Genomic DNA, 55,287 nt, shown 5'->3' with positions numbered 1-55,287 from the left:
CTGTGGCGGCTGCTGGCCCTGCTGCTGCTGCCGCTGCTGGCCGTGGTGACGGGCGTGGAGCTGTGGATGACGCGGCACGACGCGCTGGAGGCGGCCAACGCGGCCTACGACCGATCGCTGCTCGGGGCGCTCAAATCCATCGACGCCAACATCTCTACGGCGTCGGGCGGTCTGTCGGCCGAGCTGCCTTACAGCATGCTCGAATTTTTTGAACTCACGGCCAGCGGCAATGTGTACTTCCGCGTGGCCTCGTCCGACGGGCTGGTGGAACTTGGCAATGCCGACCTGCCCCTGCCGCCCGGCACGCTTACCCCCGGCGTGCCCCGCTTCTACGACGCCACCTATTTCGGCGAATCCGTGCGGCTGGCCGCCTACCGCCGCGCGGTGGAAGGCGCCGCGCCCGGGGCCAATGCCAGCAGCGTGCTGGTGCAGGTGGCCGAAAGCACCCGCTCGCGGCAGGAGTTCACGCGCCGCTTTGTGCGCCGGGCCGCGCTGCGCGACACGCTGGTGCTGGCGCTCATGGTGCTGGGCACAGCCGCCACGCTGGCCGTGGCGCTGCGGCCGCTGGCGCGCCTGGCGCGCGAGGTGCAGGCGCGCAGCCCCGACGACATGACCCCCATGGCCGACACCGACCTGCCCGCCGACATCCGCCCCCTGGTGGCTGCCGCCAACCAGCAGATGGCGCGCACGCAAGACCTGGTGGCCCAGCAGCGGCAGTTTCTGGACGATGCCTCGCACCAGCTGCGCACCCACCTCACCACGCTGCAGATGCAGATCGACTACGCCCGGCGCGAGACCGACGCCACCCAGGTGCAGCACACCCTGGAAGCCATCGGCGGCGAAGTCGCGCGCGCCACGCGCAGCACCCAGCAGCTGCTGGCCCTGGGTCGGAGCGATACGGCTGCGGTGGAGCTGGCCCCGTTCGACCTGGCCGCGCTGCTGCGCGCCGTGGCGCTGGAGCTGCTGCCCCGCGCCCGCGCTCGGCAGATCGACTTTGGCATCCACACCCCCACGCCCGAGTTCATGGCCGTGGGCGACAGTGGCCTGCTGCGCGAGGCGCTCACCAACCTGGCCGCCAACGCCATTGCCTACACACCCGAGCACGGCACGGTCACCGTATCGGCTGCGGGCGACGGCCTGGGCTGGAGCCTCAGCGTGGAAGACAACGGCCCCGGCCTGCCCGCCAGCGAACGCGATGCACTCGGCCAGCGCTACCGGCGTGGCTCGCAGGCGGCGGCAGGCGGCTCAGGCCTGGGGCTGGCGATTGCACGCTCCATCGCCGAGCGGCACCGGGGCGGCCTGCGGCTCGAAGAACGCGCGGGTGGGCCCGGCTTGCTGGCCATCCTGTGGTGGCCCCGGGGCTGAAAACCCCCATCCCGCAGCACCCCAGATTCCGCCAGAATTCGCCCCGCATGCCGTCCGCACCACACCCCCTCCCCACCCTGCCCCGCCGCCACGCCCTGCAGTGGCTGGCAGCACTGGCGGGCACTTCAGGCGCTGCGCACGGGCCTGCTGCGTGGGCGGCCGACGCATCGCTGGAGCCCGCGGAATGCATCGCCCCCTCCCGCCCCGGCGGCGGGTTCGACCTGACCTGCGGCCTGGCCACCCAGGCGGTGCAGGTGGTGCGCCCCGCACGCCCGCCGCTGCACACACGCTACCTGCCCGGCGGCATCGGCGCCGTTGCGTTTGACCAGGTCGCCACCGGACGGCTGGGCGGGCCAGGCACGCTGGTGGCGTTCTCCAGCGGCTCGCTGCTCAACATCGCGCAGGGCCGCTTCGGCCCGCACCCGGTGAGCGCCGTGCGCTGGATCGCCACGCTGGGCACCGACTATGGCGTGGTGGCCGTGCACCGCGATTCGCCCCACCAGCGCCTGCAAGACGTGGTGGCCGCGCTGCGCAAGGACCCGGCCCGCGTGGTGTTTGGCGCGGGCGGCACCCTGGGTAGCCAGGACTGGATGAAAGCCGCCCTGCTGACCCGCGCCGCCGGGCAGGACCCCAAGCGCATGCGCTTTGTGTCATTCGAAGGCGGCGGCGAGGCCCTGAAGGCCCTGCGCGGCGGCCACATCGGCGTCTTCACCGGCGATGCGGCCGAGGCCCGGCAGGCTTTGGACAAGGGCGCGCCCCTGCGCTTTCTGGCCGTGCTGGCACAGGCCCGCCTGCCCGGCGCCCTGGCCGACCTGCCCACGGCGCGCGAGCAGGGCGTGGACCTGGTCTGGCCCACGGTGCGCGGCCTGTACATGGCCGCCACCGCCCCCGATGCCGCCGTGCGTGCCTGGGTGACGGCTTTTGCCGATGCACTGGCCGCACCCGGTTACGCCGCGCTGTGCAGCCAGTACGGCCTGTACCCGTTTGCGCGCACTGGCGCGGCGCTGGAGGAGTTCGTGCAACGCAGTCTGGCCGACTACCGCCAGCTGGCGCAGGAGCTGGGCCTGCGGTCCTGGCCGCGCTGAGGCGGCTGCTGCTAAGCCCGTGCGGTGGTCTCAGTGGATTTCTGGCCCGCTCACTTCTCCAGCCACCACTGGATTACCACCTTGGCCAGGAACCCCAGAAACCCCACGCCCAGGCCCAGGAAGAGCACAAAGGTGCCAAACCGCCCGGCCTTCGATTCCCACGCCAGCTGCCCGATGATGAACAGCATGTAGGCGATGAACGCGCCCACGCCATAGGTGAGGAAGAAGCCCGAGATCTGTGCCTCGGTGAAGCCAAAAATCACGATGCCCCTCCAGGCGCACGCGCCGGTGCAGCGGGTGCAGCCAGGTCGCGCTCGGGCAGGCTGGATGCATCCACCAGGTCGCGGTAGGCGTGCCAGCTGGCGTGGCCCAGCATGGGCATCACGGCGATCAGGCCCAGCAGCAGCGAGCCCAGGCCCAGCAAGGTAAAGCCCAGGATGATCGCCGCCCAGAACGCCATGGGCAGCGGGTTGACCACCACGGCCTGCCAGCTTGTCAGCACCGCCTGCAACAGCGTGGCGCGGCGGTCCAGCAGCAGCGGCATGGCGACCACGCTGGACGCAAAAATCGGCGCGGCCATCAGGCTGCCCAGGGCCAGCCAGATTTCAAACAACCAGCCATCGCGCGCCATGACCACGTGGCGCAGAAAGTCGAGCGGGGTCTCGATCGGCACCGGCGCCAGCAGAGTGATGAGCGCCGCCGAAGTCATGACCCAGCCCGAGGCCGCCAGCGCCAGCAGGGCACCAAACTGCACCATGCACCAGTAGTCGTTGCCCCATTTGTTCACGTGGCTGTTCTGCCAGTTGAACCAGGTCTTGAGCACCACGCCCAGGTTGGCAGGCTCGCCGCGCTCCAGCGCGCGGCTCAGCGCATACAGGCTGGTGGCCAGCACCGGCGCCACCACCAGAAAGCCCGACAGCGCCCCCGCCAGCAGCCAGAATCGGTGGTGCCCCACCGCAAAGATGGCCGCCCCGAACAGCGTGAGCGCCAGCCCATGCGCAAAGCTGATCCAGCCCGCCCGCGCCATGTCGCGCCAGGCCAGCACCAGCCAGGTCATGGGCTGCATCAAGCCGATGGTGCGGATGGCGGGCAATGGCGGGGGATTACGGGGCATGGTGGGAGGGGTCGCTCAGCGACGGGTGAGTGTGACTTCAACGGGCAGCGGCTTCAACCACCGCACGCCCAAACCTTGACCTGAGGCAAGAAACCGAACCGAGGGAAGCCCGTCAGGCCAACAGCCTGCACAGCGCCGTGAGGCTGTCCACCGTGGCATGCGGCGGCGTGTCGTCGTGCGGCCAGGGGTGGTTGGCGCTGTTGATCCACACGGCCTGCATGCCCGCGTTCAGCGCGCCCTGCGCATCCAGTGTGGCGTCATCGCCCACGTGCAGAACCTCGTGGGGCAACACGTCGGCGGCGGTGGCGGCGGCGTGGAAGATGCGCGCATCGGGCTTGGCCACGCCAAACTCCGACGCGCTGATGCTGTGGCGAAAGTAGTGGCCGATGCCGATGCGGTGCACGTCGGCATTGCCGTTGGACACCGCCACCACCGGGTAGCGTGCCGACAAGAAAGCCAGCGTGTCGTGCGCGTCGTCAAACAGCTCCACGCGCATGCGCTCGGCAAAAAACAGGTCAAACGCCGGTTCGGCCAGCGCGGGCTCGTCGCCCGCCTGGGTCAGCGCCAGGCGGATGGACTCGCGCCGCAGCGCGCTCAGGTCATGCAGCAGGTCGGGCCGCAGCGCCACCATCTGGTTGCGGATGGCGCGCAACGACTCGGTGCTGGAGAACAAAGCCGCCGTGGCGGGCGCATGGTGCGTGAGCCAGTCCAGCAGCACGCGTTCGGCCCGGGTGATGGTGGGCCAGATGGGCCAGAGCGTGTCGTCCAGGTCGATGGAGATGGCGCGGATGCGGGCGGTGTCCAGCTGCGGGGCGGATGCCAGCGCAGGCGCGGTGGGTTGAGGCTGGGGGGCGGTCATGGTGCGGCAAGAATACCCGACGGTAACCAGCGGATGTGCCGCAGATCCCGCGTGCCCGCCAAGGCCCGGCCCATTTGCCACAATCGGGCCATGCCCTCCACCTTTGCCCCCGAACCCCCATACACCCACGGCCAGGCCGAGCGCACCGCCGTGCTGCTGTGCAACCTGGGCACGCCCGACGAACCCACGGCCCCGGCCGTGCGCCGCTATCTGGCGCAGTTTTTGGGCGACCACCGCGTGGTGGAGATCCCCAAGCTGCTGTGGTGGCCCATCCTGCACGGCATCATCCTGCGTACCCGGCCCGCCAAATCCGCCGCCAAATACGCGAGCATCTGGACGCCCGAGGGCTCGCCCCTGGCGCACTGGACGGCCAAGCAGGCCACACTGCTGCGCGGCTGGCTGGGCGAGGCAGGCCACGCGGTGCTGGTGCGCCACGCCATGCGCTACGGCAACCCGTCCATCGCCAGCCAGCTCGATGCCCTGAAGGCCGAGGGCGCCACGCGCATCCTCATCCTGCCGCTGTACCCGCAATACTCGGCCACCACCACGGCCAGCGTGTTTGACGCCGTCTACACCTGGGCCGCACGCACGCGCAACGTGCCTGAGCTGCGCTTCGTCAACCACTACCACGACGCCCCCGGCTACATCGACGCGCTGGCCCGCACCATCGAAACGCACTGGAAGCACCACGGCCAACCCGACCAGCTGGTGATGAGCTTTCATGGCGTGCCCGAGCGCACCCTGCACCTGGGCGACCCCTACCACTGCGAGGCGCGCAAAACCGGCCGCCTGCTGGCCGAACGCCTGGGCCTGCGCGAGGAGCGCTACCGCATCACCTTCCAGTCGCGCTTTGGCAAGGCCAAGTGGCTGGAGCCCTACACCCAGCCCACCATCGAGGCGCTGGGCAAGGCGGGCACGCGGCGGGTGGACGTGGTGTGCCCCGGCTTCACCAGCGACTGCCTGGAGACGCTGGAAGAAATCAACATGGAAGTGCGCGAGGCCTTCCTGCACGCGGGCGGGCAGGAGTTTCACTACATCCCCTGCCTGAACGACAACAACCACTGGATCACCGCGCTGAGCCGCGTGGCCCAGCAGCACCTGGCGGGCTGGCCCACCGAGGCCCCCACCGCTGCAGCGCTGGCCGATGCACGCAGCCACGCGCAAGCCGGGGGCGCCCCCGCCGGGGCCTGCCCCGTGGCCCATTGATCGTTTACTATTATTTTGATAGCTTAAAAGGCATACCCACCGCGCGCAGATGGCCTTTTTTATTCATATTTTGAAGGCTGCAGCTCCCCGCCACCGCGCCCAACCACAGCGCCATGTGCACCGCCCGGCGCTGCGGCCTGCCCCCACCCACATTCCGCACCGATGCCCGCCTTTGCCCTCGCCCCCCACCAGCTGCGGCTGACGATCAACCCCGCCACGCTGGGCTTTGCCAGCACGGCCGAGCTGCAAGACCTGCCCCTGCCCTGGATCGGCCAGGAGCGCGCCCAGGCCGCCGCGCAGTTTGGCCTGGGCCTGCACCAGCCCGACTACCACCTGTTCGTGCTGGGCGAAGTGGGCAGCGGGCGCGCGTCGCTGCTGCGCCAGGCCATGCAGACCGCTGCGGCAGAACGCGCCGTGCCGCCCGACCTGTGCTACCTGCACAACTTCGACACGCCCGACCGCCCCCGCGCACTGCGCCTGCCAGCGGGCCAGGGCCGCCAGCTGCGCCAAGGCCTGGCCGACATGGCCAAGAACCTGCAGGCCGACATCCCCAAGCGCCTGGCCGCCGCAGACTTCAAGGCCGAGGCCGAGCGCATCGAAAAAACCTGGCAGGCGCAAGAGGCCGAGGCCTTTGCCGTGCTGGACGCGTTTGCCGAGGCCCGCCAGTTCCGCCTGACGCGCGACGGCGGGCAGATGGTGTTCACCCTCACCGGCCCCAAAGGCCAGGCGCTGACCGAAGCCGAAGCCCGCGCCCTGCCGCGCGAGCGCCGCGCAGAGATCGACGCCGCCGAACATGAACTGCGCACCGAGATCGCCCGCTTTCTGGAAGCCGCCCGCCCGCTGGAGCGCGCCCGCGACGACGCCCTGGCCGCCCTGCGCCGCCAGACCATCAAGCCCCTGGTGGAACACGCGCTGCACGACATCCGCCAGGGCCTGCGCAAGCAGATCAAGGACACCGTCAAGCTCACCCACTGGCTCGACCAGGTGGAGCAGGCGGTGCTGGGCGACATCGACCTGTTCGAGCCCCTGGACACCGAACGCGGTGGCGACCAGGGCACCGACGCCGAAGACGACCGCAAGGACGCGCTCGACGACCTGCTGGCCCGCTGCCAGGTGAACCTGGTGGTAGACAACCACGGCCGCACCGCCGCACCCGTGGTGGTGGAAGACAACCCCACCCAGCGCACGCTGTTTGGCAGCATCGAGCATGGATCGGACGCCGACACCGTGCAGGCCGACCACACCGGCATCCACGCGGGCAGCCTGCTCAAGGCGCACGGCGGCTTCATCCTGCTGCACCTGCACGACCTGGCCGCCGAAGAAGGCCTGTGGCAACGCCTGCGCCGCTTTTTGCGCTGCGGCCGCCTGCAGATTGAGGAAGGCGGCGGCGGCCCGGGCCACGGCCCCGGCGGCGCCGTGGCGCTGCAGCCCGAGCCGGTGGACGTGGATGTGAAGATCGTGCTGATCGGATCGGTGGACGAGTACTACGCCTTGCAAGACGCCGACCCCGACGCCGCACGCCGCTTTCGCGTGAAGGTGGATTTTTCAGACCACTTTGCCGCCACGCCCGCCACCCACCACGCCACCGCCATCCTGGTGGCCCAAGTCTGCAAAAAGCGCGGCCTGCCCCACTTCGGCCCCGACGCCGTGGCCCTGGTGCTGGAGCAGACCCACCGCGAGGCCGACGACCAGCGCCGCCAGAGCGCACGCTTTGCGCACACCGAAGCGCTGGCCATCGAAAGCGCCGCCCTGTGCAAGGCGCGCGGCGCCACGCTGGTGCAGGCCACCGATGTGCAGGCCGCCCTGGCCGCCCGCACCCAGCGCCACAACCAGCCCGAAGAAGAGCTGCACGACTCCATCACTGAGGGCGAGCGCCTGATCTCGCTGGCAGGCTCCATCACCGGCCAGATCAACGCCATGACGCAGATCGACCTGGGCGACTACCGGTTTGGCTTCCCCGTGCGCATCACCGCGCGCACCTTTGCCGGGCAAGAGGGCCTGCTCAACATCGAGCGCGAGGTCGATATGTCTGGGCCCATCCACGACAAGGGCGTGCTCATCCTGCACAGCTACCTCACCGCACTGTTCAGCCACGTGGCGCCGCTGGCGCTGAATGCGTCCATCGTGTTCGAGCAGGAATACAGCGGCGTGGAAGGCGACTCCGCCTCGTGCGCAGAGTTGTACGCGCTGCTGTCCAGCCTGTCAGGCCTGCCCCTGCGCCAGGGCATCGCCGTGACCGGCGCATTGAACCAACACGGCGAAGTGCTGCCCGTGGGCGGCATCAACGAAAAGATCGAAGGCTGGTTCCGCGCCTGTGCGACGGCCGGGCTGGACGGCACCCACGGCGTGCTGATCCCCGCCCGCAACCAGCGCCACCTGATGCTGGACCGCAGCGTGCTGGACGCGGTGCAGCGCGGTCTGTTCCACGTCTACACCATGGGGCATGTGAGCGAGGGGATTGCGCTGCTGACGGGCGAGGCGTCGGGCATGAGCCCGGCGGAGTTGCTGCAGGCACAGGCGGATGAGCTGGCCGGGGGGGCTGCTACGGTGGAAGACACGGTGATGCAGCGGGCGGAGGTGACGCTGCGGGCTTATCGGAGGGCTTGTCAGGTCGCGGGAGGTGCGCGGAGGGGGCGAGGGGTTCGGGGTCGATAGATTGATTGGTGGACCACGAAATCGAATTCCCAGTGTTCTAACCTCTGCGCAGCGATAGGTCTCCACGAAGCAATGCATCAACTGCGTACTATCGGCCAGCAGCGGCCAGTGGCCGCAGATGAAAGCAGACGCTCAACGTTTAGCTTCAAGTGCCAGCGACCAGCAAGCGAAGCGCCGCAGGTTGGCGGCCCCCTGGAAGGGTGGGCTCGGCCCAGGACGGCGGTTCATCGTGCCGCATTAGTTTCACTTGGCGGCAGAGGCTCACCGACGAATTGCGGTGCCCTGCCATCAGGGAACTCCGCCCTCGCCCAGAGGCCGGTCCGTTGCACGTGAGCAAGAACATCATCTGCCGTTGCCTCACCTGCAATAAATCGGTTGCGAAGATCGGCAAACGCAGCGTCTTTGAGAACCGGCCATCCGAGACTCTGAACATGAGCGGACAGTGTCTCGGAGATTTCAGTAAGTGCAGCGAAGGCAGTCTTCCGGACCTCTGGAACCGCGCAAGACAACGGCCATGCAATGTGGCAGAGCTCGCTGCACTCGTGCCAGTACCTAGATAGCGCTCCAATCTCTGGAGTGAGGAACGGGATTTCGATTTTTACGGCGCCGAACACAATGCGCATAAAGGCAAAGTGCCCGTCTATCTCTCGTTGGTGCCCACCGAGCTCGTAGATTCGACGCTCGACCCGCTTGAATGACTCGATATCCCGCAGGTCTTGCTCCTCTGGTTTTCGATCTAGCAATGCCGCCCAGTAGTGAATCGCCAGACGTTCTACGGCAAAGCGTAGTTCAAAGGCTGCATACGAGAGCGCAGCGGTATTTTCACCCTCTGCGCTAGTTGACAGCCAAGCCACAGCCTGACGGACGTGGTGCGCAATGTCGGGTTGATGATGTTTACTTACTTCAGGCATGCCGTGTGTGGGGTCTAACGAAAAAGCTAGGTCAACCGCAGCATACTGTGCGGCTTGAGCACCGAGTTAGCATTTTTGTAGCGCAGCACGTATCACGGCAAAGGAAAATGGGTCAGAAATCCTATCGGTGTTGAATTTCTCTGCATCTTCGTAGGTTTCGTGTGAAGAACCACGAATTGTCCAAATTCTTTCGTTAGGAAAAGTGATTTGATAGTTTGGCTGAGCCCCTGTGCCAGTCTCGCCGAATCTGACTACTGAACCTTCAAATCGCATATTACCAATGACATTTGAAAGAAAATTCTTACCCAAAAGAGAGAGGTTTTCTTCGTTCCACTGAATGCTCATGATTAATGCGAAATTAGGTTAATGTAATGTGGGCCGCACCAACCCGCAGGCCATATCCGCCATTCCCTGTCCAAATTGGCACGGAAAAACATGGGAAGGTGCTTTTAGTCTAGCTTGATGGCACGTAAACCGTATAAAAATAAATTTCAATGCCGCCACAAAACCAGCCACCCCATTATTGCACGCCACACGGTTGTCGAACCAAATTCTTGAGCAAATTCGTTACAAAAGCCATCGCTAGCAAATCTGGTTTTTGAACCCACAAATTTTTGCCTATTAGAAATTTCTGCAGCTATTCGGATTTTACGCTGCAGGCAAACGTCTAGTAGCGGGCGAATTCTGTCCCACTGCTAGGGATGCTGGCGGTTGGTGATGTTTTTAATCGAGATGCATTTCAATGTCCAGTAAGACTTTCAGCATTTCTGTGCAATTTTCAAGAGACCGCACAGACGCTCTCATACGCGAACGCTTCAACTCGTCTTTCATGAGCGACGCAAAATGGGTTCGTTTGCTCGAAGCACTTGTCAGCGTTCGTTTTCTCTTCGAACTCTGCAAAGTAAAACTTGTGTGGGATGAATCCACGAGAGACATGTGGATTCCATCGTCCAGTTCGTTCGGCTTTTCTTACTATCGGAGTTCGATGGAGGGAATGATCTCTGGAACACCGCGCGGTTTTTATAAGTACAAAGAGGTTGAGTGGATTGAGCTTTCTGCAGAGGGCGAGAATGCTGAATCCATCGTTCTCAAACTGAAGGCTATTGGCAATTTCGAGCTGGAGCGCAGTGACAAAGAGATAAAGCTCTACGCCTATCGCTGACGCAGTCATTCAAGCGGCTCTGAAAAAAACATCGGGAAAAAACCGATCGCACAGCGAAGTCCAAGCCTCTCCTTTGTGCGAAACGTTGACAGTCGGCCTCGTCAACCTGCATCCACAAGTACTGTTGAAAGCAGGCGTAGACCAGCCAAATTGCCGCTGTGGAACCGCGGCTTGCCTAGGCTACGTTCGCACGCGCCTTCAGCCACGCCACCACATCCCCCGTCACCTCATCCCGATTCGTCTCATTCAGGATTTCATGCCGCGCCGCCGGGTATAGCTTGACCGTCACATCGGCCACACCGGCATCCCGATACCGCTGCCCCAGTTGCTCCAACAAGACCCCGCCTGCGGCCAGCGGGTCTGCGTCGCCGGACGCGATGAGGATGGGCAAATCGCTGCGGATGCGTGCGAGCTGCACGGGGTCGGCCAGGCGGGGCGCGGGGGCGAAGAGTGAGGGGATCACGTCGGGCGGCACATCCCAGCCACACCATGGGTCGGCCACGTAGGCATCGACCTCGGCAGCATCGCGCGACAGCCATTCGTAGCCGGTGCGGTGTTCAAAGCCTGCATTGAAGGCAGCGAGCCCGGCGGGTGCGTCGGCAGGGGCGTTGGCCATGCCGGCGGCGAACAGGTCGAGGGCGGTGGAGCCTGACAGGATGACGCCGGACCAGGTGGATGAATGGTCCAGGATGGCCGCCTGCGCTGCGAACGAGCCCATGGAGTGGCCGAACAAAAAGAGCGGAAGCTGCTGCGGCCCGTGCTGCGCACGCAGCAGCGCGCCGAACTGGGCCACGTCGGCAATGAGGCCGCCGAAGCCTGCGCTGCCAAAGTCGCCCAACTTGCCACCGGCAGTGCGCCCGTGGCCGCGATGGTCCACGGCGTGGACGATGAAGCCTGCGGCGTTCAGCGCCCGCGCAAAGCGGTCGTAGCGCTCGCCATGCTCGGCAAGGCCGTGGGAGATTTGAACGACGCCCACAGGCTGGCCCTGGGTTTGGGCCCAGGTGTAGGTGGTGACCTGGGTGCCGTCTGCGTTGGACTTAAAGGAGGAGGTGGTGGTGCTCATCGTTTCATTCTGGCACGGGGTTTGGCCAGCGCGCCACGATGAAATTGCCATGGGTGTGGCCTCCAGAGTTTCCCGCAGTCCAACTCAGCAACACGCGTTTTGAGATCAGCGGCAACCCATGGCCCGCCCCCGCCCGTGTGCGCCTTGCCTACCGGCTGGGGCAACGCACGGGGCTTTTTTCTTGAATCAAAATGGCTCTCTCCGCCCGTCTGCACTCATTGTTAGCTATTCAATTTGTAGCAAACAGATTACCCACCAGATTGCACGCCCTGCGCGCACGCACCCGGCAGCCCGCCAACCGCAGGTGCACACCTCGGCGGCGCAGCGCGGGTCGCCTGAGCCGCGCGGGCGGCCTGCACCGCATCGCGAATCGCCTGCACCACCACCTCGGGCTTCTCCAGGGGGATGCCGTGCCCGCTGTCCACCCACACCTGGGTAGAGCCGGGGTAGAGATGGGCGAAATCGGCGCGTTTTCGTTGCACATCGTCTGCCAGCGCAGGCGAAGCACCCGGGGTGCGCATTGCGCTGAGCACAAACACGGGCACGGCGGGGTCCACCGGCAGGCTGGCAACGCGTTGCCCGGCGGCATCCAGCGCTGCCAGCTCCTGTTTGACCACGTCAGAGGTGCCCAGGCGAAAGGCCACTTTGAGCCACGTGGGCCACAGGTCTGGGTTGCCCGCGCCGCGCATCTGGTCAGGGTGGGTGGAGTCCACCAGCACCAGCGCCGCCACTTCGCCGGGGTATTGGCGCGCAAACAGCTGCATGTACAAGCCGCCCAGCGAATGGCCCACCAGCACGTAGGGTGGCGGCAGCTTGCGTGCCTGGAGCAGCGCCCGCAGTTCCTCCACCACATGGGCGCCGTCGCGGGGGCCTGGCGATGCCTCGCTGTGGCCGTAGCCTGCGCGGTTGTATGCCAGCGCGGTGGTCTCCTGCACGGTGTCGGGCCAGACCTTGGCCCACCAATCGAGGCTCGCCCCCAGCCCGTTCTCGAACACCACCACCGGTGCGCCCTGCCCGGCCAGGGCATGTTCCACCGTGCGGCCGCCCGCCGTGTCGGTGACCACGCCCGGCACGGTGGCACAGCCCGCCAGACACACGGACAACCACAAGCCCACCCACCGCCATCTTTTCATTTCGCCTTGACCATTTTGTTGAGTGAAGCCGCCCCACCTGCCGGTGCAAGCCAGGGCCTTTGAAAACCTGCCGGGGGCGCGCCAAGGCAGCGCATCAAGCCGCATCACGCCGCCATAAACACGCCGTGCAGCCCCAGCGGCAGTGCATACGGCAGCGTGGCCTGCGCCACGGGGCCGTCGGCCAGCGCGTCGGCGGCAAAACACGACAGCAGGGTTTGCTTGCGGGCGTAGTCCAGCGCGGTGCCCAGCACCCAGCCGGGGCCGCGCGCGTCGGGCACCCAGACATGTTCTTCCACGATGGTGTGGGGGCCGTAGCGGTAGCGCTGCGAGACCCCGGTCTCTACGTTGGTGGAGGCAATGGCGCCCCACAGCGGCAGGCCGCCCTGCGTGCCGGTGGCATGGACGACCTGGCGGTGCCGCTGCCCGACCCGCTGGGGGTCGATGCGCGGAAACTCCGCCTCCACACCCAGGCTGGCCTGCGTGGCCTGGCCGGTGCGCAAGTCCAGGCGGGCCACCGTCAGCACCGGGCCTGCCGAGCCCGCCAGCCGGGCGCGCATCACCTCGCGCGTGTCGGTGAGGACGCCGGATGCGTCGGTGGCGCGCGCGTAGTCGAGATGAATCACCGTGCCGCTGGCGGTTTGCTCCTCCCACGCGTTGCCCAGGTGGAACAGGAAGCCCGCAGGCAGGTGGAACATCTGCTGCCGCTTCCAGTCCTGTTTGTTGACCACCAGCACACGCATGCCCAGCTCGGGGCGCCATTGGTGCGCGTCCAGCACACTCGCACCGGCCAGGCGGCGCTGCGCGTCGTACACCAGCGGGGGCAGCAGGAAGACGAGGTGCCCGGCCGTGACCGCAAAGTCGTGCACCATGGGCATGTGGCTGAGCGGGAACGCATCGGCGCGCCGCAGCGCTCCTGCTGGAGCGATCTCGTACAGCAACAACAGGCCGTGGTGGGCGTCCACGCCGAAGTTCCAGATCGTGCCGTCGGGCTCCACCCGGGGGTGGGCCGAGAAGGGCACGCCTGCCAGGTCTGCGCGCCAGGTCTTAAGGCCCCGGGTCTCCAGCGTGCGGGGGTCCAGGCGCGTGGCCGAGCCGCCCTCCCACAGCGCCAGCACATCGTCGCCCACAGGCAGCATGCTGATGTTGGCGGTGTTCATGCTGTCGGGCGAGCTGGGTGGCTCGCGGCCCGGGAACACGGTGCCAAAGCCTTCGGTCAGCCTGCGGCCCGCCTGCGCTTCGGCCAACCGCTTGGCGGTGGCCACATAGCGGCCCTGGTGGTGCACCGTGTTGCCGCCGATCACAAAACGGTGGGCCATCCCGTCGCCGTCAAACCAGTGCTGGTAACGCTCTCCGCCCAGGTCGTGGCCCGCCGGGCCCACGCGGTACAACGTGCCCGCCACGGCATCCGGGAAGCGCCCGCGCACCGAGGCTGCTGTCAGAGGAATGTCTGCCGCCGCAGTGGCAAACGCCGGCTTCCACGGCGCCTGGGACGCTTCGAACTGAGCGTGCCAGCTGGTGGACGATGCTTGTGCGTGCGCCGCATGGGGCACCTGGGATGCCAGGGACGCAAGCAGGGGGCCGCCGCCAGCGGCCATGAGCCGCAGCACCAGATCACGGCGATGGATGGACATGAAGACGCCTCAAAAAGGACTAGCGCAGGCGGATGGTGATGCTGTGGTCAGCATCCAGCGGCACGGCGGCAGCATCAAAACTGGGCGGGCCCATGCGACCCCGGGCGTCGTTGGAGAAGCCATACCGCTCTGTGGGCAGGCCCAGCAGGTTGGTGTCCAGCTTGGCGTTGCCGTTTTCGTCGGCAAACGACTTGACCACATAGCGCCCGGCGGGCAAGCCGCTGAACACCAGCTGCGCGGCACCGTCGCGCAGTTCGATCTTCTGCGAGACCACCGCCTGGTTGCTGGCAAACGCATCGGCCGAGTCAAACACGGCCAGGTAAAGCGTGGCTGGCGCAGCGGGGCCGTCGGTCACAGCAACCCGCAGGTCGGCCGCGCTGGCCGCCAGGGGCAGCCAGGCCGCAGCAATTGTCAGGATGGTGTGGATCGACTTCATGGGGGTGCTCCGTGCAGCGTTGGGCAGGCCGCGCTTCAGCACCGCCCGGCCGCCTTCAGCAAGGCGTTGCACTCGGGGCCTGCACTGCGGCCACGGGCGGCAGGCGCTGGGGCTGCTGCGGGTGCTGCGGCCGCAGGGCTGCTGCTGCCGCTTTTGCTGGCCACCATGGCGGTGCAGATGGCGTCGGAGTGCGGCGTCTGCCCAAAGCTCATGGCTTTCTGGAAGCCCGTGGCGCCGTACAGGTAGCACCGGTAGGCCATGCCGTCCAGGGTGTTGACGGTGTAGTTGATGCGGCCACCGGTTTCCTCTGCGCGGTCGGTGATGGAGAACTGGCCCACGGACCGCCCGATGGCCTGCGCCGTGCGCTGCTCCAGGCCCCGCTGGTCGAGGGTGGACGCGCAGCCGCTGAGCAGGGCTAATGCCGCAATGGCTGGGGCGGCCCACAAAAGCGCAGGGCGTGTAGAAGACTTCATGGGGTTCCTTGGTGTCATGGGTTTCATCGAACAAAGCAGTTGTCTGCGGGAAGGTTTGCCACGCTCGCGGCCACGGCCGAAAGCGATGGCCTGCTGCTGGGTATCTCATCGCCCAGCAGGCACAACTGGCGAGCAGACGGCAGGGCCCAGATGGCGCCAGAGCGCGTGCCCGTGATGGTGTGCAGCTCGCCCCAACGGGCGGCCAGCGCCGGGTTGGCGTCAGACCGGGCGAAGCGCACCACCCCCAGCTTGCTCGGGCCCACCAGCTGGGAAGCGCCCGCACAGTCGTTGCCCGCGAAGACCAAAACGCCTTCGTAGTAGTCGAGCGTGGCCTGCCCGGTGGTGCGCGCCCGCAGCGTCTTTTTGAACGACTGCACACCCACCGTGATGCAGCCCTTCTGCACCCAGTCGCCCTCCAGCGCGCTGATGGCAGTCATTGGCGCCATGCCTGCTGAGCCCCCGCCCCATCCCCCATCGGACACAGCCACGTCGCCGTCACCACCGCTGCGCCCGCTGCACGCCCCCAGAGGCAGGGTAAGCCCCAGGGCCAAGGTGATGAGGGCTGCAGGCACCACGGCTGCACGGTGCAACGAAGCAAGCAAAGGCAGCGAAGGAGGCAATGGGCACAACGCAGTCATACACGGCTCCTTGGTGGATAGGGCAAAAGGAAGAAGGAAGAAACCAGGCGCGCAGCAGCCCGCCACCGGCCCAGCCCTTCGGGCCCGGTCGTGGTCACGGTCTGTCTAGACGGGAAAAGAGAGGGCGGTCAGCCCGGCTTGCGGGCCACGATGAAGACCCGGATGTCCTTGCCCCGGGTGCCATGGCGTTCGACGGAGACAATCTCCAGCCCTTGCCGCACCAGGGCTGCCTGCAGCTGCTGCGCGTCGAAACACAGCACCTGCGGCGCCTTGCCAATGGCCTGCATCAGGGGCAGCGCCAGGCGGGGGATGAGCGGGTTCATCTCGTTGATGCACGGCGTCTTGGAGATCAGCAAACCGCCGGGCCGCAGGGCCTGCACCAGCAGCTTGAGCGCATGGTCCAGGTCTTCCACCAGGTGCAGCATGCTGAAGGCCAGCACCACGTCGTAGGCACCTTGCCCCTGCCCCGGTGCGTCGGCATCGGCCAGCGCAAAGCCCAGCTGCGGCACGGGCTGGGCGGCCAGCCGCTCCCGGGCGATGGCAATCATCCCCGGCGCGACATCGGTGGCCAGCATGCGCCCCGTGAAAGGCGCCAGGCGCATGGCGGTGCTGCCGGTGCCGCAACCGACCTCCAGCACATCCGCTGAGGGAGGCAGCAACGCCTGCACGCGCTGCAGCGTGGCCTCGTAGCCCGCCATGTCGGCAATCGGCTCGGCGGCGTATTTGGGCGCTATACGGTCCCAGAAGCGGGCCTTGCGGGCAAAGGGAGCGGCACCCGCCTCGGCATGTGGCGTGGCATGGAGGGCCGGGGCAATGGAAGGCGTTGGCATGGGCGGGTGGGGCATCGGGCGTTGAGCGATACCGGAATGCTATCCATGCAAAACCCCGCAGGGAACGGCCTTTATTGCAGTGAACATATACATTTACGCATGGACAACCTCGACTGGAACCAGCTCAAGGCGTTTCTGGAGACCGCAGAAACCGGCTCGCTCTCGGCCGCCGCCCGCAAACTGGGCCTGACCCAGCCCACGCTGAGCCGCCAGGTGGCCGCCATCGAACAGCACATGGGCGTGACCCTGTTCGAGCGTGTGGGCAAGGCCATGGCGCTCACCCCCACCGGGCTCGACCTGCTGGAACACGCCCGCGCCATGGGCGCAGCCGCCGAGGCCCTGGGCCTAGCGGCCACGGGCCGGTCTGAGGCAGTGGGCGGTGTGGTGTCAGTGTCGGCCAGCGACGCCGTGGCGGCCTACCTGCTGCCGCCCATCGTGCAGCGGCTGCGCGCCCAGGAGCCGGGCATTGCCGTCGAAGTGATCTCGTCCAACGCGCTGAGCGACCTGCTGCGCCGCGAGGCCGACATTGCCATCCGCCATGTGAAGCCCGAGCAGCCTGACCTGATCGCCCGCCTGGTGCGCGAGGCCACTGCCTACTTCTATGCATCCGAAGGCTGGGTGAAAACCTATGGCCACCCGCGCACCGCGCAGGACGCAATCCAGGTGCCGTTCGTGGGCTCGGACCGCGCGGGCCGGTATCTGGAGTACCTGCGCCAGTACGGCCTGCATCTGAGCGAAGACAACTTCAGCTGCTACTCCGACCACACCGTGGCCCACTGGGCGCTGGTGTGCCAGGGCATGGGCATTGGGGCCATGATGGACAACATCGCACGCCACACCCCAGGCGTCGTCCGCGTGCTGGAGGACCTGCCGCCAGTGCGCTTTCCGATCTGGCTGGTGTCGCACCGCGAGCTGCGCACCTCGCGGCGGATCCGTGTGGTGTTTGAGGCGCTGGCGGAGGGGCTGTCCAACGGGGAGTCGCAGGACGAGCGCTGAGCGCGGCACGGGCCAAAGCTCAGCGGTCAGTGGCTATGTGTGCCCCTCACTCGTACCCGCTCCTGCGGCGGCCCGATCCGCATCGACCTTGTGCGGCGCCCGCGAGCGCACTTGGTACCCCGCCGATAGCAGGTGCACATCCCAGCGCTGCTGCACCGCCCCCCAGATGCCCTTGGGCAAAAACAGCGCAAACAGCATGGCAATGGCGCCCAGGCCGATGAGGTAGAGCACGCCCTGCCCGCCCCACAGCGTCTCTACCGCAAAGAAAAGCAGCGCGCCGAGGATGGGGCCTTCCATGGTGCCTATGCCCCCCACCAACACCATGAAGATCATGTAGGCCGTCCACTGCACGCTGAAATAGGTCTTGGGCTGAAAGCTGATGGACGTGGCCAGCCACAGCCCCCCGGCCAGTGCGCAGCCCAACGCCGACAGCACAAACACCAGCCGTTTGATGGCGACCACGCGCACACCGAGGGAGATGGCGGCGGTCTCGTTGTCGCGGATGGCCTGCACGGCTGTGCCCACCTTGCTGCGCAGAAGCAGGAAGACCACCCCGCTCAGCCCCGCCATGGTAGCCAGCGCAGCCCAGTAGGTGTATGCGCGCCGGTCGTCGGCCGCGTACTGCTGCAGCGCAATCATCGAGGTGCCCGTCTCGCCCTGCACCAGGCTATCGAGGTTGACGCACAGGTGGGCCAGCGCGGCCACCACCCACATGCCGATGGCAAATTCGCCGCCCTGCAGCCGCAGCATGAAAACGGCCAGCGGCACTGCCACCACGGCTACCAGCATGGCACCCACCAGCAGCGCAGGGTACGGCCCCAGGCCCGCATCGGCCAGCCGCACCATGGCATAGGCGCCCAGGCCGAAGAACGCCTGGTGGCCAATCGACACCAGCCCGGCGTAACCCGCCAAAGCGTTCCACATCACGGCCAGGATCACGTAGATGAACAGTGTGGTGAGCCTGTCCACCGTGCCCGCCTGCAGCCACAGCGGTCCCAGGCAGAGCACGGCCAGCAGCAGCGCGGTGGCGCTGGCGAAGGCGATGGACGCGCGCGTCCAGCGTTCGATGACCAAGGGGGATGCACCCGTGGGTACGAAAGGTGCAGAAGTGATGGGAGCAGTCATGGCGCGGCCCTGCGGCGGGAAGAGAAGAACCTGCGCAGCGCGCCGCTCGCGTAGAGCCGGGCCAGCAGGATGACCAAAAAGGTGGCGTGCCCTGCGATCAGAAAACCCTGGGGATGCACCTGCGCCCCCAGGTTCTGCGCCACGCCCAGCACCACGCCGCCCAGCAAGGTGCCCCACAGCGAACCGGCACCGCCGATGATCACGGCCTCAAACGCAAAGATCAGCTGCTGCGGGCCCGAGAACGGATCGAACGTGGCCCGCAGGGCCAGCGATGCCCCGGCCAGCGTGACGGTGACCATGGTGATGGCCGAAGCCGCCGCGAACACCGTGCCGGTGCGCACGCCCACCAGGCGCGCGGTGTCGGCATCCTCCGACGCTGCGCGGATCTGCCGCCCCAGCGCCGTGTGCGCCAGCATGGCGTGCAGACCGCCCAGCAGCAGCACCGCCAGCACCAGCACCAGCGTGGGCAGCTGCCCCACATACAGGCCGCCGGGCAGCTCCCAGCTGTCGTAGGCCAGCGTGCCGATGGAGGTGGCCAGCGAACGCGTGTCGGCACCAAAGTGCTGGAACAGCACGTTGTCGATCACGCTCGCCAGGCCAAACGTGGCCAGCAGGGGCACCAGCGCGCCCAGGCGCGCGCTGCGCTCCAGCACCAGCTTGTGCAGCAGCCAGCCCAGCAGTGCCATGGCAGGCACCACCGCCAGCAGGGCCAGCAGCGGATGCCAGCCCATCGGTTCGGCCAGCACCCACAGCAGGTAGGCCGCCACCACCGTCAGGCTGCCGTGGGCCAGGTTGATGATGCGCATCACCCCGAACATGAACGACAGGCCGCAGGCGAGCAAGGCGTAGTAGCCGCCGAGCAATAGGCCCTGGACGATCTGATTGAGAAGGTTCATGCGGCCTCCTTGTGGGCAGGGTGGAAGTGGGTCGCGTTGTTGGCAGCTTCGCCATCGGCATTGCCAGTGGCGTGGCTGCCGGGCGCAGCTTCGGGCCGCTGCGCGCCAAAGTAAAACGCGGTGATCTGCGCACGGGTGAGCTGGTCGGCGGGCGCGTCGGCCACCACGCTGCCTTCGAGCATGCAGACAATGCGACTGGCGACGGCCTGCACGCGCTGCAAATCCTGCTCTACCAATACCAGCGTAGTGCCCTGCCCCACCACGCCACGCAGCGCGTCGTACACGCCCTGCACGGCCAGGGGCGACAGGCCCAGCGAGACCTCGTCGAGCAGCAACACGCGCGGGTTGGTCATGAGCGCGCGGCCAATGGCCACGGCCTGCTGCTGCCCGCCCGACAGCTCGCCCGCGTGGGCGTTCAGCTTGGGCGCAAGCTGCGGGAAAGCGTCCAGCACGGTGTCAAAACTCCACTGCCCCCGTCTGCCCGCTGCACTCGCCACGAGCAGGTTCTCGCGCACCGTCATGCCTGCAAACAGGCGTCGCCCCTCGGGCACCAGGGCCAGGCCTTCGGCCACACGCTCCTGGGCAGGCATACGGGTGATGTCCACCCCGTCCCACCGCACGGTGCCGCTGCTGGCGCGGTGTGCACCGGCCAGCGTGCGCAGCAGCGTGGTCTTGCCCGCACCATTGGCCCCCACCAGGGCCAGGATGTCGCCCTGGCGCACCTGCAGCGACACATTGCGCACAGCGGGCAGCTGGCCATGGTGGGCGTTCAGGTTGTCAATACTCAACAACACGCTCATGCCGCCACCCCGCCCAGATAGGCCTCGACCACGGTGGCATCGTTCAGCACGGCCTGCGGGTCGCCGCTGGCAATGATCCGTCCGCCGTCCATGCACACCAGGCGCGTTGCCACTTGCAGCAGCACATGCACCATGTGTTCGATCCAGACGATGGCGATGCGCTGGCTGCGAAGGGTGCGCACCAGGTCCACCAGCTCGCTGGCCTCGGCATCGGTCAGGCCGCCGCCGATCTCGTCGAGCAGCAGCACCTCGGGGCCGGTGGCCAGCGCACGCACCAGTTCCAGCCGCTTGCGGCCCAGCAAACCCAGCGTTTCTGCACGGCGATTGGCCAGCGCCTCCATGCCACACAGGCGCAGGCACTCCATGGCCCGGTCACCCGCGTCGCGAGCATGCAGGCCTGCGCCGTGGGTGGCGCCGGTGAGCACGTTTTCAAACACCGTCATGCCCAGAAACGGCCGGGGCACCTGGTGGGTGCGCGCGATGCCCGCACGGCAGCGGTCTGCCGCGCTGCGGGCGCTCACATCCACCCCCTGGAACCAGACGGCACCCTGGCTTGGCGCAAACGCTCCGGCCAGCACGTTCAGCAGCGTGGTCTTGCCCGCACCGTTGGGCCCGACGATGCCCACGGCCTCGTCACTGCCCACTGAAAAATCGAGCTGATCCAGCACTTTGAGCGCACCAAATCGCATGTCGATGCCCTGCGCCTGCAGCAGTAACGGCTGCTGCTGTGCCCCGCCCGCTGGCGGGCTCCCAAGGGGTTGTGGATGTCGCATGGAGATCAGCTGTAGGACTTGAGCGCCGCCGCCACGGGGATGTTGCGGTCGGTGGCGTTTTCGGTGACGAGCAGGTCGAGCTTGAACTTGCTGCCCGCTGCGGGCTTGACCCACTGCGCGCCCACCACCGGTGTCACCGACACGTTGGGCACAGGCCCCTTGGCAAAGTCCACCGGGCCTTGCATGGCGGTGGCCTTGAGCGTGCTGATGGCCTTGGCCAGCGCCGCCTTGTCGCGCGGGTTGGTGCTGGCTTTGAGCGCCTCGGTGCCTGCATCAAACAGCGACATGGTGGAGCCCAGCATCTGTGTCCACTGCTTGCCGGTGCTGGCCTCATACGCATCGGCCAGCTGCACGCCGCTGAGCCCCGTCAGTGGTGAGGCATAGGGGAAGGTCTTGTGCCAGAAACACCCTGCACCCAGGTTGATCGCCAGCGGGCCCAGTGCCTCTACCTGCGAGGGCACGAGGCCCGTCTTGGCTATCTGCGCGATCTTCACCATGCGCGTGTAGCCCTGCTGCGCTGCCTGCCGCCAGAAGGTGGCGAAGTCTGGCGGTATGGGAAAGGTGTTGAAGATCTCGCAGCGCTCGGCCTTGAACTTGGCGATCTGCGCCGAATAGTCGGTGGTGCCGTTCTCGTACGGCCCTGCGTCCACCACGGTGAAACCCGCCTTGGCCAGCTCGGGCGCCAGCGTGGCGCGAATCGCGTTGCCATCGGCATCGTTGGGGTACAGCACGCCAATCTTCTTGTTGGTGGGCAGCGCCGCAAACTGCGAGGTGTACGACGTGGTGAAGCTGCCGCCGCCAAACGAGAAGTGGTACGTCCACTTGAAAGGCGACGGCGCGCCGGGCTTGGCACCCCGGCCAAAGTACCAGGCCTCCCACGGCATCACGGTGGACAGGCAGGGCACGCCTGCCGCCTCGCACGCATCCGACACCGGGTTCACCGTTTCGGGTGTGGTGGTGGTGAGCATCAGGTCGATCTTGTCGCTGTTGATCAGCGCCTTGGCCAGCTGGCTGGCGCGGGCCGGGTCGGACTGCGTGTCGCGGTCCAGGATCTCCACCGCGTACTTCACGCCACCAATGGTCAGGCCCGCAGCCAGCGTCTTGCGCACCTGGGCCAGGATGAAGGTGTCGGTCTCGCCCAGGGCGCCCAGCGGGCCGGTGCGCGGGCTGATGAAGCCCACCTTGAGCACGGGCGCAGCGCTGGCCGCCTGCGCCCACAGCGGGCCGGCACCCAGCGCCAGGCCGCCAGCGCCTGCAGCGGTGATCAGCCCACGGCGCGAGATGGTGGGGGATGCGGCCTGTGCTGCGTGGATGGTCTGATCGGTCAGCTCGACCTGTGTAGCGGTCACGGTGGGAGGAAGTACGTTTTTCATGGAGATTCCTTCAATCAGATGAGATCAGTCGTCGGCCTGTACGGTGCGCAGGCTCACGCCCCGGCCTGTACCGGTGGGGCGCGGCCAACGCGTCGGCCTTTGGGGTGGTGGGGGATGGGCGCCGCTGCGCTATGCAGCCGCAGCCACTGCCGTGCGCTGGTGCGCGGCAATGAACCGGCCCGCCTGCTCCAGCGAGGCCAGCGCTTCATCCAGCGCGGGCGCGAACAGCTGCCAGCAATGCACCATGCCGTCCCACACGGTGCAGTCCGCGTCCACGCCCGCCGCCTTCAAGCGCGCGGCCATGGTCACGGCATCGTCGCGCAGGCGCTCGCGGCCACCCACCTGCAGTTGCACGGGTGGCAGCCCCTGCAGATCGGCTCTGTAGAACGGGGTGACGGTGGGCGAACGCACATCGCCACCGGGCACATACATGGCGTTGAAAAACCCCATGAGTTCGCGCGTGATGAACGGGTCGTCCACCGCGTGGTGGGACGCGCCTTCGGACGCCAGGTCCAGCGCGGGCGACAGGGCCACGATGGCTGCAGGCAGGGGCAGGCCCAGGTTGCGGGCATGCACTGCCGTGGACAAGGCCAGGTTGCCGCCCGCCGAATCGCCCATCAGCGCGATGGCCGACGCGGCATAGCCCTGGTCCAGCGCCCACTGGTACGCGGCCAGCGCGTCGTCGTGCGCAGCGGGGGCCGGGTGCTCGGGCGCCAGGCGGTAGTCCACATTGAGCACCTGCGCGCCGCAGAACTGCGCGAGGTACGAGCACAGCGCCCTGTGTGATGTGAGCGAGCCGAACACAAAGCCGCCCGCGTGGTAGTAGATGACCAGCTTGCGCGGGTTGGCCTGCAAGGTGCTCAGCAACTCGGCTGCCATGGTGCCGCCTGCGCCGTTGGGGATGCGCAGCGCCTGAATGGGCAGCCCCTGGGCCAGGGGCATTTGCGAGTTGCTGGCGTCAAACCACGCACGCAGCTGCGCGGGGGTGGCTTGCGGTGGCGGTGGGTTTTGTGCGGCCATCTGCAAGATGGCCTCAAGCTGTTGTGCGGACATGTGCGGCCCCTTCGCTCAGAGGTAGGTGGAAGCGAGCCCGCCATCCACCGGCAGGTTGATGCCGCTCACCCAGCGTGCCGCGTCGCTGCACAGGAAGGCGATGACGGGCGCCACTTCGTCGCTGAACGCCGGGCGCTTCATGCGGTGAGCGTCTTTCTCCACCCGCTCCTGGCCCAGCATCTGCACAAAGTCGCCCAGGATGGGCGTGAACACCGGGCCCGGGGCCACGCAGTTCATGCGCACACCACGCTCCATGAAAATCTTTTGCGACTGGGTGTACGTCCATACGATCAGCGCTTCTTTGAAGTACTGGTAGCAGGTCTCTTGTTGCACGGGGTGGGCGGCCAGCCACTTGGCGCCTTCTTCAAAGCTGGTGGTGGCACCCAGTGCGCGGTGCAGCTCCAGGCGCTGGGGCCACTCGGCCCCCAGGATGGAGGAGATATTGACGATGGAACCACCCTCGCCCATGCGCTCCAGCACGCGGTGCATGAAGTGGCGCAGGCCCAGGTAGTTGACGCGGCCGACCAGCTCGGCGGGCGATGTGCCGGGCACGCCCGCAATGTTGGCCAGCGCATCCACCTTGGCAGGCAGTTGCGCCACGGCATCGTTGATGGCGGCCGGGTCGCCCAGGTCCACCTGCACAAAGCCGTCGAGCGTGAGCGTGGGCGCATTGCGGTCCACACCGATCACGCGGGCGCCCTGCTGGCGGGCAAGCTTGGCAAAGTCTGCGCCGATGCCGGAGCAGCAGCCGGTGACGACGATGGTTTTGTTGTGTAGGGTCATGAAAGTTGTCTCCTGATTTTTGTGGGGGGGGGCACAAGCCCTCGGAGCGGCCCAACCGCACCGAGGGCTTGCGATGTCAGAACGGGAATGCGGGTGGTGCGTCCTTCACGGTGATCCACTGCCACTGCGTGTATTCATCAATGTCAGCAGGCCCGCCCACGCTGCCCCCGTTGCCACCCACACCGGGGCCGCCAAAGGGGTTGGTGCACTCGTCGTTCACGGTCTGGTCGTTGATGTGGACCATGCCTGCGCGCAGGCGCTGGCCGATGACCATGGCGCGGCCCACGCTAGGACTGATGACGGCAGCAGCCAGGCCGCCCTGGCTGGTGTTGGCCAGCTGCACGGCCTCGTCGTCGGTGCGGAAGGTGACGAGGTTGGCCACCGGGCCAAAAGGCTCTTCGTCAAACGAACGGATGCCGGGCTTGACGCCCGAGAGCACCGTGGGCTTGTAGCAAAGCCCTTCGTAGGTGCCGCCCGCTTCGAGCTTGGCGCCCTGGGCCACGCTGTCTTTGATGACCTGGTCAAAGCGCTGCAGTTGCTTGGCATCGATCATCGGCCCCAGGGCCACTTGGCCGCTGGCACCATCGCCCACGGGCAGGTGCGTGGCCTTGCCCACCATGCGTTGCAGGATGCCTTCGGCAATTGATTCGTGCACCAGGATGCGGTTGGATGCCATGCAGATCTGCCCCTGGTGGAACCACGCGCCAAATGCGGCAGCGCTGGCGGCGGCGTCCAGATCAGCGTCTTCCAAAATGATGAGGTTGTTGGCCCCGCCCAGCTCCAGCGACACCTTCTTGAGGCGCTGCCCCGCCAGCGCGCCAATGCGGCGGCCTACCGCGGGCGAGCCGGTGAAGGCGATCATGGGCACGCGCTCGTCCACCACCAGCGCCTCGCCCGCCTCGGCATCGCCCGGCAGCACTTGCAGCAGGCCCTTGGGCAGGCCGGCCTCTTCAAATACGCGGGCCATGATGAAGCCGCCACTTACCGGCGTGCGCGTGTCGGGCTTGAGCACCACTGCATTGCCCAGCGCCAGCGCCGGGGCCACCGAGCGCAGGCCCAGGATGAGCGGGAAGTTGAACGGCGAGATCACGCCCACCACTCCGTGCGGCACGCGCCGCGCAATCGACAGGCGCCCTGGCGTGCTGGGCAGCACCTGGCCCTGGGCCTGCATGGGCAAGGCTGCGGCCAGGTGGCACAGCGTAATGGCCTCGCGCACCTCGTGCTGGCCCTTGGGCACGATGCCGCCGGTTTCGCGGGCTACCGCCATGGCCAACTCGTCAAAGTGCTGCTCAAAAATGCTGGCCGCACGGTGGAACACGGCTGCACGCTCGCGCGGCCCCGTGGCCGCCCACGCGGCCTGCGCCTGCTGCGCACGGCCAATGGCGGCCTGCATGTCGGCCGCACTGGCAATGCCCACGCGGCTGAGCACCTGGCCCGTGGCAGGCTCCACCGCATCACGCGCCGTGCTCAGCGCGGTAGACCATGCACCATCAAAGGCCTTGCCCGCCCAGAGGCGGTTGTCCAGCAGGCCTGGTTTTTCTGAAACACCCATTGCATTGCTCCTTGGTTGAAATCAAAACCCACCGCATGGCTGCGGCGGTGTGACCTCAAATTGCAACGGGCGTACCAGCCCCGCCTGCCACCAAGCCCCAAAACGCCTGAAACACGGGCTTTTTGAGAGGGCGCGCTACGGACTTTCCCTAGGCCCAAACACGCCTGGTATGGGCGACTTTTTGCCACCAAATAGTTATCATTCATAAACAAATGGCACTGCAAAGATTGATCAAATGATCACTTTTTGATCAATTTCTGATTCACCACCGGAGAACCCCATGCCGAAGCGCCGCGTCTCTCTGGCCGACCTGCACCGCACCGCCGTGGGCCAAGGCCAGGCCTTGCTGGGCACCGTGCCTGCCGAAGCCCCCCGCGCCCTGGGCGGGTTTGACACCCATGGCATCAGCCAGCACACCCACCCCACGGTGGCCGACATCAGCGAATGCCTGTTCTTCTCGCCCGGCGACGGGCGCATCTGGCTGCAAGACCAGCGCATGATCCTGCTGCACTCCGAGGCCCTGGGCTCACTGCGGCGCGAGCTGATCGACAGCATTGGCCTGGACAAGGCACGCGGCCTGCTCACCCGTGCGGGCTATGTGAGCGGCGCGCGCGACGCCCGCCTGGTGCGCCAGCAATGGCCCGACGCCGAACCCACCGCCGCAGCCATGGCAGGCACCCGCCTGCACGCGCTGGAGGGCGTGGTGCAGGTGGAGGTGGTGCATGCCCGCTACAACGCCGAGCTGGGCGAATACGACGGCGAGTTCATCTGGCACAACTCCAGCGAAGACGACGAGCACATCGCCGCCTATGGCGTGGGCGGCTCGCCCGCGTGCTGGATGCAGGTGGGCTACGCCACAGGCTACGTCAGCACCCTGTTCGGCCGCATGATCGTCTTTCGTGAGGTGGAGTGCCGATCCTCCGGCGCAGCGCACTGCCGCGTGGTGGGCAAATCGGCCGAACTGTGGGACGACCCCGAGCAAGACCTGTTCTACCTGAACGCCCAGGACTTTGTGGGCACCCCGCCCGCAACGCTGCCCCCCTCCATGCCAGAAGGCGCGCGGGCCAAGACACGCACCACCTACCTGGGCGTGCCACCGGGCAAGGCGGCATCCGGCAACGCAGGCACCGCCGCCGACCCCACGGCAAACGCCACCATGGTCGGCGCGTCATCCGCCTTCAACGCCGCCTGCCACATGCTGCAGCGCGTGGCCCCCACCGCTGCCACCGTGTTGTTCACCGGGGAATCGGGCGTGGGCAAGGAGATGTTTGCCAGCATGCTCCACCGCATCAGCCCCCGCAGCAGCCAGCCCTTTGTGGCCATCAACTGCGCGGCCATCCCCGAGACGCTGGTAGAGAGCGAACTCTTTGGCGTGGAGCGCGGCGCCTACACCGGCGCAGGCACATCGCGCCCCGGCCGGTTTGAGCGCGCCCACGGCGGCACCCTCTTCCTCGACGAAATCGGCACGCTCAGCCTGGTCGCCCAGGGCAAGCTGCTGCGCGCCCTGCAAGAAGGCGAGGTAGAGCGCGTGGGCGGCACCCGCACCGTGCGCGTGGATGTGCGCCTGGTGGCCGCCACCAACGTGGACCTGCGCCAGGCCGTGCGCGAAGGCACGTTCCGCGAAGACCTGTTCTACCGCCTCAACGTCTTCCCCATCCACCTGCCCCCGCTGCGCGACCGACGCGACGACATCCCCCTGCTGATGAGCCACTTCTTGGCCCACTACCAGCGCAAGCACCAGCGGCAGGTGCCCGGCTTTAGCCAGGCGGCCGTGAAGGCGATGTTTCACTACCCCTTCCCCGGCAACATCCGCGAGCTGCAGAACCTGATTGAGCGGGCGGTGATCTTGGCGACGGATGGCGAACCCATTGAGCCGCACCACCTGTTTGCAGGCGGTGAGCAAAGTGGCGGCGGGGTGATGTCGCTGCACTTGCAGGGGAACAGCGGGGGGACGTTGCATGCGCAGGGAGTGGCGGGTGTGGGGGCTGCTGCGATGCAGGTTCCGCAAGCCGCAGCGAGTGCGCGGGCTGGTGTGGCGCTACCGCCAGCCGCTGCGCCGGTGGTGGCACCGCTGCACCAGGCGGAAGAGCAAATGCTGCGGCAGGCGTTGCAAAGCGCGGGGGGGAATGTGGCGCTGGCTGGGCGGTTGCTGGGGATTAGCCGGGCGACGATGGCTTATCGGGTGAGGAAATTTTCGATTAGGGATCTATGAAATTGAAAACTCGACTGGCAATTGGAGTTGCGATAGGCTTTTTAGGAATGAAATTTGGCAACGAGTATCGGCACCAAAAGCGCTATCAATGCACGGCCACTATCCCCATAGAAAGCACTTTGCCGTGATCGCTGGGTCTCAATTTCTTCCCGAACGTCCCAGTGCGCCCGTGGCGTAATTTTTTGATAACCATGCTTGAACTCGGCTCAACGGAATTTCATCTAGCAATTCCAAGTTTTCCTGAAGCGGAACTCAAACACCTTTCCTCCAAACTCTTCGATACATGGGAAGAGTACGTTGATACCGCACTGGCACTGCGAGACTACTCGTTGTTGTTGCAGGTCGAGGAAGGCTCTGTCGGCGGCATCGCAAAAATTGGTGCTGCGCTGGGAATTCTCTATATAGGCATAGGCAACTATGGAGACTTCGTATCTGGCGTGAAGACGATCGGTGAGCAGATCGGCGCCACATCCGAGTTCGTAACACAGCACGCAAGCCGAGTTTTCTCCTGCCCGGATTCGAAAGTGACGACCCGCAGACGAGGCGGAACAATTAAGTCGCTTCAACACCTGTTTACCAAAGTCCAACGCGGCGAACTCTCAGCCGAAGAAGCAACTGCTCGGGCAGAAAAGATTCTTGGAACTGAAGCTGCGAGTACTCCCCAATTTCTCGAAGACTTAAGAAACGCGTTTGACCGCTGCCCGCGTCACCATGAACAACAGCAGCTTCCCTTCGTCGATGAACCGGATGCCCCGCGTTTCCAGCCTCTCGAATTGCCGTCCAAGCCGAAGTCTCCTCGCCCCGCACCTGTTCTTGGTCCTGCACTACAGCTGAGAATTGAGGTATGGCGAGAGTCAAAAAGGAAGCGCAAACACACGCGAGTAATGAAGCTTTGAGCACCAAGTGCTGCTAGTTGCAACTCGGCACCTAAGCTTTAAAAGAGCCTCTTTTACCTATGCGCCCCCGTTCGATCTCGGGTCGCAGAACCTGGGCAACCGCCTTCGCCCGATCCCCACCACGATAGTTCCCCTCTGGGCACAAGCTAGCCATTTCCTCTACCAGCAGCTCATCCAGCGCTCCTGCAGCTCCCCCTGCGCGTCGTCGGCCTAGCTGACCGCCTTAACGCCGTTGAACCGAGCCAACACCGCCAACTTCATGTGCCGGTGAGCGTCTCCACCAAAGGAGCGGGCACAAGATAGACAGACGAAACATATACAATTCGAATACGTTTCGCATAAAGTCAGCATCCCATGGGCATAGTCAAAATTTCCGACCAGATGCACGAAAACCTGCGTCTGGCCAGCACGGCGCTGAGCCGTTCCATCAACTCCCAGGCCGAGCACTGGATGCGTGTCGGCATGCTGGCCGAGATGTACCCCGACCTGGACCACCGTGAGATTTGCCAGATGCTGGTGCGGGCCGAGCTGGCGGGTGGGCTGGATGTGGCGCTGGCGGCGCGGGGTGAGCTGGACAGCAAGCCTGCTGCAGACGCTCCCACCGCACGCGCCAGAAAGCAGCCGCACTGATGGCCCGCGCTGACCGTGGGGTGCCGATCCGCTCGGCCGAAGAACTGGTGATGGCGCGGCGGGCCGCACAACTGGCCGCCGAGGTGCTAGCGATGATCGAGCCGCATGTGGTGCCGGGCGTGACCACCGACGCGTTGGACCGCCTGTGCCACGACCACATCGTGAACGTGCAGGGCGCACGGCCTGCCAATGTGGGCTACCTGGGCTACCCCAAGACGGTGCTGACCTCGGTGAACCATGTCGTGTGCCATGGCATCCCCTCGCCCCAGCAGATGCTGAAGAAGGGCGACATCGTGAACATTGATGTGGCGGTGGAAAAAGACGGCTGGTATGGCGACACCAGCCGCATGTTCTGCGTGGGCACGCCCAGCGTGCTGGCACACCGGCTGGTGCGCACCACGTATGAGGCGCTGTGCGCAGGCATCCGCACGGTGAAGCCGGGAGCCACGCTGGGCGATGTGGGCCACGCGATTGCCACGGTGGCGCAGCGTGAGAACTTCAGCGTGGTGCGCGAGTATTGCGGCCACGGCATTGGTACCGTGTACCACGATGAGCCGCAGGTGCTGCACTACGGGCGGCGCGGCCAGGGGCTGCGGCTGGAGGCGGGCATGGTCTTCACCATCGAGCCCATGCTGAACGCAGGCCAGCGCGAGACCAAGGAGCTGGCCGATGGCTGGACGGTGGTGACCAAGGACCGGTCGCTCTCGGCCCAGTGGGAGCACATGGTGGCGGTGACGGACAGCGGCTATGAGGTGCTGACGGCGTGGCCCGGGGGCACTGGGGCTTATCCGGCGGTGTAGCCAAACCGGCGCTGCAAAGTGGGGGCAAAGCCTGGCGCCCTTAATAGGCAAGGGAACATCAGGCGCTGGGCAATTGCAGCCGGGCCCAAGCGGCCATCACATCGAGCTGCTTCTTGATCCAGTCGGCAGACATCATGTTGGCGCCCCAGTGGTGGATGCGCGCCACGCCCTCCCCCATGTTCCACAGATGCCGCAACTGCACGAAGAGCGGCAAGGCGGCGAGGTCGGCATCGGTGACAAGGCCGCCCCCTGCGCGGTAGCCAGCCAAGTACTGCTGCCAGCGCTTGAGCAAGGCGTCGTCAGGCTCCATGGGGGCCTTGCGCGGCAGGTTCGACCACAGCCACACACACAGGTCATAGGTCAGGAACCCTGGCCCGGCGTCGTCAAAGTCAAAGAAGGCGGCGCGCTGCACACCATCGGCATCGGTGGTCACATGGTTGTTGAAGCCATGCGTGTCGCCGTGGCACATCACGCGGGTCAAGGTGCCCTCAACTTCCGCCAGCTCGCTCAGAAGGCGCTCAATCAGTTGCCGGTAGGCATCCAGCACGGAAGGGTCGATCTCGGGATGGGCGGCAAGGTAGTCCAGCGTGCGGCCTGCAAGGTGGTGGCCGTCCAGCACATAGCGGCTTGCGGGGCCTGTGAAGCTTTGCGCGGCGCTGTGAATCTGCGCCAGCGTGGCGCCGGTCAGGTGCAGTTCTTCTGGCGTATCGGGCACGGCACCATCGCAGTGGCGAAACAGGACCAGCGCACGCGGCCCCTCTGGGAACGGCAGGGTAACGCTGGCAGCACCATTCGCAGCCAGGACCGGTGTGGCCACGCCCACACCCTGTGCGTGCAGATGGGCCAGCAGCGCGACCTCGAAATCCACATTGAACGGACCGCGCGGCCGGATGGCGCAAAGCCGCGCCACATAGCGGCTGCCATCCGTGGCCCGCACGGCGTAGTTGTCATTGAGGTTGCGGCGGATCAGGTAACACTGCTGCACTGGCAGGCCGTAGTGCTGCGCCACCCAAACACTCACGGCAGAGGCAGCGGCTGTGGTGTGCGAGGCAATCGGGCTGAGGTCATGCGATGTTGGTGAAAGCATGCGGCATTCTCCATGGATGCAGCATGAAACACCCGTGCGACGTGGTTCGATGGGCTTGCACCCAGACGTTGTCGCTCCCCCCAGGCTGGTACTAGCGGGAAAACAGCTACATCACTAGAAAATGCTTAAAAAGGCTGCTACCGCCCGATGGCATTGCACCATCGGTATCAAAACCATAGCAATCCACGTCGCCATCACCACGGCAGCTTGTCGCCGCTGTAGGCGTAAAAGCACCCCGTTTCCTCCACCGGCAACCCATCCAGCACCCGCAGCATGTCGCCCGCCGCATCTGCAGCGGGACGGCCGATTTCTGCGCCATTGAACGGGGCCGACAAGGCCGAGTTGACGGTGCCCGGGTGCAGCGCCACCAGCACGGCCTGCGGGTGGGTGCGGGCCACTTCGATGGCAGCCGTTTTGACCAGCATGTTGAGCGCGGCCTTGCTGGCGCGGTAGCTGTACCAGCCGCCCAGGCGGTTGTCGCCAATGCTGCCCACCTTTGCCGAGAGCACGGCCAGCAGGCCGCGCCCCTGTTTGGGCAACAGCGGTGCAAAGTGGGCCAGCACGAGAGCGGGGCCGAAGGTGTTGGTGCGGAAGGTGGCTTCCATCTGCGTGTAGTTCAACTGGCCCAAGCGCTTTTCAGGCATGCCGTGGGGGCCGTGCAACAGGCCTGCGGCGTGGATGATGCAGTGCCACGGGCCTTGGGCCTTGAGCTGCTGGGCGGCGGCGGCGATGGTAGCTTCGTCATCCAGATCGACCGCCGGGCTGGTGTGGCGGCCCAGGCCCACGGCCAGTGCGCAGCGCGGATCGGCCTGCAGGTGGGCGAGGAAGGCGTTGCCGATGGCGCCGGTGGAGCCGATGACCAGGGCGCGGTATCCCTCGGGCAGGGACTGCAGGGACGCGAACGGCGAGGCGGGTGGCTGTGGGTTAGACATAGCGCGGTCCTGCGGTGGGGGTGTCGTGGGGTGATGGGCAGGCAGGCTACAGCGCATCCAGCCGCGTGCGCAGGCTGGCCGCATGCTCGCGCAGCGCATCGAGCTGCGGGCCCTGCATCTTCTGCAACTGGCGGTACACCATGCCGAGGCGGAAGTTGCTGCCCAGCGTGCCTTCGTTGCGCGCAAAGAAGTCCCAGTACAGGGCGTTGTACGGACAAGCGCGGACGCCTACCTTTTGCTTTTTGTCGTAGTGACAACCGCTGCAGTAGTCGCTCATGCGGTCGATGTAGGCGGCGCTGCTCACATAGGGTTTGGTGGCCAGCAGGCCGCCGTCGGCAAACTGGCTCATGCCCACGGTGTTGGGCACTTCCACCCATTCAAAGGCGTCGATGTACACGCCCAGATACCAGCGGTGCACGGCGGCAGGGTCCAACCCCGCCAGCAGCGCAAAGTTGCCGATGACCATGAGGCGCTGGATGTGGTGGGCGTACGCATGCTCTAACGACTGGCCCACGGCGTGCTGCATGCAGCGCATGCGGGTCTTGCCCGTCCAGAACCAGTCAGGCAGCGGCGTGCTGTGGCCCAGGGCGTTGCGCTCGTCATAGCCGGGCATATGGGCCCAGTAGATACCGCGCACGTATTCGCGCCAGCCGAGGATCTGGCGGACAAAGCCCTCCACGGCAGGCAGGGGCGCAGTGCCTGCGTGGTAAGCGGCCTGGGCGCGTTGCACCACCTCATGCGGGCGCAGCATTTTGGTGTTGAGTGCGAAGGACAGCAGGGAGTGAAAAAGCCTGCTGCTCTTCGTGCTCATGGCGTCCTCATACGCACCAAAGTCCGGCAGCGTGGTGGTGATGAAATGGTCCAGCCACGCCAGTGCCTCGGCCCGGTTCAGCGGCCAGCGCAGCGCGTGGGCCTGCGGGTGGCCAAAGCTTTGCACGCCTGCGGCCTGAATGGTGGCCCACAGGGCGCTGTGGTCGTGCGTGGGACGGGCGTCGGGCGGCAATGCCGGTGTGCCGGGCCAGGGCTTGCGGTTGTCGTGGTCGTAGTTCCACTGGCCGCCTTCGGGTTCGCCAGCCTCGTCGATCAGCACGCTGTGGCGCTGGCGCATGCGGCGGTAGAAATGCTCCATCAGCCACTGCTTGCGGCCTTGGAACACCTCGGCCATTTCGGTGCGGGTGGTGTAGAAGTGCTCGCTGCTGATGGCCTGCACGGCAAACGTCTGCTCTGCACCCCAGGTGCACAGTTGCTCGTCCAGCCGCCATTCGTCGGGGTGCTGGTATTGCAGCGTCTGCGCGCCGTAGTGCGCCATGAGGGCGGCCAGGTTGGCGGGGATGGACTGGCGGTTGCTGGCGTCATCAATCGCCACGTAGCGCACGCGGTGCCCGGCCTCGCGCAGGTGGCGGGCCAGGTCTCGCATGGCGGCAAAGATGGCGAGGATTTTTTGCGCGTGGTGCAGCACATAGTCCGTCTCTTGCCGCACTTCCATCAGCACGTAGACCACGCCTTCGTCCTGCGCGGCGAACCACGAATGCTCGGGGTTGAGCTGGTCGCCCAGCAGCAGTCGCAGGATGTGAGTGCGGGACGGCGGCGTGGTCATGCCGTGCCCCACAGGCGGCGGTAGCTGCCATCGGCATCGTGGTCTTGCGCCTGCTTGATGGGGTTGAAGCGGCGCCCCCCGCGCGGGTCGGTGCCGCGCCCGGCGATGTAGAGCCAGTTGGCCTGGTTGCTGTACACGTCGTAGTCCACCAGTTGCGATTCAAACCACGCGGCGCCAGCGCGCCAGTCGCTGTGCAGGTCGTAGATGAGGTAGCTGGCCACCACCTGGCGCAGGCGGTTGCTCAGATACCCGGTGGCAGCCAGCTCACGCATGGCGGCATCGACCAGCGGCTCGCCCGTCTCGCCCCGGCACCAGCGTTCAAAGTCGCGCGGGTTATGTGGGGCGGGTGGCAGTTCTGACAGCCCCCGCGCCCGGTACAGCGCTGCGCCGTATTGCAGGTGCAGCAGCCGAAAGTAGTCGCGCCACAGCAGCTCAAACCACAGCCAGTAGGTGCCATCGTTGGCACCGTGGTCGCGCTCAAAGGTTTTCAGATCCGCATAGATCTGGCGCGGCGAGAGCGCCCCCGTGGCCACCCAGGGCGAGAACTTGCTGGAGTAGTCCAGCCCCGTGAGTCCGTTGCGCGTGGCCTTGTAGCTGTGGGGCAGCTTGCGGGCAAGGTACTGCGCCAGGTGGGCCAACGCGGCGGCCTCGCTGCCATCGCAAGCAGGCGTTCCGTAGGGGAAGGACGAGCGCGCATCGCTGCCCTGGGGCGGTGTGGGTTGCTGGATGCTGGCAGCGCCCTGCTCTGCGCCCACGGCCTGCAACACGGGTGCAGGCACTTGGGGCGGCGGCAGCAGCCGGGCGGGTGCTGGCAGTGGTACAGCGGGGGTGATGCCTGCGCGCTCGACCTTCTGCCGGAAGCTGGTAAACACACCGGGCAGGTCAGAGGCAGGCCAGGGCATGTCGGCCGGGTGCAGCAGACTGCTGTGCCATACGCTACGCACCTGCAGGCCTGCCGCGCGCAGGGCGGCGACTTCCGCCTGTTCGTAAGGGACGGGAATGTCTTCGCACACCACGGTGGTGGCCCCCAAGGCCTGGGCCAGTTGCGGCAAGGCGGTGGCGGGTGGGGTCTGACAGATCAGCAGCGGGTTGCCCAATACACTCGTCTGTTGATGCAGACCGCGCAGCGCGGCAGCGGTGAAGGCGCGGCGGTGTGGGCCGACGCGGGCAAAACCCCAGGGCGTGCGTTCATCGGGCGCGGGCAGGCACACCACGGGCAGCAGATGGGTAGCCCCGCTGGTGAGCGCTGCGTGCAGCGCGGGCTGGTCGTGCAGCCGCAGGTCGTTGCGAAACCAGAACAGCACGGTGCTCATGCGGTGCCCTCCCCTGCCACGCCTTGCGAAGTGCTGCTGCGCTTGCGTTCGTTGCGGCAGCGGTCGGAGCAATATTTCACCTCGTCCCACACCTTCTCCCACTTCTTGCGCCAGGTGAAGGGCAGGCCGCAGTGTTGGCAGGTCTTCTGCGGAAGGTCTGATTTTTTGCGCATGCGCATGGCGGGCCTGTGGGTGGGCTACGCAGGCTTCAACACCTGCTGGGCCAGCGCACGCCCGCTGAGCCACGCACCTTCGACCTTGCCGCCATGGAGCCAGTCGCCACACAGGCCCAGGCGCATTTGCGCATCCCACCAGCTGCCCTGCGTGAGCGCGGGTTCGGTGTCGGCATAGCGCCAACGGTGGGCGGTGGCGGCCAAAGGTGCGGGGCCACCCAGGGCGGCAAAGGCGGCGAGCAATGCGGCCGTGACGGCCTCGGCACTGTCTTCGATATGGGCCTCGCTCCACTCGGCGCTGGCATGCAGCAGCCAGGTCTCTTGCCCCGTGCGGCCGGGTTTGCTGCTGTCGCGCGCCACCCAGCGCAGCGGGCCGGTGTTGATGAACGCGCCCTCCCATGGCAGGGCCACAGGGCTGGCGTAGCGCAGCATCACAGCCCAGCTGCCACGCATGCGGGCGCTGGCGGCCAAGGCGGCGCCTGCAGGGGCCACGGCGGCAAGCAAGGGCACGGTCTGCGGGGCGGGCACGGCCAGCAGCACGGCGCTGTAACGCGGGCTGTGCAGGCCGTGCTCTGACGAGGTGATGGTCCAACCGCCCTCGGCGTGGTCCAGCCGCTGCACGGTGGTTTGCCACTGCGCCAGCGCAGGCGCGCCCAAGTGCTGCACCAGCCAGGCGGCGGGCGAAGTCATGCGCGGTGTGCCCACAAATCGCTCCAGCGGGGTGGCCGGGGTGGTCCAGGCGGTGCCGTCAAAGCTGGCCAGCCGGGCATTCCACAACGCAGCCACTCCGGCCTGCTGCCAGCGGGCCACCTCGGCGCGAAAGGCAGGGTCGCGGGCGGTGAAGTATTGGGCGCCGTGGTCGCACTGCCAGGGGCCGTTGTCGTCTTCGGCGCGGCGGGTGCTCATGCGGCCAGACGGGCCACGGGATTTGTCGAACACATGCACCGTGTGGCCTGCCTGCAGCAGCGCCTGCGCGCACGACAAGCCTGCCAGGCCTGCGCCAATGACGGCGATGGTTTGTGGCGTAGCAAGGCTCATGGTTGTGGGTCGGTTCGTTCATGGGTCACCCAGATCAGCGCCTGGGTGTCGATGCCCAGGGCCTGTGCGCGGGCGATGAGTTGTTCGCGCACGCCAGGGGGCAGTTGCGTGGTGCGCGACAGGATCCAGCAGTAGCTGCGGTCCGGCCCAACCACCAGCGCCCACTGGTAGTTGGCGTCCAGCGCGGCCACGTGGTAGCCGCCGTAGAACGGACCAAAGAACGACACCTTGAGCGAGGCCGTGTTGGCATCGCCCGTGAACAGGGCCTTGCCCTCGGCCTGGCGCCAGTCGTTCTTGCCGGTGTCAAAACCCCGGTTGAGCACGCGCACGCTGCCGTCCGCCTGGCGCTGGTAGGTGGCGCTCACGTCTGTCATGCCACGTTCAAACGAATGGTCCAGCCGGGCCACTTCGTACCAGCGGCCCTCATAGCGGGCCAGGTCAAACGGAGTGACGGGGGTGATGCCCTCGGGTGGGCGGGTGGACGAGCAGCCGCTCAAGGCAAGCGCCGCCACGGCCAGCCCGAGCCAGGCGCAGCGGCGGAAGCAGGATAGGAAGAAGGGCATAAATTACCAATTAGTCACAAAACAAACCAATTGGTATTCTGCCACCGCAAACGCTGTTGTGCCCAAAGCCCGGCAGCAGCGGGTGCCATGGCCCGCCCGTAAACTCTGCCCATGACTTTTCAAATCACCGTTTACTCCAAATCCGCCTGCCCCCAATGCGATTCAGCCAAGAAGCTGCTGCAGTCGCGTTCGCTGCCTTTTGAGGAAATCAAGATCGACGACGAGGCAGAGCGCCTGGCGTTTTATGCCAAGTGCGGGCCTTCGGTGCGGCAGATGCCGCAGATCTTCATCAACAACCAGCGCGTGGGTGGGCTGGCGGGGCTGCAGGCTGCGCTGGCGCAGATCGGCCAGTGACACCCGCTTTCGTCCCTCCCCTGGTTATTGGTACTTCGCAGCGGTGATGAACTCGCTGAAAGTTTCGCACCACACAATCACCGTGTTGAACTTGGCCGGGTCCACGCCCTGCGGCAGCGGGACGATGAAGTTGTTGAACGTTTTCACATCGCCCACGCGCAGCATCTGGGGCTTGAGGCGTTTGAAGTCTGCCTCGGTCTCGACAAACTCGGGCGACAGGTAAAGCTTGTAGTCCGGCCCCGGGGCCAGCTTGCCCACCAGGCTGATGGCCTGCGGGCTGATGGACACGGCGCCTTCGCCCCAGTGCAGGGCGTCGCTGTCTTTCAGGTCACGGCGGAACGTGGCAGTCCATTGCGCAGCGGGCTGGCTTGACTGGATTTGCTGCAGCGTGGGGGCGTCGGGCGCGATCAGGATCGGCAGCACATACACACCCAGCGCAAACCCGATGACCAGGGTAAGCAGGTGCGAGGCGATGAGCAGCAGAGGTTTCATGGCAACGGGTTCAGTGGACTGAGCCCAATGTACTGCGCCGCGCCCTCGCGTTCAACGCTGCGCAGCTCCCCGCTGTCCGCTCAGGATGCGCGGGCCAGGAAGCCATCCACCAGTGCGTAGTGCTCCGGCACATTGAGCGCGGGCGCGTGGCCGCAGCCGGGCACCTCCACCACCTGCGCCAGGCCGCGCGCGCCGGGGCCCCGGGTCAGCATCTCGGCCGTGGTGTCGCGCAGCACCAGGTCAGACTCTTCGCCACGCAGGCACAACACGGGGATGTCGAGTGCGTCGTAGTGGTCCCAGATCAGGTAGTCGTTGGTGTGGTGGGTGAACTGCTGCACCATGGCCGGGTCGTAGTGCGGCGTCACGCGGCCGTCGGGCAGGCGGCGCGTGCTGCTCTCGGTCAGCAGGCACCACTGCGCATCGCTGAGCCAGCCGTAGGGCGTGTAGACCTGACGGAAGAACGCCTCCAGCTCCCGCACGGTGTCGAACGCGGGCGGGTGGCCTGCATAGGCCTTGATGCGCTCCAGCGCGGCGTCGGCCAGGCGCGGGGCGTTGTCGTTGAGCAGCAGGCTCTGGATGCGGCCCTTGAGCTGCGGCTGGAACAGGCCCGAAGCACACACGGTGCCGATGGCGCCGCCCATCGACGTGCCCACCCAGTGCGCTTTCTCAACACCCAATTGGTCGAACAGATCGGCCGCAATGCGTGCGTAGAACGACAGGCGGTACTCGTCCTGCGGGGCACGCGCCCACTGGCTCAGGCCCCGGCCCAGGGTGTCCGGGCAGATCACGCGGTAGCGCGACGCGAGGTGGGCCGCCAGCGGGTCCATGTCGCGCCCGGTGCGCGCCAGGCCGTGCCATGCAATCACCACCGGGGCGTCCTGCGCACCCCATTCCGTGTAGTGGATTTCATAGCCAGCGCAGGTGGCGTAGCGTGAGGTGGGGGACATGATGGCGACCTTGTGGAACAGAAAAAATTGAGAGGGACCGGCGGCTCACTTCATGAGGCGGCCATTGCTGCCAATGACGGTGACCTCGACATACCGTGAGCCGATGCGGTTGGTGGGCGAATAGCCCAGGGTGATGCCGCCGAGGTCGTAGCTCTGCAGCGATTCGAGCGCCTTGACGACCTTGGCGCGCGTGGGCGCGGGCCCGGCACGGCGCAGGGCCTCGACCAGCACCTTGGCGCCCAGAAACTGCTCGAAGCTGGTGTAGTTGACCTCGGCCTCGGGGGCATATTTCTTGAGCAGCGACTGGTATTCGCGCACCACGGGCAGTTGCGGCCGGTAGGGGTACGGCACCACCTGGCTGATGCCCAGACCATGCGCGTTTTTCAGGCCCGCGAGCTTGACCAGCTCGGTCGGGTCCACCACCGAGATGTTGTAGAGCTGCGCACCCCCGCCCTGCTCGCGGTAGCGCTGGATGAAGGCCGCTGCGGGCTTGTTCACCGCGATCATGATGACCGCGTGCACATCGGCGGCCTTGATGGCCTTGACGGCCTCATCCACCTTGTCGGTGTTGCGTTCGTAGCCCGCAGACACTACCAGCTTGAGGTTGCGCTTGGCCAAGGCCGCCTCCACCCCTGCCAGACCCGCCTTGCCAAAACCGTCGTCCTGGTACATCACGGCCACGCGGTTCATGCCCAGCGTGGTGAGCTGCTGCACCATGTGCTCGGCCTCGTCGGCGTAGCCCGCGCGCACGTGGAAGATCCAGGGGTTGAACGGGTTGCGTAGCGACTCGCCCCCCGTGTAGGGTGCCACCAGCGCAGCGCCACCCTGCTCCAGCACACCGTCGGACAGCAGCTGCGTGATGTTGGCCGTGCCCGCAAAGCCGTACAGCGCCACCACCTCGGGCTTGGCCAGCAACTCGCGGGTCAGCTTCACGGTGTCAGCGACCTTGTAGGCATCGTCGGCCACCGCCTGGCGGATGCTGGCGCCATGCACGCCGCCCTGGGCATTCACCCAGTCAAAGTAGATCTTGCCGCCCAGCACCATCTGCGCGCCGGTGCTGGCCAGCACGCCGGTGAGCGGCGCAACCTGCCCCACCACAATCTCGGCGGCGTGCAGCGAGGGCGCAGTGACCCCGCCCCACAACACCGCCAGCGCTGCCGCCGCGCGGCGACTCCATGTCTTGACTTTGTCCATGTCGGTTCATCCCCTGGTTGAGTGGCTTGCAGCCGCGCCCACGGGCGGCGCATGGGGCGTTGGCCCCCACGCGTGCCCGGCAGGCGGCGGTGACGGTGTGTCGTCTGGCAAAGCTCCTTGGGTCAGTCGGGGATGGCAATGGCGCCCGCCGTGATGGCGATGGCATTGGCGGCAGCGGGCGTGGTGGCCAGTGGCGGCACGTTGGCGGCCGTGATGGCCGGGGCGCTGCCCGGTGTGCCACCGCGTGGCACCGTGCGCACCACCTGGCTGGCGGGCAGCGCCTTGCCGCTGGCGAGGTGGTCGTACACCGCGTCGAGCGCGTGGTTCAGGTACACATGCAACGGCACGTAGCGGCTGTCGTAGCCCGGCAGCACGGTGGGCAGCCCAATGAAGCTGTCGAAGTGCTGGGCGTTGGCCACTTCCACATAGCTGAGCTTGCCGGCGGCGCCTTCGACCTTCTTGTTCAGCGCGGCATAGGGGCGCGAGGTGTGGCTCACAGGCAGCAGCGCATCGGCACGGCCATGCACGATCACAGCGGGCTTGCCGCGCAGGTTGCCGTTGCGGCGGGTTTCCTGAACACCAGCCTGCAGCTTCTTGGCGGCGGCGTCATTGCCGGTGACGAGGTTGCGCAGGCACAGCGCGCCGCTCAGGTTCCAGTCGGCTACACCGGCGTCCGACACCGAGAGGAAGTCGCGCGCCGGGCCCAGCTTGCCGAGGTTGTTGACCAGGTTGATGCCGCCCGAGGGAGGCACGCCGTTGCCGGTGGCAAACATGCCGGGCAATGCAGCGGCGGCGAGCGGGGTGACACCGCCAGTGGCCGCCGTGGCGGCGTAGCTGAAGCCGCAGAGGTTGTCTTGCACGCTGGCACGCGAGAGGCCATTGGCAAAGGTCACGGCCACGGCGGGAGACACTTCAAACGCGGCCATGGAGGCATGCAGGTCGTTGGACTCGGGTTCCCAGCCATAGGCGCGCAGCTTTTGCAAAGCCTCTTCGGCCTGCGCGGCCGTGGTGCTGGCTGTGAGCAAACCTGCCGCCTTGAGCGACGCGCAGCGGTTGGGCGCGATGGGCAATGCAGCGCTGGCAAACCCGGCCGCAAACGCCGCCGCAAAAGGGCTGGTGCTGACCGAGGGCGCGAGCGATGCGCAGGCCTGGTAGAGGTTGGCATAGGTGGTGAAGTCCACCAGCGTCTTGCCGGTGACGGCCACATCGGCGCTGCCACGGCGCACCGTAATGCCAGGATTGGCGGGCATCTCGATGGCGGGCTCGGACACGGCCACGCCGCTGATCAGGCCCTGCGTGTCCAGCTCGGCCGCCGCAATGGCAGCGCCACCGCCGTTGGAGATGCTGGACGCAATCACGATGGTGTTGGCCGGGGTCAGCGTCTTGAGGCGCTGGCCCGCTGCGTCGGTGGCGCCATAGCGCTGGTTGAGCACGTAGTAGCCAAACTCCACAGCCTGCAAGGTGGTGGTGCCCCAATCCTTCTCGGAGTTCTGGCCCGAGTGCGCGTGCTTGAACGCAAAGCGGTTGGGTGTGGCGGTGTTGAAGGCGGCCAGCTCGGTGGCCGTGAGGCCCGCATTGAAGGCTGCGGCCTTGCCCGCTGCGGCGGCCGTGGTGCGCGTGCCGTCGATCAGCGGCACGGTGTCGTTCATGAGGTCGTGCGGCGCGCCGCCCGTGCCCTTGTCGGAGTACGCCACAGCGCAGCCCTTCTTGAGGCCCCACTCGCCCGTGGAGATGCCGCCATACACGCCGCGCGAGCCCGAGGTGGTGGCGGTGATCATGCAGGGCTTCTTGGGGTCGAAGCTGGCGGGCACCTGCACCATGAGGGTGACGTTCTTGCGGCCCGTACCGTCATCGGCAAACGCGATGTATTCGGTGCCGGGCACCTTGCCCTCACCGGTGGTGACCTTGCCCTGAGCATCCACATTGGGGCCGTAGAGCGTTCCGTAGCCGCCGGCCGCCGTCATGTCGAGCATGGCGCGGTAGTTGGTGTGGATGGCGGTGCGGCGCAGCTCGGCCGCCGTGGGCTTGAGGGGGTCGGCAAACGCGGGGGGCACGGCAGCGGCCAGGCCCGAGGCGCCCAGGCCCGCCGTGAGCAGGTCATTGCTGGCGCCGTCGTACGTGGTCTCGCTGATGGCGCCCAGGTAGCCGGGCTTGGTGTTGGGGGCGGCGCTGTCGCCGTTGCTGCCGCCGCAGGCAGCCAGCACCGCAGCGGCCAGCGCTGCGGGCAGGAACGGACGGGAAAGGGGACGAGAAACGGGACGGAAACGGGGGGTCTTGATGTTCATCTTCATGTGCTTGTCTCCTGGATTTTTTCTTTGCGTCTTGTTGCACAGCTCACCCACACACCCAGGCCACGCCGGTCACCCGGCGCGGCCGGGGCATTCACCCCGCCTTGCGCGCAGCTGCCGCGCGCAGGCGCCCCACCACACCGGTAGGGAAGTAATAGACCGAAAGGACGAAGAGCACGCCCAGCCACAGCAACCAGCGGTCGGGCGAGAGCAGTGCAGACAGCCAGGGCAGGCCCGCCGTGGCCTCATGGCCCAGGCGCAGCAGATCCTGCAGGTAGCTTTGCGCCACCAGGAACAGCACGGCGCCGATGGCCGAACCGTAGATCGTGCCCATGCCGCCGATCACCACGATGAGCAGGCAGTCCATCATGATTTCGAAGCTCAGGGACGTGTCTGGCCCGTTGTAGCGCAGCCAGAGCGCGAGCATGGCGCCTGCCATGGTGGCGAACAGCGCCGACAGCACGCTGGACGTAGTGCGGTACACCACCACGCGGTAGCCAATGGCTTCGGCGCGGAACTCGTTCTCGCGGATGGCCTGCAGAACGCGGCCGAACGGTGAATTGACGATGCGCAGCAGCGCCAGCATCAGCGCCACGGCCGTGACGAACAGCAGGTAGTAGCAGATCAGCCTCCCATCGATGCTCACGCCCAGGAAGGGCTCCTCAAACGGCTCGAAGCTGGGCGAGAGGATTTCGGGCACCTTGAAGGTCAGGCCGTCCTCGCCGCCGGTGATGTCCGACAGCTGCGAGGCCAGCGTCTGGAACGCCGCCGCCACGGCCAGCGTGATCATGGCAAAGAAGATGGCGCGCACACGCAGCGAGAACAGCCCCACCGCGAGCGACAGCAGCAGCGACAGCAGCAGCGCGCCGCCCATGCCCACGCCGAGCGCCATCCAGGTGGGGCCCAGGCGCGTGGTGGCCACCGCGATGCCATAGGCGCCGATGCCAAAGAACATGGTGTGCGCAAAGCTCACGATGCCGGTGTAGCCCAGCAGCAGGTCGAAGCTGGCGACCAACACCACGAAGATGAGCACCTTGGCCGCCACAGACAGCGCCTTAACACCCGGGAAGAGGAAGGGCGCAAACGCCAGCCCCAAAAAGATGGCCACCAGAATCACCGCCAGCACCTTGCTGCGCGGATAGTCGCCAGAGAGAAGTCGGTTCAGCATGTCAGTCGGCTCCTCATCAGCGGTTGGCCACGGGATAGACGCCCTGCGGACGCCACAAGAGAATGGCCACCATCAACGCGATGTTGGAGAACAGCGCCACTTTTGGCACCAGGAAGCCGGTGTAGTTGGCCATCAGCCCCACCAGCAGCGCACCGATGAGCGCGCCGCCCGTGCTGCCCAGGCCGCCGATGATGATGACGATGAAGATCAGCACGTTGACCTGCGCGCCCATCTGGGGCACCACGTTCTGCTGGTACAGGCCCCACATCACGCCGCCCAGGCCCGCGAGGGCCGAGCCCACCACAAACACGCCAATGAACAGGCGGCGGATGCGGTAGCCCAGGCTTTCGACCATCTCGCGGTCTTGCACGCCAGCGCGGATCAGCAGGCCGACCTTGGTGCGCGACAGCGTCCAGGCCAGCACGCCAAACACCAGCAGGCCCACGGCCACCGCCACCAGGCGGTACTTCTCGATGGCGGCATCACCCACCAGCAGCGAGCCGCGCATGCCTTCGGGCAGCGGCAGCGGGATCTGCTGCGGGCCCCAGATGACCTTGATGAATTCTTCACCAATGATCATGCCGCCCATGGTGATGAGGATCTGCTTGAGGTGCTGGCCGTACACGGGCCGCACGATGAAACGCTCGAACGCCAGGCCCACAGCCCCGGCCACAGCCATGGCCACCAGCATCGCGGGCAGCACGGCCATCAGGTTGCGCCACAGTTCGGCGCTTTGTGTGTAGTCGCCCATGGCGCCCAGCACGCTGGTGGCCACAAAGGCGCCCAGTGCAATGAACACGCCGTGGCCGAAGTTCAGCACGTCCATGAGGCCGAACACCAGCGTGAGGCCCGAGGCGATGATGAAGATGATCATGCCCATGGCCAGCCCCGCCACGGTGAGCGTGAGCCAGGTGCTGGGTGAACCGATGAAAGGCAGCACCAGCAGCGCCAGCGCGGGCACCAGGGCCAGGGGTTTCCAGTCGAAGTCGCGGGCCATGCTCATGCCAGGCCTCCTTGTTGGGGGGTGGGGGGATGTGCCATCACTATGCTTTTGATAGCTATAACCGCTTGATGGACGAGCGCAGACGGCCTAAAAAGCTTGAAACCAAGGGTGAAACTCATAGCGCCAGCCCCAGCAGCGAGCGCTGCAGTTCCTCGTCCGCCGCCAGCGCGGCCATGCTGCCCGCGTGCACCACCTGGCCGTTGTCCATCACGGCCACGGTGTCGCCCAGCCGCTTGGCAAAGTTGATGTTCTGCTCCACCAGCAGGATGGTCACGCCGCTCTTCTTGAGCTGGTCGAACGCATCGATCATGTTGTTGATGATGGCGGGCGCGAGGCCCTTGCTGGGCTCGTCCACGATGAGCAGATCGCGTGGCTCGACGATGGCGCGGCTCACGGCCACCATCTGCTTTTGGCCGCCGCTGAGCTTGCCAGCGGGGTGGTTCCAGAACTTCTCCACCGCCGGGAAGAGCTTGAAGATCCACTGCAGCCGCGCCTCGTCCATCTGCGCGGCGTTGCTTGCGCTGCGCGCGGCCAGCAGCATGTTTTCCTTCACCGTGAGGTCGGCAAAGATGCCCATGTTCTCGGGCACGTAGGCGATGTTCAGCCCCGCAATGGCGGGGGTGTTCATCGCGGTGATGTCTTTGCCACCAAAGTGGATGGAGCCCTGCGACGCATGCCACAGGCCCATGATGGTGCGCAGCGTCGTGGTCTTGCCCGCGCCGTTGCGGCCCAGCAGCATGGTGAGCTGGGCCTTGGGCACGGCCAGATCCACGCCGTGCAGGATGTGGTACGCGCCGATGTGCGTGTGCACGCCCTTGAGTTCAAGCAGGTTGGTGGTGCTTGTGTTGCTGGTGCTCATGCGGCCTCCTTGGTCACACCCAGGTAGGCCTCTTGCACCACGGGCGATGCAATCACCTCGGCCGGCGGGCCGTCGGCCACCAGCGTGCCGTTGGTCAGCACGATGATGCGGTCGGCCAGCTCGCGCACCACGTCCATCTTGTGCTCCACCAAGAGGATGATCTTGGTCTTGTCTTTCTTCAGCTCACGGATCAGGTTCAGGATCACGGGCGCTTCGTCGTGGCTCATGCCTGCGGTGGGCTCGTCGAACATGTAGACCTGTGGCTCCAGCGCCATGAGCAGCGCCACTTCGAGCTTGCGCTGGTCACCATGCGGCAGGCTGGCCACGGGGGTGTCGGCACGGTCGGTCATGGCCACGGCCTGCAAGATCACGCGGGCACGCTGGGTGAGCGCGGTGTGGTCGCTCCAGATGCTCCACAGGTTCAGGCCCCGGCGGTGCTTGCCCTCTTGCGTGGCCTGCACGGCCAGGCGCACGTTTTCGAGCACGCTGAGGTTGGGGAACAGGTTGGTGAGCTGGAACGCCCGACCCAGGCCCGCATGGGTGCGCGCAGAGACGGACTGGCCCGTGAGGTCTTGCCCGCCCAGCGTGACGGTGCCACTGGTGGCACGCAGCTGCCCGGAGATCAGGTTGAAATAGGTGGTCTTGCCTGCGCCGTTGGGGCCCACGATGGCGGTCAGCGTGCCGGGCTCGAAAGAGCAGGTCACGCCATTGACCGCCACGTGGCCGCCGAAGCGGATGGTCAAGTCCTTGGTAGCCAAGGTGCTCATGGGTGGTGGTTCACTTTCACGGTCTGGGTCAGTCGGTGGAAACGGTGGGGCGCCCTGCCCTGCGGCAGCGCGCCCCGGCACTTTAAGGACAAGTGCCGATGACGTAGTAGTTGGTGCTGGTCTGCTTCAAGGTGTTGGTGACGAACACGTTCCACAGGCCCATGTTCTGGTTGGAGCCCAGCGCATAGGTGTAGCCCCCGGCGGCATAGGCGCGCCCAGCCAGCGTGTGGGCATAGTTGCTGGCGGTGGTGCAGGTGGCGGTGCCGCCCGAGCCCGCCAGCGTGGTGCCCGAGGCGGCGGCCGATGTGGCGCCCTCGGCCCCGTTGGCATCGGCGGCGCGCACCGTCCAGCTATAGGTGGTGGATGCGGCCAGGCCGGTGTCGGTGTAGCTGGTGGCCGTGACGGGCAGCGCGTTGACCTTGTTGGCATTGCGGTACACGTTGTAGCTGGCAGCGCCGCTGACGGCAGCCCAGCCCACGGCCATGCTGCTGGCCGTGGCGCCCGAGGTGCTCACGCCCGTGGGGGCAGGCAGGGCCGCCGGGGGCGTGGTGCCACCCGTTCCGCTGGAGACGCGGTCCACCATGGCCTTGATGGCAGCCATCTGCGGGCCGGACTTCTTGGAGTAGTTGGCGCTGTCATAGCCCCACCAGTCCCAGCAGCTGTTGGTGGCGGCCAGGCTGGTCTGCGGGTACAGCATCACGATGTTGTTGCTGTCGGCCCAGCGGTTGTAGCCGGTGTTGCGCACGTACTGCTGCTGCACGTCGTTCACGTTCTGCTTGCAGCCATGCAGCACCACGTGCAGCTTGCAAGTGGCGCTGCCGCCCGCCTGGCAGGCCTGGGGCACATAGGCCCAGCCGGTGGTGGCCATGCCGTGGTTGGTGATGAATTCGCTCTGGTTGAACTCGATGTAGTTGCCGGTGGGCAGCGTGGCGTTGTTGCGAGCGTTCAACGTGCCGTACAGGTGCTGCAGCATGGCCCCAGCCAGGTCGAAGTTGCAGTCACTGATGTAGGGCGCACCCTTGGTGGAGCAGCCGTTGCCGTAGTCATCCGTCACCATCGCGTGTTCGGCCGCGATGTCTTTTTTGTAGACCACGTTGGCGGTGGGCACGAAGCTGTTGTAGTAGATGCGCAGCGCGTCCATGGCGCCGGTCTTGACCACGCTGTCGAGCGTGCCCGAGAACAGGTAGACCTTGGAGTTTTGCAGGTTGGCCACCGGGTCGATGGTGCCCTGGCTGGCCCAGGTGTTGGTGGTGCTGACCAGCGTGCTGGTGGGGATGCCTGCGGGGCTGGCCATGCAACGCCCGGTGGCGTTGACGACCGAGCCTTCAGCGCAATAGAAGGGGCCGCCCGCGACCACGCCCGCGCCCTTGGCGAACGTGGCCGAGTACGCCACGTGCAGCTGCACCGCCATGAAGCCGCCCGAGGACAGGCCGGATACCGTGGTCTGCGTCTTATCGATCTTGAGTGCGGGCAAGTTGACGGCAGCCAGGGCGCCGCCCGTGCCACACAGTGCCATCGCAGCCCCTGCTGCAGCCGCCCGGATGAAATTGAAAGCCATGTTGTCTTGTCTCCAAATAATTTTTGAGAAAAACCGACCCAGCCCCCGTGTAATCCGGGGGTTCATGCATCAATTCACTGGAAAAAAAGGGGCGGCCGCCCCCGCGAGGATGGATCCCCGCTGGGCTGAACAATCGTCAGCCAGCGGGGCCACGCAAACCGTTTATCGCTTGTTGCGAATCGGAACTTGCATCTCTTCAGGCTTGATCTCGCGCACCAGCTCGGGCACGCCCCAGGCAAACGCCGGGTCCACCTTGATCTTGAAGTGGTACATGCTCTGCATGGCCTGGTGGTCTTCCTTGCGGAAGGTCATCTTGCCCTTGGGCGTATCAAAACTCATGCCTTCCATGGTCTTGATGAGCTTGTTGGTGTTGGTGTCGCCATTGGTGGCCTTCAGCGCCGTGACCAGGGCCATGGCCGAGCTGAAACCACCGGCCGTGAAGAAGTCCGGCGGGGTCTTGAACTCCTTGTAGTGCGCGGCCACCAGGGCTTCGTTCACGGGGTTCTTGGGGATGCCAAAGTAGTAGTACGTGGCGCCTTCCATGCCGGGGAAGTTCTTGTACGCAGCCATGGCAGGCAGGATGTTGCCGCCCGTGGCGATCTCGATGCCGTAACGCTTGAGGTCGAGGTCTGCGATCTTGAAGGGGTTGCCGGCGCCGGCCCAGATGATGAAGATCACCTTGCGGCCGGGCACGTCCTTGAGCTTGTCGATCAGGCGCTGGGCACCGGCGGTGAAGTCGGTGGTGGTGGTGGGCAGGTATTCCTCGTGCACCAGCTTGGCGTTCTTCAGCGCGTCCTTGAAGGCCTTCACACCGTCGCGGCCAAAGGCGTAGTCCTGCGCCAGCGTGGCCACCGTCACGCCCGCCTTGTCGATGGCCACGGCGTTGCTGATCGCGTCCTGGCTGCTGTTGCGGCCGGTGCGGAAGATGTACTTGTTCCACTTGTCGCCGGTGATCGCGTCGGCCACGGCGGGCTCCACCAGCAGGATCTTCTTGTATTCCTCGGCCACGGGCAGCAGGGCCAGCGCCACGCCGCTGGAGGTGGGGCCCACAGCGATGTCGGCCTTGTCATCCGAGTAGGCCGAGGCCAGCAGGCTCTTGCCCAGGTCGGGCTTGCCCTGGTCGTCCTTCTCGATCACGACGAGCTTCTTGCCGTTGACGGTCATGCTGCCGCCGGTGGCGTAGTTCAGGCCCATCATCAGGCCCGTTTGCGTCTGCTTGCCGTAGGCCTCCAGCGGGCCGGTCTTGCTGTACACGTGGGCAATGCGGATTTCGCCGGTCTGGGCGAACGCGGGGGCGGAAAGCGTGGCGGCGGTAACGGCTGCGGTGGCGAGGGTGACCAGAGTGCGACGGTGCATGGCGATGTCTCCTGTTGTGATGCTTCTTTATTGCACAGTCTGTGCCAGCATCCAAGTGCTTGATTTCAAAGATACTTTTACTGACACCTCAGTGACACTGTCTGAAATAAATACACAACAAATGCCTGAATTTCAGACATTTGCCTGAAATTTATTCAGGGTTTTCCAGACGTCCATAGAGTGTGGCGCGCGAGATGCCCAGTTGCCGCGCGGTTGCCAGCTTGTTGCCGCCGTGGGCCTTCAGGGTGGCGGCGATGGCCTTGCGCTCCAGCTCGGCCACCTGCTCGGCCAGCGGGCGCAGGTAGCGGCTTTCGTCCTCGGCGTCGGCCGCGTGGCCCGGGTCCTGCACCGGGGCGGGGGCGGCGGGCTCCACGCCCGCCTCGCGCAGGATGCGCTCCAGCTGCGCGGCGTCGATGGACTGGCCTTCGCCGCGCATCACCGCCTGCTCCAGCACATTGCGCAGCTCGCGGATGTTGCCGCGCCAGGGCTGGCCCGCCAGCAGGGCCATGGCGTCGGGCAGCAGCTCGGGCGGCGGCGTGCCGTTGCGCAGCGCCAGGTCTTCGCCCAGGGCTTCGACCAGTGCGGGGATGTCGCCGCGCCGCACACGCAGCGGTGGCACGCGCACGGGCAGCACATGCAGGCGGTAGAACAAATCCTCGCGGAACCTGCCTTCGCGCACTAGCGTAGCCAGGTCGCGCGAGGTGGCGGCCAGGATGCGCACGTTGAAGGGCACGAGCTTGTTGCTGCCCAGCGGCTCGATCTCGCCCTCTTGCAGCGCCCGCAGCAGCTTGGCCTGCAGGCTCTGCGGCATGTCGCCGATTTCGTCGAGGAACAGCGTGCCGCCGTCGGCCAGCTTGAACTTGCCATCGCGGCCCTTGCGGTCTGCGCCGGTGTAGGCGCCGGGCGCCACGCCAAAGAACTCGGCTTCGAGCAGCGTGTCGGGCACGGCGGCGATGTTCACGCTCACAAACGGGCCGCTGGCGCGGCTTGATGCGGCGTGGATCGCGTGGGCCAGCAGCTCTTTGCCGGTGCCGGTTTCACCCAGCAGCAGCACGGGGCTGGTGGACTGCGCCGCACGCCGCGCTTGGCGCTTGACCTCGGCCGCAGCGGGGCTCGACCCGATGAAGCTGGCAAAGGTGTATTTGGACCGGCGCTCACCATCGCCCGCCACCGCCAAGCTGCGGCGGCGCTGGCTGGCCAGTTCGCGGCGGGCGTCGTCCAGGTCGCGCTGCAGCAGCGCAAACTTGCTGATGAGGGGCTGGAGTGTGGTTTCGGGGTGGTCGAACAGCACGATACCGATGGCGCCGATCACGCGGTCGGCATCGTCGCGCAGCGGGATGCGACTGACGACGAAAGTGCCTGCCTTGTTGGTGAGCAGGTCGATGAGCACGGGCTGGCCGGTTTCGAGCACGCGGCGCATCTGGGTGTTGGGGATCACCTCTTCCACCGTGCGGCCCACGAATTGATCGACCGACGAAAACCCCAGGTCGGGCAGAAAGCGCTGGTAGCCCTCGTTCACCCACACGATGCGCCCGCTGCGGTCCACCAGGAACATGCCCTGGCTGACGCTGGAGAACAGCTGAAACATGGAGCGTGCCGCTAGTTCGAGAATGCCCTGGGCATCCAGCGGCAGGGCGGGGGCGTCGTCAACAAGCAAGGGCATCTGCGGATGGTAGCGCGGCGCAGGCGCCCGGCACCCGCCTGCGCACGTGGGCAGAGGCTGCGCTCGGGGCATTGGTTGCTACTATTTCAATAGCAAAAAAGGCAATACCACCGCGCGGCAACGGCCATTTTGATTCAGATTTTTGCGTCTTCAGGCTGTGTAGACGCCGCAGGCAGGGCGACTGAGGCCATGCGCAGTACCACCATGGGCTGGAGGGCGGCCAGCGCCTGCGCCTCGCGCACGGCCAGGGGCTGATCGACCAAGATGCAGGGCTTGCCCGTGCGGCGGCAGTGGTCCTGCACACGCCAGTAGTCGTCGTGGCTGATGCAGCCCGTCTGGCAGATCACCAGGTCGGCGGCGGCCAGGCTGGCGTCCAAGCCTGCGCCGCCAATCGCATCGCCCTCCCCGGCCTGCGCACGCTGCGGGCGATGGTCGCTGACGTAATGCTCCAGCGGCATCGGTGGCAGCAACTGCGCCTGCGGCGTCTGCGCGGAAGACGCAGTGGCCCGCAGCGCAGCGCCGTCACCCTGCCGCTGCGCATTGGCCGCAATCCCCTGCCCTGCCGCCGCCTGGCGCCAGCGCAGGCATTCGCGCGACAAGGTCGTGATGCGCTCGGCCAACAGGCCGATGTGCCGCGCCATGGCCTGGCGGCGCGGCAGGCCGGGGCTGGCGGCCCGCAGTTGCTCCAGCTCGTCCCATGCCAGCGCCAGGTGGGTGTCGCGCACGATGACGGCGCCGCGCAGGCGCACCACCTCGGCCGTCAGGGCCTCGATCTGCCGGGCCTGTGCCTGCATGGCGGTGCTGCAGCGCTGCTGGGCATCCCCCAGTTGGCGGCACAGCGCCAGAAACTCCTGCGGAAGTGAGACCATGCACCATCCTTGCAAATAAGAACTATTCGCATTTTATGATAGAATCAGCCCCCGTTGAGCAAGCCATCCTGGTGGGAAGGGCATCGAAGGGCGTCAGGGCCTTGGGTGTCTGGCTTGTGATGACACTGCCGCTGACCCATAAAAAAACCGCGCTTTGCAGCGCGGTTTTTTTGTTGGTGAAGGCTGCCAGGCTCAGGCTTGCGCCAGCGCCATCTTGCGCGCCGCCCAGCGGCGCAGCAGGCGCGGCACGATCAGCACGGCCAGCACGAGGATGATCAGGGTCACCGATCCCGGGCGCTCCAGGAAGATGCTCCACTTGCCTTCACCAATCGCAACGGCGTTGCGCATTTGCGCCTCGGCCAGGGGGCCCAGGATCATGCCCACCACCACCGGCGCGGCCGGGAAGTCGAAGCGGCGCATCACCACGCCCAGCAGGCCAATCGCATACAGCAGCACCAGGTCGAACGCGCTCTGGCGCATGCCATACACCCCCAGTGTGGAGAACACCAGAATGCCTGCATACAGGTACGACTTGGGGATGTTCAGGAGCTTGACCCACAGGCCCACCAGCGGCAGGTTCAGGATCAGCAGCATCACGTTGCCGATGTACATCGACGCGATCAGCGCCCACACCAGCGCACCATTGGTGTCAAACAGTTGCGGGCCGGGCTGGATGCCGTAGTTCTGGAACGCGCCCAGCAGGATGGCCGTGGTGTTCGACGTGGGGATGCCCAGCGTGAGCAGCGGAATCAGCGTGGCCGTGATGGCCGCATTGTTGGCCGCCTCGGGGCCCGCCACGCCTTCGATGGCGCCGGTGGTGCCGAACTCTTCCTTGTTCTTGCTCAGCTTCTTCTCGGCCGCGTAGCTCAGGAAGGTCGGGATCTCGCTGCCGCCCGCAGGCACAGTGCCAAACGGGAAGCCAATGAACGTGGCGCGAATCCAGGCGGGCCAGGAGCGCTTCCACTCTTCCTTGGTCATGTGGGTGCTGGTCAGGCGGTTCTGGGTTTCGTCCACCCGGCCCTCGTACATCACGTTATACAGCGCCTCGCCCACGGCAAACAGGCCCACGGCGATCAGCACGACCTCGATGCCATCCATCAGCTCGGGCACGCCACCGGTGTAGCGGGCCTGGCCCGTGATCTGGTCGATGCCGATGAGCCCCATGGCCAGGCCGACAAACAGGGCCACCATGCCACGCAGCGTGCTCTTGCCCAGCACCGCGCTCACCGTGGTGAAGGCCAGCACCATCAGCATGAAGTATTCGGGCGGGCCCAGGCGCACGGCGTATTCAGCGACCAGCGGCGCAAAGAAGGTGACCAGCACCGTGGCAATGGTGCCCGCCACAAACGAGCCGATGGCGGCCGTGGCCAGCGCGGCGCCAGCGCGACCGCTCTTGGCCATCTTGTTGCCCTCCATGGCTGTGACCATGGAGCCCGCCTCACCAGGGGTGTTGAGCAGGATGGAGGTGGTGGAGCCACCGTACATGGCGCCGTAGTAGATGCCCGCAAAGAAGATCATCGAAGCAGTGGCCTCGACCTTGACGGTGATGGGCAGCAGCATGGCCACGGCCACGGCCGGGCCGATGCCGGGCAACACGCCCACGGCGGTGCCGATCATGCAGCCCACAAAGGCCCACAGCAGGTTGATGGGTGTTGCCGCGGTGGCAAAACCCTGCATGAGGAGATTTAAGGTTTCCATGGTGTGCAGGCCTTACAGCCAACCGGTATTGGTCAAGCCGGGCAAGTTGATGGCCAGCATTTTTGTAAACATCCAGTACACCGGCGCCGCCACTGCGAGGCCGATGAAGGAATCCTTGATCCAGGCCTGCAAGCGCAGGTCCAGCTCGCCTTCGGAGCTTTTGAAGCCGCGCACCGAGAGCACAAAACACAGCGCGCAGCTCAGGATGAAACCCAGCGTGGTGATGAGCAGCGCATTGAGCAGCAGCCCGGCGGACACCCAGATGAAGCCCTTCCAGTGGGCCCGTGCGTCACCCGAACCTTCTTCCAGTTCGCGGAACCCGCCCGTGAGCGCGTGCACCACGCAGAGCACGCCGCAGATCAGCAAAGCGATGCTGACCACCCAGGGGAAGAAGTTGGGGCCCACGCCGCTGTAGCCCGCCTCGGAGCTGACAGAACTGGCCCCCCAGGCCAGGCCCAGCGAGAGCAGCACCAAGCCCGAACCCACCAGGGTCTGCAAGGGCTTGGAGCGCGATGAATGTTGTTGTGTCATGTTTTTTCCTTCGCACCAACCAGCATGCCAGGCCGCCGCCCCTGCTCGGCAGGCGGGGCGGCAGCCAAGCCTTGCTCCCGATCAGATCATCCCGGACTTGGCCATCGTGGCGCGCATGCTGGCGAACTCGGCATCCACGAAGTTGGCAAACTCGTCGCCCGCCATCCATGCGGGGGTCCAGCCGTTCTTCTCCATCGCGTCCTGCCAGGCCTTGTGCTTGAAGGTCTTGGCCAGTGCATCGATGAGGGTCTTGCGCTGCTCGGGCGTGATGCCAGGGGCGCCATACACGCCGCGCCAGTTGCCGATCTCCACGTTGATGCCCTGCTCCTTGAGCGTGGGCACGTTCACGCCCTTGAGGCGGGTGCCCGACGTCACGCCCACGGGGCGCATCTTGCCGGCAGCGATGTACTCGGCAAACTCGCTGTAGCCGCTACCGCCCACAGTGACGTTGCCACCCAGGATGGCGGCGGTGGCCTCGCCACCCCCACGGAAAGCCACGTAGTTGATCTTGGCCGGGTCCACGCCCACGTCACGGGCAATCATGGCGGCGGCGATGTGCTCGGTGGAGCCACGCGAACCACCGCCCCACTTCACGCTGCCGGGGTCTTTCTTGAGCTGGTCGATCACGTCCTTCATGGTCTTGAAGGGCGAGTTGGCGGGCAGCACGAACACGTTGTATTCGCTGGTCAGGCGCGCCAGGGGCGTGACCTTGTCCAGGCCCACGGGGGGCTTGCCGGTGATGATGCCGCCCAGCATCACGGCGCCCATCACCATCATCGCGTTCGGGTCGCCCTTGCTGGCGTTGACGAACTGCGCCAGGCCAATCGCACCGGCCGCACCGCCCTTGTTGTCATAGGATACAGAAGACGCAGCGCCCGCGTCCTGCATGGCCTTGCCCAGCGCACGGCCGGTGGTGTCCCAGCCCCCGCCCGGGTTGGCAGGGATCATCATCTTGATGGCCGACGCCGTCTGGGCCGAGACGGGCAACACACCCGCAGCGGCCATGGCGGCCAGGGATTTCAGAAAGGTATCGCGACGCATGGTGTCTGTCTCCTGATAAGGTTTGCGAACCGCCCGATGATGCGCGCGCTGCCTGTCAAACGGCTGTCCTTGGACTCAGGGAAAACACTAGCATCTGGAGTCCCCTCTGTGGCGAGTGCACGCAGCGCGCGCCGCCCGCTCGGGAGTGATATGGTCCCGCGCATGCAATTGCTCCTTGTAGAAGACGATCCCACCATGCAGGCCACGCTGCACCGTGCACTGACGCGCCGGGGCATGGAGGTCACGGCCGTCAGCGATGGCCGAGCAGCCCTCGCCCAATGGGCCGCCCTGCAACCCGACGCCATCATCCTGGACCTGACCCTGCCCGGCCTGGATGGCCTGCAGG

Annotated in this window: 54 protein-coding genes (2 of these 54 only partly in view); 12 read left to right on the top strand and 42 right to left on the bottom strand. The window is 66.3% G+C overall.

Annotation, left to right across the window (positions count from 1 at the left end; genetic code table 11):
- A protein-coding gene (locus CBY09_RS06185) for a sensor histidine kinase (protein WP_094287469.1) crosses the window boundary here: on the top strand, window positions 1-1,365 show its 3' portion. It extends 33 nt beyond the left edge of the window; the window shows 1,365 of its 1,398 coding nt (coding positions 34-1,398); the start codon falls outside the window, past its left edge; it ends in the stop codon at window positions 1,363-1,365.
- Window positions 1,366-1,412: 47 nt separating this feature from the next.
- Window positions 1,413-2,450 (top strand): Bug family tripartite tricarboxylate transporter substrate binding protein, encoded by a 1,038-nt coding sequence (locus CBY09_RS06180; protein ID WP_094288062.1) that lies wholly within the window; start codon window positions 1,413-1,415, stop codon window positions 2,448-2,450.
- A 50-nt stretch (window positions 2,451-2,500) separates the two neighbouring features.
- On the opposite strand, the gene CBY09_RS06175 is transcribed toward CBY09_RS06180, so the two are convergent.
- The 3 genes from CBY09_RS06175 to CBY09_RS06165 all read right to left on the bottom strand — a co-directional run bounded on the left by CBY09_RS06175 (window position 2,501) and on the right by CBY09_RS06165 (window position 4,423).
- Window positions 2,501-2,713: a DUF2788 domain-containing protein gene (locus CBY09_RS06175; RefSeq protein ID WP_015014900.1), complete on the bottom strand. Its 213-nt coding sequence runs from the start codon at window positions 2,711-2,713 to the stop codon at window positions 2,501-2,503.
- Window positions 2,710-3,564, bottom strand: coding sequence for a DUF2189 domain-containing protein (locus CBY09_RS06170; protein WP_094287467.1), 855 nt, complete (start codon window positions 3,562-3,564; stop codon window positions 2,710-2,712). Before CBY09_RS06170 ends, CBY09_RS06175 begins: the two co-directional genes overlap by 4 nt.
- Before the next feature lie 112 nt (window positions 3,565-3,676).
- The gene (locus tag CBY09_RS06165; RefSeq protein WP_094287465.1) at window positions 3,677-4,423 is read right to left on the bottom strand and encodes an HAD-IA family hydrolase; all 747 of its coding nucleotides are present in this window, start codon (window positions 4,421-4,423) and stop codon (window positions 3,677-3,679) included.
- Window positions 4,424-4,513: 90 nt separating this feature from the next.
- Here CBY09_RS06165 and hemH point away from each other — a divergent pair, with 90 nt between their 5' ends.
- Both hemH and CBY09_RS06155 read left to right on the top strand, forming a co-directional pair.
- The gene (gene hemH, locus CBY09_RS06160; RefSeq protein ID WP_094287463.1) at window positions 4,514-5,629 is read left to right on the top strand and encodes a ferrochelatase; all 1,116 of its coding nucleotides are present in this window, start codon (window positions 4,514-4,516) and stop codon (window positions 5,627-5,629) included.
- Window positions 5,630-5,791: 162 nt separating this feature from the next.
- Complete coding sequence (locus CBY09_RS06155) at window positions 5,792-8,284, top strand: Lon protease family protein (protein ID WP_094287461.1); 2,493 nt, start codon at window positions 5,792-5,794, stop codon at window positions 8,282-8,284.
- A 224-nt stretch (window positions 8,285-8,508) separates the two neighbouring features.
- Here CBY09_RS06155 and CBY09_RS23650 read toward each other — a convergent pair whose 3' ends face one another.
- Together CBY09_RS23650 and CBY09_RS23645 are read right to left on the bottom strand one after the other, a co-directional pair.
- Window positions 8,509-9,195 carry a hypothetical protein gene (locus CBY09_RS23650; protein WP_133066245.1) on the bottom strand — a complete coding sequence of 229 codons (687 nt, stop codon included), beginning with the start codon at window positions 9,193-9,195 and terminating at the stop codon, window positions 8,509-8,511.
- 66 nt (window positions 9,196-9,261) lie between these two features.
- Complete coding sequence (locus tag CBY09_RS23645) at window positions 9,262-9,540, bottom strand: hypothetical protein (RefSeq protein ID WP_133066244.1); 279 nt, start codon at window positions 9,538-9,540, stop codon at window positions 9,262-9,264.
- Window positions 9,541-10,024: 484 nt separating this feature from the next.
- Here CBY09_RS23645 and CBY09_RS23640 point away from each other — a divergent pair, with 484 nt between their 5' ends.
- Window positions 10,025-10,357 (top strand): hypothetical protein, encoded by a 333-nt coding sequence (locus CBY09_RS23640; protein WP_133066243.1) that lies wholly within the window; start codon window positions 10,025-10,027, stop codon window positions 10,355-10,357.
- A 175-nt stretch (window positions 10,358-10,532) separates the two neighbouring features.
- Here CBY09_RS23640 and CBY09_RS06150 read toward each other — a convergent pair whose 3' ends face one another.
- The 7 genes from CBY09_RS06150 to CBY09_RS06120 all read right to left on the bottom strand — a co-directional run bounded on the left by CBY09_RS06150 (window position 10,533) and on the right by CBY09_RS06120 (window position 16,561).
- Complete coding sequence (locus tag CBY09_RS06150; RefSeq protein ID WP_094287459.1) at window positions 10,533-11,420, bottom strand: alpha/beta hydrolase; 888 nt, start codon at window positions 11,418-11,420, stop codon at window positions 10,533-10,535.
- Between the two features lie 248 nt (window positions 11,421-11,668).
- A complete protein-coding gene (locus CBY09_RS06145; RefSeq protein WP_094287457.1) occupies window positions 11,669-12,553 on the bottom strand; it encodes an alpha/beta fold hydrolase in 885 nt (294 codons plus the stop codon).
- A gap of 104 nt (window positions 12,554-12,657) precedes the next feature.
- Entirely contained in the window at window positions 12,658-14,178 is a 1,521-nt protein-coding gene (locus CBY09_RS06140; protein ID WP_094288060.1) for a carotenoid oxygenase family protein, read from the bottom strand.
- A 25-nt stretch (window positions 14,179-14,203) separates the two neighbouring features.
- A complete protein-coding gene (locus CBY09_RS06135) occupies window positions 14,204-14,620 on the bottom strand; it encodes a DUF2141 domain-containing protein (protein ID WP_094288058.1) in 417 nt (138 codons plus the stop codon).
- Window positions 14,621-14,655: 35 nt separating this feature from the next.
- Window positions 14,656-15,093 (bottom strand): hypothetical protein, encoded by a 438-nt coding sequence (locus CBY09_RS06130; protein WP_094287455.1) that lies wholly within the window; start codon window positions 15,091-15,093, stop codon window positions 14,656-14,658.
- Between the two features lie 23 nt (window positions 15,094-15,116).
- Entirely contained in the window at window positions 15,117-15,731 is a 615-nt protein-coding gene (locus tag CBY09_RS06125; protein ID WP_133066242.1) for a hypothetical protein, read from the bottom strand.
- Window positions 15,732-15,859: 128 nt separating this feature from the next.
- Window positions 15,860-16,561 (bottom strand): class I SAM-dependent methyltransferase, encoded by a 702-nt coding sequence (locus CBY09_RS06120; RefSeq protein ID WP_094288056.1) that lies wholly within the window; start codon window positions 16,559-16,561, stop codon window positions 15,860-15,862.
- A 99-nt stretch (window positions 16,562-16,660) separates the two neighbouring features.
- On the opposite strand from CBY09_RS06120, the gene CBY09_RS06115 reads away from it, so the two are divergent.
- Window positions 16,661-17,557, top strand: a complete 897-nt coding sequence (locus CBY09_RS06115; RefSeq protein ID WP_094287451.1) for a LysR family transcriptional regulator — start codon at window positions 16,661-16,663, stop codon at window positions 17,555-17,557.
- Between the two features lie 33 nt (window positions 17,558-17,590).
- Here the strand turns inward: CBY09_RS06115 and CBY09_RS06110 are convergent, their stop codons facing one another.
- The 8 genes from CBY09_RS06110 to CBY09_RS06075 all read right to left on the bottom strand — a co-directional run bounded on the left by CBY09_RS06110 (window position 17,591) and on the right by CBY09_RS06075 (window position 25,912).
- Window positions 17,591-18,682 (bottom strand): branched-chain amino acid ABC transporter permease, encoded by a 1,092-nt coding sequence (locus tag CBY09_RS06110; RefSeq protein ID WP_094287449.1) that lies wholly within the window; start codon window positions 18,680-18,682, stop codon window positions 17,591-17,593.
- Window positions 18,679-19,578, bottom strand: a complete 900-nt coding sequence (locus CBY09_RS06105; RefSeq protein WP_094287447.1) for a branched-chain amino acid ABC transporter permease — start codon at window positions 19,576-19,578, stop codon at window positions 18,679-18,681. Before CBY09_RS06105 ends, CBY09_RS06110 begins: the two co-directional genes overlap by 4 nt.
- Window positions 19,575-20,372 (bottom strand): ABC transporter ATP-binding protein, encoded by a 798-nt coding sequence (locus CBY09_RS06100; protein WP_240515618.1) that lies wholly within the window; start codon window positions 20,370-20,372, stop codon window positions 19,575-19,577. Before CBY09_RS06100 ends, CBY09_RS06105 begins: the two co-directional genes overlap by 4 nt.
- A gap of 2 nt (window positions 20,373-20,374) precedes the next feature.
- Window positions 20,375-21,151: an ABC transporter ATP-binding protein gene (locus tag CBY09_RS06095; protein WP_240515597.1), complete on the bottom strand. Its 777-nt coding sequence runs from the start codon at window positions 21,149-21,151 to the stop codon at window positions 20,375-20,377.
- A 5-nt stretch (window positions 21,152-21,156) separates the two neighbouring features.
- Entirely contained in the window at window positions 21,157-22,524 is a 1,368-nt protein-coding gene (locus CBY09_RS06090; protein ID WP_240515596.1) for an ABC transporter substrate-binding protein, read from the bottom strand.
- 129 nt (window positions 22,525-22,653) lie between these two features.
- A complete protein-coding gene (locus CBY09_RS06085) occupies window positions 22,654-23,577 on the bottom strand; it encodes an alpha/beta hydrolase (RefSeq protein ID WP_094287439.1) in 924 nt (307 codons plus the stop codon).
- 15 nt (window positions 23,578-23,592) lie between these two features.
- Entirely contained in the window at window positions 23,593-24,360 is a 768-nt protein-coding gene (locus tag CBY09_RS06080; RefSeq protein ID WP_094287437.1) for a coniferyl-alcohol dehydrogenase, read from the bottom strand.
- Window positions 24,361-24,436: 76 nt separating this feature from the next.
- Window positions 24,437-25,912: a benzaldehyde dehydrogenase gene (locus CBY09_RS06075; protein ID WP_094287435.1), complete on the bottom strand. Its 1,476-nt coding sequence runs from the start codon at window positions 25,910-25,912 to the stop codon at window positions 24,437-24,439.
- A 280-nt stretch (window positions 25,913-26,192) separates the two neighbouring features.
- Here CBY09_RS06075 and CBY09_RS06070 point away from each other — a divergent pair, with 280 nt between their 5' ends.
- The 4 genes from CBY09_RS06070 (at window position 26,193) to map (ending at window position 30,450) form a co-directional block, all read left to right on the top strand.
- On the top strand, window positions 26,193-28,124 hold the full coding sequence (locus CBY09_RS06070) for a sigma-54-dependent Fis family transcriptional regulator (protein ID WP_094287433.1): 1,932 nt from the start codon (window positions 26,193-26,195) through the stop codon (window positions 28,122-28,124).
- Between the two features lie 191 nt (window positions 28,125-28,315).
- Complete coding sequence (locus tag CBY09_RS23635; protein ID WP_133066241.1) at window positions 28,316-29,020, top strand: BAR domain-containing protein; 705 nt, start codon at window positions 28,316-28,318, stop codon at window positions 29,018-29,020.
- A gap of 354 nt (window positions 29,021-29,374) precedes the next feature.
- Window positions 29,375-29,650, top strand: coding sequence for a ParD-like family protein (locus tag CBY09_RS06065; RefSeq protein WP_094287431.1), 276 nt, complete (start codon window positions 29,375-29,377; stop codon window positions 29,648-29,650).
- Window positions 29,650-30,450: a type I methionyl aminopeptidase gene (gene map / locus CBY09_RS06060; RefSeq protein WP_094287428.1), complete on the top strand. Its 801-nt coding sequence runs from the start codon at window positions 29,650-29,652 to the stop codon at window positions 30,448-30,450. Before CBY09_RS06065 ends, map begins: the two co-directional genes overlap by 1 nt.
- Before the next feature lie 58 nt (window positions 30,451-30,508).
- Here the strand turns inward: map and CBY09_RS06055 are convergent, their stop codons facing one another.
- The 7 genes from CBY09_RS06055 to CBY09_RS06025 form a co-directional block, all read right to left on the bottom strand.
- Window positions 30,509-31,537, bottom strand: coding sequence for a phosphotransferase enzyme family protein (locus tag CBY09_RS06055; protein WP_094287426.1), 1,029 nt, complete (start codon window positions 31,535-31,537; stop codon window positions 30,509-30,511).
- Between the two features lie 194 nt (window positions 31,538-31,731).
- Window positions 31,732-32,469, bottom strand: a complete 738-nt coding sequence (locus CBY09_RS06050; RefSeq protein ID WP_094287424.1) for an SDR family NAD(P)-dependent oxidoreductase — start codon at window positions 32,467-32,469, stop codon at window positions 31,732-31,734.
- A gap of 46 nt (window positions 32,470-32,515) precedes the next feature.
- Window positions 32,516-34,066, bottom strand: a complete 1,551-nt coding sequence (locus tag CBY09_RS06045; RefSeq protein WP_094287422.1) for a cryptochrome/photolyase family protein — start codon at window positions 34,064-34,066, stop codon at window positions 32,516-32,518.
- Window positions 34,063-35,379: a DASH family cryptochrome gene (locus tag CBY09_RS06040; RefSeq protein ID WP_094287420.1), complete on the bottom strand. Its 1,317-nt coding sequence runs from the start codon at window positions 35,377-35,379 to the stop codon at window positions 34,063-34,065. The genes CBY09_RS06045 and CBY09_RS06040 overlap by 4 nt, the downstream gene beginning before the upstream one ends.
- Window positions 35,376-35,552 carry a DUF2256 domain-containing protein gene (locus CBY09_RS06035; RefSeq protein ID WP_476692200.1) on the bottom strand — a complete coding sequence of 59 codons (177 nt, stop codon included), beginning with the start codon at window positions 35,550-35,552 and terminating at the stop codon, window positions 35,376-35,378. The genes CBY09_RS06040 and CBY09_RS06035 overlap by 4 nt, the downstream gene beginning before the upstream one ends.
- A 24-nt stretch (window positions 35,553-35,576) precedes the next feature.
- Entirely contained in the window at window positions 35,577-36,590 is a 1,014-nt protein-coding gene (locus CBY09_RS06030; RefSeq protein ID WP_094287416.1) for an NAD(P)/FAD-dependent oxidoreductase, read from the bottom strand.
- Complete coding sequence (locus tag CBY09_RS06025; RefSeq protein WP_094287414.1) at window positions 36,587-37,153, bottom strand: lipocalin family protein; 567 nt, start codon at window positions 37,151-37,153, stop codon at window positions 36,587-36,589. The genes CBY09_RS06030 and CBY09_RS06025 overlap by 4 nt, the downstream gene beginning before the upstream one ends.
- Before the next feature lie 111 nt (window positions 37,154-37,264).
- Between CBY09_RS06025 and CBY09_RS06020 the strand changes: the two genes are divergently transcribed.
- Window positions 37,265-37,507, top strand: coding sequence for a glutaredoxin domain-containing protein (locus CBY09_RS06020; RefSeq protein WP_055400446.1), 243 nt, complete (start codon window positions 37,265-37,267; stop codon window positions 37,505-37,507).
- A 24-nt stretch (window positions 37,508-37,531) separates the two neighbouring features.
- Here the strand turns inward: CBY09_RS06020 and CBY09_RS06015 are convergent, their stop codons facing one another.
- The 15 genes from CBY09_RS06015 to CBY09_RS05945 all read right to left on the bottom strand — a co-directional run bounded on the left by CBY09_RS06015 (window position 37,532) and on the right by CBY09_RS05945 (window position 54,941).
- Window positions 37,532-37,999: a DM13 domain-containing protein gene (locus tag CBY09_RS06015; protein WP_094287412.1), complete on the bottom strand. Its 468-nt coding sequence runs from the start codon at window positions 37,997-37,999 to the stop codon at window positions 37,532-37,534.
- An 80-nt stretch (window positions 38,000-38,079) separates the two neighbouring features.
- On the bottom strand, window positions 38,080-38,946 hold the full coding sequence (locus CBY09_RS06010; RefSeq protein WP_094287408.1) for an alpha/beta fold hydrolase: 867 nt from the start codon (window positions 38,944-38,946) through the stop codon (window positions 38,080-38,082).
- Between the two features lie 45 nt (window positions 38,947-38,991).
- Window positions 38,992-40,140, bottom strand: a complete 1,149-nt coding sequence (locus CBY09_RS06005) for an ABC transporter substrate-binding protein (protein ID WP_094287406.1) — start codon at window positions 40,138-40,140, stop codon at window positions 38,992-38,994.
- A 122-nt stretch (window positions 40,141-40,262) separates the two neighbouring features.
- Window positions 40,263-42,431, bottom strand: coding sequence for a D-(-)-3-hydroxybutyrate oligomer hydrolase (locus tag CBY09_RS06000; protein ID WP_094287402.1), 2,169 nt, complete (start codon window positions 42,429-42,431; stop codon window positions 40,263-40,265).
- Window positions 42,432-42,522: 91 nt separating this feature from the next.
- A complete protein-coding gene (locus CBY09_RS05995) occupies window positions 42,523-43,596 on the bottom strand; it encodes a branched-chain amino acid ABC transporter permease (RefSeq protein ID WP_094287399.1) in 1,074 nt (357 codons plus the stop codon).
- A 16-nt stretch (window positions 43,597-43,612) separates the two neighbouring features.
- Window positions 43,613-44,599, bottom strand: a complete 987-nt coding sequence (locus CBY09_RS05990) for a branched-chain amino acid ABC transporter permease (RefSeq protein ID WP_094287397.1) — start codon at window positions 44,597-44,599, stop codon at window positions 43,613-43,615.
- A 115-nt stretch (window positions 44,600-44,714) separates the two neighbouring features.
- Window positions 44,715-45,458 carry an ABC transporter ATP-binding protein gene (locus CBY09_RS05985; RefSeq protein WP_094287392.1) on the bottom strand — a complete coding sequence of 248 codons (744 nt, stop codon included), beginning with the start codon at window positions 45,456-45,458 and terminating at the stop codon, window positions 44,715-44,717.
- Window positions 45,455-46,225, bottom strand: a complete 771-nt coding sequence (locus CBY09_RS05980) for an ABC transporter ATP-binding protein (RefSeq protein ID WP_094287390.1) — start codon at window positions 46,223-46,225, stop codon at window positions 45,455-45,457. Before CBY09_RS05980 ends, CBY09_RS05985 begins: the two co-directional genes overlap by 4 nt.
- A gap of 82 nt (window positions 46,226-46,307) precedes the next feature.
- Window positions 46,308-47,783, bottom strand: a complete 1,476-nt coding sequence (locus tag CBY09_RS05975) for an extracellular catalytic domain type 2 short-chain-length polyhydroxyalkanoate depolymerase (protein WP_094287388.1) — start codon at window positions 47,781-47,783, stop codon at window positions 46,308-46,310.
- A gap of 162 nt (window positions 47,784-47,945) precedes the next feature.
- Window positions 47,946-49,139, bottom strand: a complete 1,194-nt coding sequence (locus tag CBY09_RS05970) for a substrate-binding domain-containing protein (protein WP_094287386.1) — start codon at window positions 49,137-49,139, stop codon at window positions 47,946-47,948.
- A 151-nt stretch (window positions 49,140-49,290) separates the two neighbouring features.
- Window positions 49,291-50,802: a sigma-54 interaction domain-containing protein gene (locus tag CBY09_RS05965; RefSeq protein ID WP_094287384.1), complete on the bottom strand. Its 1,512-nt coding sequence runs from the start codon at window positions 50,800-50,802 to the stop codon at window positions 49,291-49,293.
- 134 nt (window positions 50,803-50,936) lie between these two features.
- A complete protein-coding gene (locus CBY09_RS05960) occupies window positions 50,937-51,671 on the bottom strand; it encodes a DUF2325 domain-containing protein (RefSeq protein WP_094287382.1) in 735 nt (244 codons plus the stop codon).
- A gap of 192 nt (window positions 51,672-51,863) precedes the next feature.
- The gene (locus tag CBY09_RS05955) at window positions 51,864-53,369 is read right to left on the bottom strand and encodes a tripartite tricarboxylate transporter permease (protein ID WP_094287380.1); all 1,506 of its coding nucleotides are present in this window, start codon (window positions 53,367-53,369) and stop codon (window positions 51,864-51,866) included.
- Between the two features lie 12 nt (window positions 53,370-53,381).
- Window positions 53,382-53,900 (bottom strand): tripartite tricarboxylate transporter TctB family protein, encoded by a 519-nt coding sequence (locus CBY09_RS05950; protein WP_094287378.1) that lies wholly within the window; start codon window positions 53,898-53,900, stop codon window positions 53,382-53,384.
- Between the two features lie 81 nt (window positions 53,901-53,981).
- Entirely contained in the window at window positions 53,982-54,941 is a 960-nt protein-coding gene (locus tag CBY09_RS05945) for a Bug family tripartite tricarboxylate transporter substrate binding protein (protein WP_094287376.1), read from the bottom strand.
- Between the two features lie 162 nt (window positions 54,942-55,103).
- Between CBY09_RS05945 and CBY09_RS05940 the strand changes: the two genes are divergently transcribed.
- On the top strand, window positions 55,104-55,287 hold the 5' end (the start) of the coding sequence (locus tag CBY09_RS05940; protein ID WP_094288052.1) for a response regulator. Its footprint extends 500 nt past the window's final position; 184 of the gene's 684 nt are visible here — the first part of the coding sequence; it begins with the start codon at window positions 55,104-55,106; its stop codon lies off the right edge, out of view.

This window comes from Acidovorax kalamii (assembly GCF_002245625.1).
GTDB classification, from domain to species: Bacteria; Pseudomonadota; Gammaproteobacteria; order Burkholderiales; family Burkholderiaceae_C; genus Acidovorax; species Acidovorax kalamii.
The sequence above is the reverse complement of the archived record's forward strand: the minus strand, read 5'-3'. Positions and strand labels throughout refer to the sequence as shown.

Bases quoted from the DNA above. Each gene is read 5' to 3' on its own strand.
- CBY09_RS06180 (WP_094288062.1), top strand. From the start codon at position 1,413: ATGCCGTCCGCACCACACCCCCTCCCCACCCTGCCCCGCCGCCACGCC.
- CBY09_RS06170 (WP_094287467.1), bottom strand. From the start codon at position 3,564: ATGCCCCGTAATCCCCCGCCATTGCCCGCCATCCGCACCATCGGCTTG.
- CBY09_RS06165 (WP_094287465.1), bottom strand. From the start codon at position 4,423: ATGACCGCCCCCCAGCCTCAACCCACCGCGCCTGCGCTGGCATCCGCC.
- hemH (WP_094287463.1), top strand. From the start codon at position 4,514: ATGCCCTCCACCTTTGCCCCCGAACCCCCATACACCCACGGCCAGGCC.
- CBY09_RS06155 (WP_094287461.1), top strand. From the start codon at position 5,792: ATGCCCGCCTTTGCCCTCGCCCCCCACCAGCTGCGGCTGACGATCAAC.
- CBY09_RS23650 (WP_133066245.1), bottom strand. From the start codon at position 9,195: ATGCCTGAAGTAAGTAAACATCATCAACCCGACATTGCGCACCACGTC.
- CBY09_RS23645 (WP_133066244.1), bottom strand. From the start codon at position 9,540: ATGAGCATTCAGTGGAACGAAGAAAACCTCTCTCTTTTGGGTAAGAAT.
- CBY09_RS23640 (WP_133066243.1), top strand. From the start codon at position 10,025: ATGAGCGACGCAAAATGGGTTCGTTTGCTCGAAGCACTTGTCAGCGTT.
- CBY09_RS06150 (WP_094287459.1), bottom strand. From the start codon at position 11,420: ATGAGCACCACCACCTCCTCCTTTAAGTCCAACGCAGACGGCACCCAG.
- CBY09_RS06145 (WP_094287457.1), bottom strand. From the start codon at position 12,553: ATGAAAAGATGGCGGTGGGTGGGCTTGTGGTTGTCCGTGTGTCTGGCG.
- CBY09_RS06135 (WP_094288058.1), bottom strand. From the start codon at position 14,620: ATGAAGTCGATCCACACCATCCTGACAATTGCTGCGGCCTGGCTGCCC.
- CBY09_RS06130 (WP_094287455.1), bottom strand. From the start codon at position 15,093: ATGAAGTCTTCTACACGCCCTGCGCTTTTGTGGGCCGCCCCAGCCATT.
- CBY09_RS06125 (WP_133066242.1), bottom strand. From the start codon at position 15,731: ATGACTGCGTTGTGCCCATTGCCTCCTTCGCTGCCTTTGCTTGCTTCG.
- CBY09_RS06120 (WP_094288056.1), bottom strand. From the start codon at position 16,561: ATGCCAACGCCTTCCATTGCCCCGGCCCTCCATGCCACGCCACATGCC.
- CBY09_RS06115 (WP_094287451.1), top strand. From the start codon at position 16,661: ATGGACAACCTCGACTGGAACCAGCTCAAGGCGTTTCTGGAGACCGCA.
- CBY09_RS06110 (WP_094287449.1), bottom strand. From the start codon at position 18,682: ATGACTGCTCCCATCACTTCTGCACCTTTCGTACCCACGGGTGCATCC.
- CBY09_RS06105 (WP_094287447.1), bottom strand. From the start codon at position 19,578: ATGAACCTTCTCAATCAGATCGTCCAGGGCCTATTGCTCGGCGGCTAC.
- CBY09_RS06095 (WP_240515597.1), bottom strand. From the start codon at position 21,151: ATGCGACATCCACAACCCCTTGGGAGCCCGCCAGCGGGCGGGGCACAG.
- CBY09_RS06090 (WP_240515596.1), bottom strand. From the start codon at position 22,524: ATGAAAAACGTACTTCCTCCCACCGTGACCGCTACACAGGTCGAGCTG.
- CBY09_RS06085 (WP_094287439.1), bottom strand. From the start codon at position 23,577: ATGTCCGCACAACAGCTTGAGGCCATCTTGCAGATGGCCGCACAAAAC.
- CBY09_RS06080 (WP_094287437.1), bottom strand. From the start codon at position 24,360: ATGACCCTACACAACAAAACCATCGTCGTCACCGGCTGCTGCTCCGGC.
- CBY09_RS06075 (WP_094287435.1), bottom strand. From the start codon at position 25,912: ATGGGTGTTTCAGAAAAACCAGGCCTGCTGGACAACCGCCTCTGGGCG.
- CBY09_RS06070 (WP_094287433.1), top strand. From the start codon at position 26,193: ATGCCGAAGCGCCGCGTCTCTCTGGCCGACCTGCACCGCACCGCCGTG.
- CBY09_RS23635 (WP_133066241.1), top strand. From the start codon at position 28,316: ATGCTTGAACTCGGCTCAACGGAATTTCATCTAGCAATTCCAAGTTTT.
- CBY09_RS06065 (WP_094287431.1), top strand. From the start codon at position 29,375: ATGGGCATAGTCAAAATTTCCGACCAGATGCACGAAAACCTGCGTCTG.
- map (WP_094287428.1), top strand. From the start codon at position 29,650: ATGGCCCGCGCTGACCGTGGGGTGCCGATCCGCTCGGCCGAAGAACTG.
- CBY09_RS06055 (WP_094287426.1), bottom strand. From the start codon at position 31,537: ATGCTTTCACCAACATCGCATGACCTCAGCCCGATTGCCTCGCACACC.
- CBY09_RS06050 (WP_094287424.1), bottom strand. From the start codon at position 32,469: ATGTCTAACCCACAGCCACCCGCCTCGCCGTTCGCGTCCCTGCAGTCC.
- CBY09_RS06045 (WP_094287422.1), bottom strand. From the start codon at position 34,066: ATGACCACGCCGCCGTCCCGCACTCACATCCTGCGACTGCTGCTGGGC.
- CBY09_RS06040 (WP_094287420.1), bottom strand. From the start codon at position 35,379: ATGAGCACCGTGCTGTTCTGGTTTCGCAACGACCTGCGGCTGCACGAC.
- CBY09_RS06035 (WP_476692200.1), bottom strand. From the start codon at position 35,552: ATGCGCAAAAAATCAGACCTTCCGCAGAAGACCTGCCAACACTGCGGC.
- CBY09_RS06030 (WP_094287416.1), bottom strand. From the start codon at position 36,590: ATGAGCCTTGCTACGCCACAAACCATCGCCGTCATTGGCGCAGGCCTG.
- CBY09_RS06025 (WP_094287414.1), bottom strand. From the start codon at position 37,153: ATGCCCTTCTTCCTATCCTGCTTCCGCCGCTGCGCCTGGCTCGGGCTG.
- CBY09_RS06020 (WP_055400446.1), top strand. From the start codon at position 37,265: ATGACTTTTCAAATCACCGTTTACTCCAAATCCGCCTGCCCCCAATGC.
- CBY09_RS06015 (WP_094287412.1), bottom strand. From the start codon at position 37,999: ATGAAACCTCTGCTGCTCATCGCCTCGCACCTGCTTACCCTGGTCATC.
- CBY09_RS06010 (WP_094287408.1), bottom strand. From the start codon at position 38,946: ATGTCCCCCACCTCACGCTACGCCACCTGCGCTGGCTATGAAATCCAC.
- CBY09_RS06005 (WP_094287406.1), bottom strand. From the start codon at position 40,140: ATGGACAAAGTCAAGACATGGAGTCGCCGCGCGGCGGCAGCGCTGGCG.
- CBY09_RS06000 (WP_094287402.1), bottom strand. From the start codon at position 42,431: ATGAAGATGAACATCAAGACCCCCCGTTTCCGTCCCGTTTCTCGTCCC.
- CBY09_RS05995 (WP_094287399.1), bottom strand. From the start codon at position 43,596: ATGCTGAACCGACTTCTCTCTGGCGACTATCCGCGCAGCAAGGTGCTG.
- CBY09_RS05990 (WP_094287397.1), bottom strand. From the start codon at position 44,599: ATGAGCATGGCCCGCGACTTCGACTGGAAACCCCTGGCCCTGGTGCCC.
- CBY09_RS05985 (WP_094287392.1), bottom strand. From the start codon at position 45,458: ATGAGCACCAGCAACACAAGCACCACCAACCTGCTTGAACTCAAGGGC.
- CBY09_RS05980 (WP_094287390.1), bottom strand. From the start codon at position 46,225: ATGAGCACCTTGGCTACCAAGGACTTGACCATCCGCTTCGGCGGCCAC.
- CBY09_RS05975 (WP_094287388.1), bottom strand. From the start codon at position 47,783: ATGGCTTTCAATTTCATCCGGGCGGCTGCAGCAGGGGCTGCGATGGCA.
- CBY09_RS05970 (WP_094287386.1), bottom strand. From the start codon at position 49,139: ATGCACCGTCGCACTCTGGTCACCCTCGCCACCGCAGCCGTTACCGCC.
- CBY09_RS05965 (WP_094287384.1), bottom strand. From the start codon at position 50,802: ATGCCCTTGCTTGTTGACGACGCCCCCGCCCTGCCGCTGGATGCCCAG.
- CBY09_RS05960 (WP_094287382.1), bottom strand. From the start codon at position 51,671: ATGGTCTCACTTCCGCAGGAGTTTCTGGCGCTGTGCCGCCAACTGGGG.
- CBY09_RS05955 (WP_094287380.1), bottom strand. From the start codon at position 53,369: ATGGAAACCTTAAATCTCCTCATGCAGGGTTTTGCCACCGCGGCAACA.
- CBY09_RS05950 (WP_094287378.1), bottom strand. From the start codon at position 53,900: ATGACACAACAACATTCATCGCGCTCCAAGCCCTTGCAGACCCTGGTG.
- CBY09_RS05945 (WP_094287376.1), bottom strand. From the start codon at position 54,941: ATGCGTCGCGATACCTTTCTGAAATCCCTGGCCGCCATGGCCGCTGCG.